Here is a 57671-nt window from a genome sequence, read left to right as displayed (position 1 = left end):
AATGAGCAAATTCAACACCAATAGCACCAGAACCTACAACAATTAATTTTTTAGGTTGTTCAGCTAAAGTCATTGCTTGGCGGTATCCAATTACTTTTTTACCGTCTTGAGGTAAATTAGGTAATTCTCTTGAACGCGCACCTGTTGCAATAATAATATGGTCAGCATCTAAAACAGTCACTTTACCATCTGCAGCTGTAACTTCCACTTTTTTACCTGGTTTTACTTTACCAAAACCATCAATTACATCGATTTTATTTTTTTTCATTAAGAACTGAACACCTTTACTCATTCCATCAGCAACACCTCTTGAACGAGCAATTACAGCTCCAAAATCTTTATCTACATTGTCAACTTTTAATCCGTAGTCAGCAGCATGTTTTAAATAATCAAATACTTGAGCAGATTTTAATAAAGCTTTAGTTGGGATACAACCCCAGTTTAAGCAAATTCCACCTAAGTTTTCTTTCTCAATAACGGCTACTTTAAAGCCTAATTGAGAAGCTCTAATTGCAGTTACATATCCACCAGGACCACTTCCTAAAACTATAATATCGTATTTCATTTTGTAAAATATTTGTCAATTTTATTTATTGCGAAAATAGTAATTTTTTTGAATTTAAATGGAATAGAATTGTTAGATTTTTATTGATTTCTCTAAAAATAAAAAATAATTCAAATTCCGATCGATTTAGCTGGTAATTTCTTTTTCAAATTGAGCATGATATAATTTCTGATAGTAACCATTTTCAATTTGAAGTAATTCTTTATGTGTACCTGATTCTACGATTTTTCCTTTATCCATCACAATAATTTTATCTGCCTTGATAATGGTTGCTAAGCGATGAGCAATGATGATAGAAGTTCGGTTTTCGGTTAATGTTTGTGTTGCTTTTTGAATTAATTCTTCAGAATGGGTATCTATAGAAGAAGTGGCCTCATCTAAAACTAAAATACTTGGTTTTGAAATATAAGCACGAAGAAATGCAATTAATTGGCGTTGTCCTGAAGACAGCATTACACCACGTTCTTTTACATCATAATCATATCCATTTGGTAAGCTCATAATAAAATCGTGAATTCCAATCTTTTTTGCCGCTTCAATTACTTCATTCTTTTCTATCGTATCATCAAAAAGTGTAATATTATTATAAATAGAATCAGAAAATAAAAATACATCTTGTAACACCACAGCAATTTCTTTACGTAAACTTTCTAAAGTGTAATCTTTAACATTTGTACCGTCAATGCGAATCTCTCCCGAATCGATTTCATAAAACCGATTAATTAAATTAATTATGGTTGATTTTCCAGCCCCAGTAGCACCAACAATAGCAATAGTTTGGCCTTGTTGTACATGTAAATTTATTCCTTTTATTATTTCTTCACCTGGCAAGTAACTAAAATGAACATCTTTTAATTCAATTTCACCTTTTAAATGATTGGCTTCAATGGTTCCGAAATCCTGAATTTGAACATTGGTTTCCATTACTTCAAAAACACGATCAGCGGCAACAATTCCCATTTGCATCACATTGAATTTATCTGCAATTTGACGTAATGGATTGTACAACATGGAGATGTACATATTGAACGAAATCAGTTGTCCAACACTGGTTGTAGTATCACCATTTAAAATGAAAAGAGCACCAAAATAAACTACTAATCCGAGTGTAATACTCGAAATGATATCGGCAATAGGGAAGAAGATGCTGTTGTATAAAATATTTTTTAACCAAGCTTTGTTATGTTTCTCATTAATTTCTTTAAATTTTTCGTACTCAATAGCTTCACGGTTAAATAGTTGTACGATTTTCATACCCGTTAATCGTTCTTGAATGAATGTATTTAAATTTGCCACTTCATTTCTAACTTCGTTAAAAGCTACTTTCATTTTACGATTGAAAATATTGGTAGCTAATAAAATAACAGGCATGATAATGAGTACTATAGCTGTAATTTTCCAATTTATAATGAACATGAAAATTAATACAATTAGCATTTTCAATACATCACTCACAATCATGAATAATCCCTGACTGAATATGCTTGCAATATTTTCCATATCAGAAACACAACGAGTAATTAATTTCCCTACAGGTTCATTATCGAAGTATTTCATTTTGAAATTTGACAAATGATGGAACAACTTTTCTCGAATATCCTTCACAATATCCTGTCCTAACCAACTGGCTAAATATACAAAGTAAAATTGTGCAATCACTTCCAGAAGTAAAACACCAAACATAATGATTACTAATAGTTGTAAATTAGTAGTTTTATCATTTCCTTCAAAAAAGTAATGCATGAAATTAGTAAAAGAATCTTGAATAACATTAGCTTCTTTTTTAGAACCAATTAAATAATTGTCAACAGTTAAATTTAACAAAAGCGGTCGTATTGCTGCGACTATTGCTAAAAACAACGCCCAAAAGCCTACAAAAAACAACTTTCCTTTGTAAGGATTTGCATAGTGCAATACTTTATTAAATGAAGACTTCTTTTTCAATTTATTAATTGCTTTGTATTTTAATTATTTACAAGATTATTTGATGTATGGATATTTTACTTCTACTAAATACAAACCATGAGCAGGAACAGAAAATCCAGCTTTACTACGGTTTTTACTTTCTATTATTTTTCTAAAATCATTTATAGACAACTTGTTTAGACCTACGTTGATTAAAGTTCCCACTATTGCTCTAACCATATTTCTAAGGAAACGATCGGCACTAATTGTAAATATAATTTGATTTTCGTTTTGTTTCCAAAAAGCCTCAGATAGTGCACAGTTAAATGTTTTTACATCGGTATGTACTTTTGAAAAGCATTCAAAATCAGTGTATTCTAATAGTATTTTAGCTGCTTCATTCATTTTGTCTACATCTAGTTTGTGATGAACATACCAACTCCCTTCATTAATAAAAACATCTTTAAAGGTATGAATGTAATATTCATATTTACGCGATATGGCATCGAAACGCGCATGAGCATCTTCATGAACAATATGAATATTGAAAACAACGATATCTATTGGTAAGAAAGAATTTAAACGTTGAATTAATTTTGGAATATCTTCAATTTCTATTGCATCAAAATGAGCAAACATTTGTTTAGCATGTACACCACTATCGGTTCTTCCTGCACCAACAATTTCAATTTTTTGTCTTAATAAAAGGGATAAGGCTTTGTCTAATGTCTCTTGTACAGAAATAACATCAGGCTGTACCTGGAATCCAAAGTAATTTTTTCCGTTATAAGCAAATTCAATGAAATACCTCAAAGTGTGTAATTTATTCAGAAAGGCAAATTTACAAAAATGAATGGCAATTTCAATTCTTAATTTATTAATAAAAACATAAATTTGAGGCATGAAAAAAATCCTTCTATTATCCGATACGCACAGTTACATTGATGCTGCCATTTTAAAATATGTAAACTTGGCAGACGAAGTCTGGCATGCTGGAGATATTGGGGACTTACGGGTTACAGATACTATCAAAAAAATAAAACCATTACGTGCGGTTTTTGGTAATATTGACAATCATGAAGCTCGTTTAGAATTTCCTTTACACAATCGTTTTATGTGTGAAGGTGTCGATGTTTGGATTACCCATATTGGGGGATACCCAGATAAATACAATATTGCAATTAGAGAAGAAATAAAAAAAAATCCACCTAAATTATTTATTTGCGGACATTCACATATATTAAAAGTACAATTTGATAAAAAACTAAATCTGTTACATATGAATCCAGGTGCTGCAGGTATTCATGGATTTCATCAGGTACGAACCATGTTGCGTTTTGAAATTGATGGTGATAAAATTCAAAATTTAGAAATTATAGAAATAGGCAAAAAAGGCTAGAAGTGTGTTAAATGACATTGGTATAAAACACAAAATCCGAACACTAGGTTCGGATTTTATAACGCACTAATAAACTAAGATGATAGGTTTATCGAATACGATCCACAGATTTTACGAGATCTTCGTCCTTTTTAATTGCTTTATTTGCTAAAACAAGAAAAACGATAGAAAAAATGGGAAGAAGCATCCCAATACCCTTCTCTGAAACTTGCGCTTCTCCGGATAAAGTTAGTGAATGATATACCAACAATCCTATTAAAATAAAGTTTAATATCATATTCAATCTGTTTATAACAAATTGGTTTTGTCGGTTTCTATAACTAAAAATACTTACTAATGTTAGTAAAGCGCTTATTCCAAATAAAGAAATATAAGCTAAATTATGCATAGCCATAACATCTACTTTAGCAGTAGTTGTCCATAAGCTAATAAATATCGGTAAGATGCCCGATACAATAAAAGCTAAAGCTAGATAAACTGTTTGTATTCTTTGTAACATTTTGGTTATTTAGTGTAGCAAAAATAAAGTTTCTTTTTTTAAAAAACTATTGTTTTCTGCTAAATTATTTGTATTATTGCAATGAAAATTCGTAAGTACTTCATTCTACGATACTTTTAAATCAAAAAATAATCACATCAATTTTTATTGAATAATTAAAGATTAACCCAATCAACGCACTAGCATGTTTGATCAATCGACGTTAAAAGAGATGAAACTCTCTGATTTGCAAGAAATAGCAAAAGTTGCAAATATTAAAAAGTTTAAAACCTTAAAAAAAGAAGAGCTTATTACACAAATTTTAGATGTACAAGAAACTTCTCAAGCAGATAAAACTACTGAAAAAAAGAAACCCGCTCTCAAATCAACTACTGATAAAAAAGCTAAATCTAATGTAAATCCTGTTGTTGCTGAAAATGTAGTAGAAGAGCCAACACCTGTTCAGGAAAAAAAGAAAGCATCAGAACCTAGAAAACGTATTAAGAAATCATCAGAAATCAGTTATCCCGATTTTCAGGAAGAAATAACATTTGATGATGAACAAATAAAATCTACGAAAGTAGAGAATAAAGCGGTTGTAAAACCAATTTCGGAAGAATTGCCAACTACTCCAAATTCTTCAGATTCAGAAAGTAAGACAGAGGATTTAGATAATGTTGAAAAACAAAATCCAAACTTTAAAAAAAATAAATTCAACAAAAATCCCCACAACAATCAGAATTCCAACAACAATCAGAAGAATTATAGAGATAATGATTTTGAATTTGATGGTATTATTGAAACAGAAGGTGTTTTAGAAATGATGCCAGATGGCTACGGTTTCCTTCGTTCTTCTGATTATAATTATTTGGCTTCACCGGATGATATTTACTTATCACAATCACAAATTAGACTTTTTGGTTTAAAAACTGGAGATACCGTAAAAGGGGTAGTTCGTCCACCAAAAGAAGGAGAAAAGTTTTTTCCCTTGGTAAAAGTGCTTAAAATCAATGGATATGATCCACAAGTTGTACGTGATAGAATCGCATTTGAACATTTAACACCTTTATTTCCTGAGCAAAAATTAAACTTAGCTGATAGAAGTAAGTCAATTTCAACTAGAATTATTGATTTATTTGCACCTATTGGTAAAGGCCAACGCGCTATGATTGTTGCGCAACCTAAAACAGGTAAAACCATGTTGTTAAAGGATATTGCCAATTCAATTGCAGCAAATCACCCTGAAGTTTATATGATTGTTTTGTTAATCGATGAGCGACCAGAGGAGGTTACAGATATGCAACGTTCGGTACGAGCTGAAGTTATTGCTTCTACCTTTGATGAACCAGCAGAACGACATGTTAAAGTAGCCAATATTGTTTTGGAAAAAGCAAAACGTTTGGTTGAATGTGGTCATGATGTAGTTATTTTATTAGATTCAATAACTCGTTTGGCGAGAGCTTACAATACGGTTCAGCCTGCGTCAGGAAAAGTTTTGAGTGGTGGAGTAGATGCCAATGCCTTACAAAAACCAAAGCGTTTCTTTGGAGCAGCTCGTAATATTGAAAATGGAGGTTCGTTAAGTATAATAGCAACTGCTTTAACTGAAACAGGATCTAAAATGGATGAAGTTATCTTTGAAGAGTTTAAAGGTACTGGTAACATGGAATTACAATTAGATAGAAAAATTGCCAATAAACGTATATTCCCAGCTATTGATTTAGTTTCTTCAAGTACAAGACGTGATGATTTATTATTAGATGAGAAAACCATTCAACGCATGTGGATTTTACGTAAATACCTAGCAGATATGAATCCCGTTGAAGCTATGGAATTTATTGAATCGAGAATAAAAGGAACAAGAAATAATGAAGAGTTTTTGATTTCAATGAATGATTAAATATTAATAAAACAAAAGCGACATTAATGTCGCTTTTATTTTACTCTTTCATCTATAAATTCATAATTTTCATTATTTTGCTCTATAGCCATATTTACGGCTTTAAACTTGACTTTATCCTTGCTAAGGATTGTATAAGTATATACATCTGTTAATCCGGAAGTATTGTGAAACTCATAAAATTTACCATCTTCTACCCACCAATTACCTTTTTCTTTTATAGTGTTTATTTTTCCGTTATCATTAACTTTAAAAACAAGTAAAAAAGTGCCATCATTTTTACGAGTCATAACCCAGCTTTTTGACAGTCCTTCAGATTGATTTTCTTTTTCTTCTCCTTTCCAAACTCCAACTAAATTTTTATCAATTGTTTTTTTGAGTTCTATATTTTGAGCTTTTAATTGAAAAGAAAATAAACAGCTAAAAATAAATAGTATACTTATTATTTTTCTCATTTGAGTTTAATTTAATTAACTAAAATTTTCTTTATAGCGATTCCATTATCGCTGTAAACTTTAAATAAATAAAAACCAGAAGTTAAATTAGAAAGTGTATAGGTGTTATTGGTAAAAACCGGATTGGAAACCGATTTAATTAATTGACCGTTAATAGTATATAATTCTAAATTATAAATTATCTCATTAGTATTTATGTTAATTTCATTGGTATTAGTTGGATTTGGAAAAATTTTAATAGCTTCATTTAGTGCAAACGATGAAGCAGCTAAAGCCGAACATTGCGTTGGATAAATTTGGCAAACATATTCAGGGTGGTCAATGTATGGATTTCTATTATTTTGTCTAGCATAAATAGCGTTATTTCTATCAATTTCTCTCTGACTTACTGGGTCTATCATATGCCATTTAAGAAGGATGTTTAAAAATGTATTATTAAAAACTTGATCTGAAGTTCCATTAAACATAGGAAAAGACCATGAAGCAACTTGAGTTTCATATCTTGTTCCAAAATAAAGTATCATTCGCGCTACATCTCCTTTAAATTCATCTATAGGCTCAAAAACGGCGCTTGAGTATCCTGCAGAATATCCTGAATTTAAATTATTTCCTTTTTTAGAACCATTTGAATAAGTATTTGTAGCGGTTGAGACCACCCCGAACGGTAAATCTCCTCTTTGTGCATTTACATATTTATCTGATGGAGTTACAAAGTGCGCATCAGAATACATTGGTGTAGCTGAACCAAATACGGATTGAGGAATAATATGTTCTCTGTTGTATTTTTGACATTCTGCTGTTCCACCTGTTCCATCATCTTGATTTGTACCATAAGTAAAAAAACATTCAGCACCAGTTGGGTTTTCAGTATACATATCTAATAAAGATCCATCGTTTTCATAATAAAAATCTTTGTCTGAAGTTAAATATGTAGTGTATAATCCGGAATAGCCTTGATCCGTTGAGATATGTTCAGATGGTATTCCATCATTTTGATTGTCAATAATTTTTCTCAAATTAGTTTTTAAGGTATAGCCTGTTCCGGTTGCTGTATTGTAGTAACCAGATGGAATTTGAGCGAAAGCTATCCCCGATAGTAAAAGTACTATCGATAAAGTAATTTTTTTCATTTTAATTTTATGAGATAATTAATTTTTACGTTCTAACAAAGCCATGTAAAATCCGTCGTAGCCAGATTCATGCGCTAATACTTTTTTGTCTTCTACAAAGGTAAAGTTTTTTCCTAATTCAGTGGCTAAAAATTTTTGTACTTGCTCCTGATTTTCAGAAGGTAAGATACTACAAGTTGCATATACCAATTTACCTCCAGGTTTTACCATTTTAGAATAATTTTCTAAAACTTCTTGCTGTGTTTTTTTAATATTTTCAACAAATTCTGGTTGTAATTTCCATTTACTATCAGGATTTCTTTTTAATACACCCAAACCACTACAAGGCGCATCAATTAATACGCGATCTGCTTTATCGTATAATTTTTTAATTGATTTAGTTCCTTCAATTACACGTGTTTCAATATTATGAACTCCGTTGCGCTTGGCTCTTAATTTTAATTGTTTTAATTTACTTTCATACAAATCCATTGCAATGATTTGACCTTTATTTTCTAACAAACTTGCAATATGTAACGATTTACCACCTGCTCCTGCACAAGCATCTACCACGCGCATTCCAGGTTTTATGTCTAATAATCGAGCAACTAATTGAGAAGAAGCATCTTGAACTTCAAACAAACCATTTTTAAATGCTTCAGTCATAAAAACATTCGCTCTTTCTTTCAATACTAAAGCGTCTGGATAATCTTTTAAAACTTCAGTTTCAATCTGATATTCTTCGTTTAATAATTTTTGAAGCTTTTCTTTTGTATTTTTTAAAGTGTTTACTCGTAAAATAACTTTGGCTTGTTCGTTTTGAGCTTTAATTTCTTTTTCCCAAACTTTTTCACCTAATTCAGCAACAACCATTTCATCCATCCAATCGGGAATAGATTCTCTAATTTTTCTGATTTTTGAAAATTCATCAAATTTTCCTTTTATTCTTCTAACAGGAGTATTTTCAAAATACTTCCAGTCGGGTAGTGTATAACCTCTCAATACAGCCCAAACTGCAAATAAGCGCCATACATTATCACGAGTATAATTTGTTTCTTTTACTTCGGCAATTTCAGAATATAATCTTTTCCAACGTACAATATCATAAATTGTTTCTGCAACAAATTTACGATCATTACTTCCCCATCTTTTATCTAACTTTAATGCTCTAGCAACCACTTTATCGGCGTATTCTCCTTCATTAAAAATGGCCATTAAACCATCAATTACTGCAAAACTTATATTTCTGTGAAATCTCATGAATTTTATTTAAAAAAATGCTTGCAAAGATAGTAATAAAAACAAAAAAGCTGTCAATTTTGACAGCTTTTATTTTATCCTCTTCTGTTATTTTCTCTTCCTCCACCTCTAGGAGCGCCTGACATTCCTTGATTGGATGATTTTGGTTGTGATTCAAATCTTGGACCTTGACTTCTAGGAGTTTCCATTCTTGGTGGAGTATTTCCTCTTGGAGCATCATATCTAGTCTGATTCATTCCTCTTGGTTCAGATTGATTTCTTGGTGTATCATATCTAGGTTGATTCGTTCCTCTAGGCTCTGATTGATTTCTAGGAGTGTCATATCTAGGTTGATTATTCACTCGAGGTTCTGAATTTCCATTTGTTGTTTCAACTCTTGGTCTTGGTGTAGTTAATGTACCTTGTTCTTTTGGATGTTCTGTTCTTGGACGTGGAATAGTATTCTCATTTCTTGGTGTTCCAATTGAATTTTCTCTTGGTGTTTCTGTTCTCGGTCTTGGTGTATTTCCATTTTGATTTCTCGGTTGTGATTCCGTTCTTGGTGTTCCAATCGAGTTTCCTCTTGGAGCATTATTTCTTGGTTCGTTAGTTGTTAATTCATTAGAACCTGGTACTCTGGTTTTAACCGTTCTGTGATTATCCATTTCATAACGATTGCTATATCCACTATTTCTATGGTTGAATGAACGATTTGGATAGGTTCTTTCACAGTAGTTTCCTCTTCTTCCATAATAAGCATAATAAGCAGTTTGACATCTTCTATGCGTTACATAATGATAGCTATGACCATAATTGATGTGCACATGTATATGATTTCTATATCTAAAAATAGGGAAAGGATTCCAATAGTAGTAATAACTTGGATAGTAACCCCAATACCATGACGAGCAATACGGTCTGTAATGGCTTACCCAAAAGGTATTATAAATTACCGGCACATGAACATAAACGGGTTCATAGATATAATTTGAACCATACATGTAAACATCACCAACCACTTGAACTTGAACACGATTATCTCTATCACGTTCTACTTCAATTGTTGCTACATCTTGGTACAAATCTTTACCTAATACTGCTTGAACTACCACAATATGTGTGTTTCCTTCGATAGATTCGATAACTCTTAAATAATCTACATAATTGTCGTTATTTAAGTCTAAATTTGAAATTTGTGTTTTAGGATCGTTTAATCGTTGCTCAAAATCTTCTAAATCTTTGGCATCTCCAAATACTGTTGCTACAGCACGAAGATCTAAATTGTCACTAATATCACTGCTATTTGCAGTAACTTTTGTTTTGTCTTGTGCAAAAACAGTCGCACTTAGTAGTAATGCTCCAATTGCCCATGTTGTAATTCTTGTTTTCATAACTTTATGTATTTCGTTAGTAATTAGTATTTTCCAATTATTATGCCACAAAAAGGGTATTAAGAGTTCATTAACAAAAAAATAGAGTTTATTAATAAAAATATTATATTCGTTTTTTATTGTGTGAATATGAAAAAATATCTAATAATTTTTAGCTATGCTTTGGTTGGATGTAGTGTAGTACCAGTTGTGCAATCCGTTGAAAACAAGAAAATTGAAAAGACAAGTATCAGAGCTATTTCTATAGAAAGAAAAGATAAAGTTTGGTTTGCAGGAAGTGGCGGAAAGGTTGGGATTATAGAATTTGAGCAAGATTCAATTTTAATAAAACAAGTAGCCGATGCAAAAGTAGAGTTTAGAAGTTCCGCTTTAGTAGGGGAAAATTTTCTTGCAATCAATGTAGATACACCAGCCAATTTAGTTGCTATTTCAAAGGATTTAAATGTTATTAAAAATGTCTATCATGAAGAAGGAGAAAAAGTATTTTATGATAGCATGTATTTTACAAATAGTTCAAATGGTGTTATTATAGGCGATCCTACAGCAGATTGTTTTTCGATACTAGTTACAAACGATGGTGGGAATTCATGGAATAAAATTCCGTGTAAGCAATTGCCAAAGTTAGTTGAAGGTGAAGCAGCTTTTGCGGCGAGTAATACCAATGTAAAAGTAATAGGTTCCACAATTTTTATAATTTCTGGTGGAAAAAAGTCACGATTATTTAAAAGTAAAGATTTTGGACAAAATTGGACTGTTTTTGAAACGCCGATTATTCAAGGTGAAGCCATGACTGGAGCTTTTACAATGGACTTTTATAATGAAAATATTGGAATTATTGCTGGGGGAAATTATGATAAGCAAGAGGATAATTCTAAAAATAAAGCAATTACTTTTGATGGCGGTAAAACATGGGAACTACTTGCATCTAATTTGTATTTCGGTTATACTTCTTGTATTCAATTTGTACCAAATAAGAATGGAAAAGAACTTGTTGCTTGTGGTGCTTCTGGAGTGTTTTATTCTAAAAATTTTGGTAAAACATGGAGCAAACTTTCAGATGATAAAGAGTTTTATACCCTACGTATTTTAGATTCAAAAACGATCTATTTAGCAGGAAGAAGTAAAATTTCAAAAATGAAACTAAAATAAAAATAGCTGCCTAAAGCAGCTATTTTGTTATCTTCTTGGCGGAGGTGGTCCTTTTCTATCTTTAAGTTTTTCTAATAGTTTTTTATGAAATTCATGCTCAATTTTTTGTAATTCCACCACTTTATCGGCTCCGATTACAGGAATTAATTCAGCACGCATTTTCTTTTTTAAAGACATAATTTCCACTTCGGCTGCTTCTGCTTCTTCAATTTGCTTTAAAGCTTCTTCATCTGTAAGTTCTTTTTTCTGAAAGCGTTGTTTTAATTGTGTCTCTTTTAACGCCACAATTTTATCCTCATATTTATTGTAAATAGGCCAAAATTTCTCCGCTTGTTCAGTTGTTAAACTTAATTTTTGAGATATAAAAGCAATCTTTAAGGCTTTAATCTTTTCTTTTTTATCTCTAAAACCTTGCGAAAAGCCAAGGGAAGTAAAAAGTAATAAAATTAATAGGGAGTAAATCTTAGTTTTCATTTGTGTGTTTATTTTAAATTATTGTATATCAGTTCGTTTTCAAGTGATTCTAAATCTTCATTATCGAGTAACACCCCAACCTCATAATCAGACAATTCATCTTTATGTACTTCTAAATAGTCTTGAGTTGCTAATTCAGTTTTTGTTATTTCTGTTGAATTATAAAATAAGGGTAGCATAATAGTAATAAGTAAAACGGCAGCCATACTTGTAACCCAATATAATTTTGGTTTTATCGAAATTACTTTGGAGTTTTTATGAGGAATTAAATCCATTAATTTTCCCTCATTTTCAGAAAAATAATTTTCTGGTATAGAGAAACCTGTTTTTGAAGGAATTATTGATGAATTATATGCTCCATTCCATTTAGAGAGAATTGTAGCTGGTAATTCTTCAAAATAGTTATTGGGTGTTGTAAAACCGCTTGTTACTTTTTTATTTTCTAAATTCGTTTTCATATTGTATTAGACTTTAATTTAAATGAAAAGTTTAATTTTCTTTTAAATAATCTTCTATTTTTTTTACGGCATGATGGTAGTTCGCTTTTAAAGCTCCAACGCTTGTATCCAGTATTTCACTTATGTTTTCATATTTCAATTCTTCAAAATATTTCATTTTAAAAACTAATTGTTGTTTTTCTGGAAGTGTTGCAATGGCTTTTTGAAGTTTTAACTGAAATTCATCACCTTCAAAATAGACATCACTTTCTAATCGGTTAATCATCTTGTTTTGAATTTCTTCAGTAGATATTCCTTGTTTTTTTGCTCTTTGCTCAATAAACGATAAGGATTCGTTCGTGGCAATTCGATACATCCACGAATATAATTTACTTTCGCCTTTAAAATTTTGAATATTTGAAAAAACTTTTATAAAAGTATTTTGTAAAACATCATCAGCATCATCATGATTTAAAACAATATTACGGATATGATAATACAAAGGTTTTTGATACTCTTGTATTAACTTTTTGAAGGCTTCATTTTGAGTCTTCGGATTGATTAAATCGGAAATGAATAATTTTTCGTCTTGCAAAATTCCTTCTTTTTCTAATAAGACTAAAAGTAAATAAAAAGGTTTAATTCAAAATTGAATTTTTGCAAAATTAACGTAGTTTTGTAAAAAATCGTAAATTATGATTCAAACTATAATATTTGATATGGACGGTGTTATTGTTGATACAGAGCCGGTTCATCATTATGCTTATTACCAGCATTTTAAACAATTAAATATTGAAGTGTCTCATGATTTATATACTTCTTTTACTGGAAATTCTACTAAAAATGTTTATCAAAAAATTAAAGATATTTTTGGAATTGAAGGTGAAATACATGATTTAGTTCAAACAAAAAGAAATTTATTCAATGATGCATTTGATACAAAAGAGGACTTGTTTTTATTAGATGGAGTAGAAGATTTGATACAACAATTGCATCTAAAGGGAAAGCAATTAATTTTGGCTTCCTCAGCTTCAAAAGTAACCATTGAACGGGTGTTTAATCGTTTTAATTTACATCCTTATTTTTCCCATATCGTATCAGGTGAAGACTTTCCTCAATCCAAACCTAATCCAGCTATTTTTATAGAGGCGGTCCGATTATCCAATTCTTCAAAAGAGCAATGTATCATTATAGAAGACAGTACAAATGGTATTCAAGCGGCAAAAGCAGCTGGTGTATATTGTGTTGGATATAAAAGCGAAAATTCTAAAAACCAAGATTATAGTTTAGCAGACCAAGTGATCCGACACTTTTCAGAACTAAAATTATGATTTGTTATTTGATGCGTCGGTGTGTATTTTTAGAATTCGTTTATTATCTTTTTTTGCTTCTTCTGATTTTTTAATGTTCCAAAAGTAGTCGCTTGCCTTTTTTCTCGCATTTTCTTGATTTACAATTGGTTTTGGGTAATCTATTCCTATTCTAAAACCATATAAAGTTTCTTCAATTGGCGTCATTTTCCAAGGTTCATGTATAAATTGAATGGGAATATTTTTCAATTCGGGTACCCATTTTTTTATAAACTCACCCGATTCATCATGTTCTTGCGAGTTTTTTACAACATTATAAATGCGAATGGTATTAATTCCTGAAACTCCCGCTTGCATTTGAATTTGAGGATAATGAATTCCGGCTTCAAAATCTAAAAATTGTTGTGCTAAATAATGAACACAATCTTGCCAAGGTTGAAACAAATCATGAGTAAAAAAAGACACTATTAAGGCACGCATTCTAAAATTTAAATACCCGGTTTCTTTTAAACAACGCATACAGGCATCAACTAGAGGGAAACCCGTAGTTCCATTTTTCCAAGCTTTTTGAAAGGCACTATTTTTCATTTGATTTAAATTTCTAAATGCCTTGTTTATGGCTTGAAATTCCATTTCTGGTTCCATTTCAAATTTTTGAATAAAATGTGCTTGCCATCGTAATCGTGAAGCAAAATTATCAATTTGTTTTTTAAATTTTCCTTCTTGTCTTTTTTGCCAAGCCAAATGATAGACTTGACGAACCGATAAATTGCCCCAAGTAATATAAGGCGAAAGTCTACTGCAACTTTTTCGGCCCAGTTCTGGTTTTGAAATATATTTTGAATAGTTTTGAACCCGTTCATTTAGAAATGTATGCAAATAACGTAAACCAGTTTTTACACCACCTTTTTGAAAAAGAGTTAAAGTATTTGTCTTTAAATTAGGAATTTGAAAGCTGTTTTCAATCTGTTCTATTTCGGAATATTTAATAAAAACCCTTGAATTCGTTGGAGCAGGGAAGAGATTACTTTCCATATATTGATACCAATCGTTTTTCCAAGATTCTCTATTTTTTCGACCTCTGAATACTCCATTCCATACGTATTCATTCCAAACTATATTTTCACTTTTGAACCAATTATGTAATTGAATATCTCTTTGGTATGTAGTATTTATACCGGTTTCTTGATGTGAAAACACATTTTTAATAGAATGAATGCTATGTAGTTTTTTAAAAATGGCTAAAGCATTGCCTTCAACAATTAATATTTGAGTATGTAATTTAGATAATTCAAGTTGTAACTCTTCAAGAGATTGTTTTATAAAATCGAAATGTCTTTTGCTATAATGTGGATCATTTTTGAGTTCGGGTTCAAATATATACAATAAAAGGGTTTTCCCACTTTGTTTTTGTGATTCAAACAAGGGTTCATGATCAATTAATCGTAAATCTTTTTTTAACCAAACTACATTCATTTATCCAACGGCTTTTTTATACGTAGTTAAACATCTTTCTCTTGCTAGTTTGTGTTCAATTATAGGTTCTGGATAGTTTGAAGTGTTCAACTCCGGAATCCATTTTTTAATATATTTTAACTCTGAATCAAATTTTTTTATTTGTTCAGTCGGATTAAAAATTCTAAAATAAGGGGCTGCATCAACACCACTACCAGCGGCCCATTGCCAGTTCCCGACATTACTTGCTTGTTCGTAATCTAAAAGTTTAGTAGCAAAATAAGCTTCACCCCAACGCCAATCAATTAATAAATGTTTACATAAAAAACTGGCTACAATCATACGAACACGATTGTGCATGTGTCCGGTTGCATTGAGTTCGCGCATCCCTGCATCTACAAATGGATATCCTGTTTTTCCTTCACACCATTTATTAAAGTCTAATTCATTATTTAGCCACTCAATGGCATCGTATTTTTCTTTAAAACTTTTAGCTGTTGTGTGAGGAAAATGCCAAAGGATTTGCATAAAAAATTCACGCCAAATTAATTCTTTTAAATATGTAACGTTTGAAAAATTTTGAACATAATTAACTAATTTTCGAATACTGATGGTGCCAAATCTTAAATGAATTCCAATTAAAGAAGTACCTTCAATAGCAGGAAAATTTCGTGTACCTTCATAATTACTAATACGTTTTTCATCAATTGTAAAGTGTGGCAATCGAATAGAAGTGGGGACAAAACCAATATTTTCTAAAGTTAAAAAAGGATAATTATGGTTTGTAAATTTATGAGTTAAGGTTTCAGAAGGATAATTATTCAGTTGAATTGATTTGAATTTTTCTAACCATTTTTTTGAATAGGGGGTATAGACCACATAAGGAGAGCCATCCTCTTTAACTACTTCAGATTTCTCAAATATGACTTGATCTTTACAAGTTTTAAACGAAATACCGTTTGATTTCAATAGTTCATTTACGCTTTTATCTCTTTTTCGTGCAGCGGGTTCATAATCATGATTGGCATAAACAGCTTCAATTGAATTTTCAGCAATTAATTGATTAAATATTTCTTCTGGTGTACCATAGAACAAGGCTAAACTTTTACCTATAGATTTTAGTTTTAGATTAATTTTATTAAGTTCTTGATGAATGAATGAAACACGGGCATCTTGCTTGTCTAGGTGTTTTAAAATAGTGGTATCGAATATAAAAATCGGCAATACTTCCTCATTTTCATTTAAGGCATGAAATAAAGCGGTATTGTCTTCTAAACGTAAATCGCGTCTAAACCAGAAAATTGTCATTTTATATTATTTAAATTCACCAAAAAGTTCAATTAATTTCTTTCTTCTGTAGGCAAAAATTTCATCTAATTTTGGCTTTACTAGAATAGGATGCATTAATTGTCCTATCCATCCAAATGGAATTTTATAATCAATTATATCTTCCATTTCAACTCCTCCTTCAATTTCTTTTATAAAATGTTTATGATGCCAGAGAGAATAAGGCCCAAATCGTTGCTCATCAACAAAATATTCATCTTCTACAACATGAGTAATTTCAGTTACCCATTTTGTTTTTATACCTAATATAGGAGTAACTATGTATTGAATAATTTGTCCCGGAAACATTTTTCTATCAGCTCCACTTAAAATATCAAAACTCATATAATCCGGAGTAATGGTTTTTAAGTTTTTTGGATCAGACAAAAATGACCATGCGGTTTCTTTAGAAATAGGTAAATTTTGTTTCGTATGTAAGCGGTATATTTTCATGTACAATTTTTTTATAACGAAACAAAGTTACAATTTTGTTTAACAAAAAAGAAATAATGTTAAACAAATAAAATAAATAATTTTATATTTATAATTTTATTAACAATATTAAAAAGTAAATTAATAGTAAATTAGCAAAAAAATAGAGTTATGAAGAACAAGTTATTATTAGGGATATTATTTGTAGCTACAATAGTTCAGGCACAAATTAAAATTCCTCAAGCAAGTCCATTATCAAAAGTACAGCAAGTTGTAGGTTTAACAACAATTGATATTAATTATTCTAGACCTAGTGCTAAAGGAAGACCTGTTTATGGTGAATTAGTACCCTATGGAAAAAATTGGCGAACGGGAGCAAATGAAAATACAACAATTTCTTTTAGTGAAGACGTTACAATTTCTGGAAAGTTATTACCAAAAGGGAAATATGCTTTATATACTACACCAAAGGCAGATGCTTGGGACATTATTTTTTATAAAGATGTATCTAATTGGGGGTTACCAGAAGTTTGGGATGAAGCTGAAGTAGCCTTACGAGTTTCTGTTTCGCCACAAGTTTTACCTACACATATTGAAACATTTACTATTTCGATTGATAATGTAACTACTGATTCTGCAACATTAGATTTGTCTTGGGAGAAGACATTTGTATCATTGAAATTTGAAGTTCCAACGCAAAAAGTGGTAATTAAAAATATAAATCAAACTTTAGAAGGTCCAACGGCAAATGATTATTTTACTTCTGCACAATATTTCTATCAATCCAATTCTGATTTTAACAAAGCATTAGAGTGGATTAATAAAGCCATTGCATTGAGTAAAGAGCCTGAAGTTCCGTTTTGGTATTACAGATTAAAGTCATTAATTCAATATAAGTTAGGAGATATAAAAGCGGCTATTGAATCGGCTAAAATTTCTCTAGCTGGGGCGACTAAAGCAAATAATCAAGATTACATTAAACAGAATACAGACAGTATAAATGTTTGGTCTAAAAAATAAAAAAAATCCCGAGTAAATGACTCGGGATTTTTTTATGATTTTTTAAGAAGTATTTTTTCTTGAGTAAATTGATAAGCTAAATTAAATCCAAGAACGGAATCATTTTATTCCTATTTGAATTGTCCAATTTAAATTTTTGTAATTTCACTTACAAATAAATCAATTTCTTCTTTAGTGTTGTAATGACTAAATGAAATTCGTAACGAAGGTTTTTTTAAATCTTCTTCTGGTAAAAAAGCCGCTAAAACATGAGAAGGTTTAATGCTCCCGCTTTGGCAAGCACTTCCTCTAGAAACAGCAATTCCTTTCATATCTAAATTAAATAAAATCATGGCGGTTTTTTCTTCAGAAATTGGCAGGGTTATATTTAAAATATTATAAAAAGTATTTTCCCCATTAACAGTAGTCGCCGGTAAGGATTCTTGTAATTTTGATAGACAATATTGTTTTAAATTTGAAATATATTCTCGTTCTTCATTTAATTTTAAATAGCTTAATTCTAATGCTTTTGCTAAACCCGCGATTTGATGAGTGGCTTCAGTACCAGCACGCATTCCTTTTTCTTGTTCGCCTCCATATAACATGGGATTAATTAGAATATTCTTTTTGATATACACAAAACCAACTCCTTTGGGGCCATGAAATTTATGTGCACTTGCAATAATAAAGTCGACTGGAATTTCTTTTAAGTCAATTTCTGTTTTCCCTATTGATTGTACTGTATCACAAAAAAAATAGGCATTATTTTTTTGACATAAGTCGGATACCTTTTTTAAATCTAAAACAGTTCCTATTTCATTGTTTACATGCATTAAACATACGGCAGTTTTAACGGAATCTTCAAGTAAATTTTCTAAATGGTTAAGATTAATTGCCCCATTTTTTTCAATTGTAACATATTCAACTTGAATACCAAATTCTTTTGCTAAATGTTCCAGCGTATGCAATGTTGCGTGGTGTTCAATTTTGCTGGATAGGATTCTTTTTACCCCCAAATTAGAAACAAATTGATGTAAAATCCAATTCGTAGATTCAGTAGCACTACTCGTAAAAATAATTTCTTGTGCAGAACAATTTAACTGTTTCGCTATGGTTTTTCGAGAAGTTTCTATTATTGTTTTAGCACTTCTTCCGAAGGAATGTGTAGATGATGGATTTCCAAAATCATGTGTTAGAACATGTACCATTTCTTCAATAACTTCTTTGCGAAGTGGAGTAGTAGCGGCATTATCTAAATATATTTTTTGCATAGCTTTAATTTTGTTTAATATAAATTTCCATTGCCCCTAATCCGTATCGACTGTAATTGGCCTCTTGTACGACTAAATTATCGTATCTTTTTAATAAATATTCTAATTCAGATTTTAATACCCCTTCACCTACACCGTGAATTAATACCACTCTTTGATAGCGTTTGTTTATTGCAAAATCAATCGCTCTTTTTGCTTCGTCCAATTGAATGGTTAATTTGTCAAAATTAGTCAGGTTATGGTTTTTGCCTGAAATGATTTTTTCTAAATGCAAATCGACTTCAAAAACCATTTGATCTTTTTTGGATGGTTTAATTAGAGGCGATTTTTTCTTTTTTGTAGGTTCTTTTTCTGCCAAAACTTGAGATACACTTTGGTTAAATTGTATCTGTGTTTCTTCATTTGAAATTTTTATGATTTCATTGGGTTTGTATTCTAAAATAAAACCTTCAGTTGTTTCAATTTTTATGTAATGATCTTTATTAAAGCCAACAACTTTTCCTTCTAAAGAATCATCCAATACCATTACAGTATCGCCAATAGTAAATGTAGTATTCATTCTTATTCCTAGCATTTGAGAATTTCCAAAATTATAAAAAAATGAGCAAAAATTTTGTATAATAAATTTTAGTTTATAGATTTGCATCAATCAAATTCAGAAAAATGATTTCAATTTTAAATAATACATGGTGGTGGTCTAACTTACGTCGATGGTCGTGAGAAGGTCGCTTATTGTATAATTGAAACTAAAATATACTAAAAAGGCTTGTCAATCACGACAAGCCTTTTTTTTTACCCTAAATTGATAAAAATGAAAAATTATAAATTACATAGTACAACAAAAAAAATAGTAGCTGATACCTTAACTCCGGTTAGCATTTACTTAAAAATTAGAGATAAATTCCCAAACAGTATTTTATTAGAAAGTAGTGATTATCATGCTAAAGACAATAGTTTTTCTTTTATTTGTTGTCAGCCAATGGCTTTTTTCAAACTAGAAAATTCTAAAATAACAATTGAGTTTTTAGGTGAAATTGTTGAAGAAAAAATGATTAATCCTAACCAGGCCATGGCAGAATTAGACCGTTTTAAAAACCAATTTACGGTGCAATCAAATGCCGATTTTCAGATCAATGGGTTGTTCGGATATATGAGTTATGATGCGGTACAATATTTTGAAAAAATTGCAATTCATTCAAAATCGGATGAAAATTCAATTCCAGAAATGTATTATGCACTTTATCAGACGTGCATTGCAATCAATCATTTCAAAAATGAAGCTTATATTGTAACTATATCTGAAAATGAAAACGTTTATAATTCAGAAATTGAACAACTTTTACAGACTAAAAATTTTGCCACATTTTCATTTGCAAGAAATGGAGATTTGCATTCAAATTTAGAAGATAACGATTTTAAAGAGCGGGTTAACTTAGCTAAAAGACATTGTAAAAGAGGCGATGTTTTTCAATTGGTTTTGTCAAGACGGTTTGAACAAGAATTTAAAGGTGACGAATTCAATGTTTACAGGGCTTTAAGAAGTATAAATCCGTCACCCTACTTGTTTTATTTTGATTATGGTAATTTTAAATTATTTGGGTCTTCTCCTGAAGCTCAAATCAAAATTACAGATTCAATTGCTGAAATTCATCCGATTGCGGGTACATTTAAGAGAACTGGGAATGATGAACAAGACGCTTTATTGGCAAAAAAATTAGCAGAAGATGAAAAAGAAAATAGCGAACATGTTATGTTGGTGGATTTAGCCCGAAATGATTTAAGTAGAAATTGTTCTGATGTGACGATAGAAAAGTATAAAGAGGTGCAGTTTTTTTCTCATGTAATTCATTTAGTTTCAAAAGTTACAGGTAAATTGAAACATAAAAATGCACTGCAAGTTGTAGCCGAAACATTTCCTGCCGGTACATTATCTGGAGCCCCTAAAGTTAAAGCGATGCAATTAATCGAAGAAATAGAAACCACCAATAGAAGTTTTTATGGAGGAGCAGTTGGATTTTTAGATTTTAACGGTAATTTTAATCACGCTATTATGATTCGAACCTTTTTAAGTAAAAACCATACGCTTTATTTTCAAGCTGGAGCTGGTATCGTGGAGCGTTCATCTGAAGAAAATGAATTACAAGAAGTATATAATAAATTGAATGCCTTAAATAAGGCTTTGGAAGTAGCAGAAACCATTTAAATCTTAAGTTTATGAAAGTAGTAGTAATTGATAATTATGATAGTTTTACCTATAATTTAGTTCATTATCTGGAAGATTTAGGTGCCGAAGTTACGGTTTATAGAAACGACGAATTTGAATTAGAGGAATTACAAAGATTCGAAAAAATACTTTTATCGCCTGGACCCGGTGTTCCAGATGAAGCGGGTTTATTAATAGAGGTGATAAAAAAATATGCTCCAACGAAAGATATTTTTGGTGTATGTTTAGGATTGCAAGCCATTGGAGAGGTTTTTGGCGGGACATTAGTTAATTTAAGTGAAGTTTTTCATGGAGTTGCTTCCATTGTAACTACAATTGAAGAGGATATTTTATTTAATGATTTACCCAATCAAATTGAAGTAGGCAGGTACCATTCTTGGGTGGTTTCTAACGAAAATTTACCTTCTGATTTAATTATTACTTCTGTAGATTCAAATAATCAAATCATGTCTTTAAAGCATAAAACATTGAATGTTCGAGGGGTTCAATACCATCCAGAAAGTGTATTAACACCGCTCGGAAAGAAAATTCTAGAAAATTGGCTTAACAATTAAGTAATCAAGTATTTAACATAACTATTTTATTGCTTTTTCAGTGCTTTTCTGAAGAAGTACAGCCCAACTCATATCAAATTTTAACAAAATGAAAACAATTTTAAATAAATTAATTAATCATGAGATTCTTTCAAAAGAAGAAGCTAAAGCAACGTTGATTGGAATTTCAGAAGGAAAATATAACGTGAGTCAAGTTACGGCTTTTTTGACCGTTTATTTGATGCGAAGTATAACTATTGATGAATTAATAGGATTTAGAGAAGCGTTATTGCAGCTCTGTATTCCTGTCGATTTTTCTGAATACGAAACCATAGATTTATGTGGAACAGGAGGCGATAATAAAGATACATTTAATATTTCAACATTGGCATCATTTATTGTGGCTGGAGCCGGAATTAAAGTAGCCAAACATGGCAATTATGGTGTTTCTTCTATTTCTGGTTCCAGTAATGTGATGGAAAAAATGGGGGTGAAATTCACAACCAATCTAGAATTCTTAAAACGTTCTATTGAAAAGACAAATGTTGCCATATTGCATGCTCCGTTATTTCATCCTGCTATGAAATTTGTTGCTCCAATACGAAAAGAATTAGGGGTTAAAACCTTTTTTAACATGTTGGGTCCTATGGTAAATCCATCATTTCCTAAACATCAAATGGTTGGCGTATTTAGTTTGGAATTAGCTCGTATGTATGCGTATTTGTATCAAAACACCTCAACGAATTATGCCATTTTACATGGATTGACTGGTTTTGATGAAATATCATTAACAGATGACGTTAAAATAATTACTCCAGAAATTGAAGCTACTGTAAATGCGACCAACTTTGGATTAAAGAAAATTGATTTAGAATCTATTAAAGGCGGGGTCACAATTGATGATTCGGCAGCATTATTTTACAAAATAATTAATGGAGAAGGAACCGTTCAACAAAATCAAGTAGTTTGTGCAAATGCCGCACAAGCCATTGCTTTAGTGGAAAATTGTACATTATTAGAAGGATATGAAAGAGCTAAAGAAAGTTTAGAAAGTAAAAAAGCACTAAAAAGTTTAACCCAATTAATACAGTTAAGTCATGAATATATTGGATAAAATTGTGATAGATAAAATAAGAGAAGTAGAATTAAAAAAGCAACTTTTCTCCATTAAACAACTAGAACAAACTTCATTGTTTAATGTAAGAACCCTTTCATTAAGTAAAATTATAAAAGGAATGGGATTAGGAATTATAGCCGAACATAAAAGGAAGTCACCTTCAAAATCAATCATAAATCAATCATTAAGCGTTGATTTTATAACGCAAGGCTATCAAAATGCAGGTGCAGCTGGATTGTCGGTTTTAACAGATATGAAGTACTTTGGTGGTTCATTAGAGGATTTGCATCTTGCTAAAAGTGCTACAACAATCCCATTATTAAGAAAAGAATTTATTATAAGTGAATATCAAATTATTGAAGCTAAAGCACATGGAGCTGATGCGGTTTTGCTTATTGCGGCAATTCTAACACGAGAAGAAATTAAACAATTTTCAGAATTGGCACATTCTTTAGGTTTAGAAGTTTTGTTGGAAGTTCACAGTAGAGAAGAATTGGAAAAATCAATAATGCCTTCACTCGACTTAATTGGTGTTAATAATAGAAACTTAAAAACATTTGAAGTAAGTTTAGATACAAGTCGATCGTTAAGTAGTTTAATTCCAGATGATTTTGTTAAAGTTTCAGAAAGTGGTATTAATGAAGCGGAAGCTGTAGTTCAATTAATGCAATATGGTTTTGAAGGTTTTTTAATTGGAGAAAATTTTATGAAAACCGATGATCCTGGAGCATCCTTATATGAGTTTATGAAAGAAATAAAAACAATGGTTTCAAATGAAGACTAAAGTAAAAATAAAAGTTTGTGGAATGAATGAAGAAGCAAATATCAAAGAAATTGCTTCTTTAGAACCTGATTTTTTAGGTTTTATTTTTTATGAAAATTCAAAAAGAAATTTCACGTTGGATGAGTTACCGTCGTTAAATAGGGCAATAAAAAAAGTAGGTGTTTTTGTAAATGAATCCATAAATATAATCCTTAAAAAAGTTAAAAATTACCATTTAGATTATATTCAATTACATGGAAATGAAGATGAAAGTTATTGTTTAGATTTAATTAATCAACTAAATCATAATCAGTTAAATACTAAAATAGTTAAATCTTTTTTAATTGATGATGATTTTACTTTTGGACAGGTAAATAAATTCCAATTTTTGGATGGTTTTTTATTTGATACCAAAGGCAAATTTCCTGGTGGGAATGGGACACAATTCGATTGGAAAATTTTAAAAAAATATGAAGCAAGCGTGCCTTACTTTTTAAGTGGAGGTATTGGTTTAGATCAACTTGATGCAGTAAAACATTTTTTAAAACAACCAGAGGCTAAATACTGTTTTGCTATTGATGTCAATAGTAAATTTGAATTATACTATGGGATAAAAGATAAATCAAAATTAGAACAATTTAAACAAAAGTTATATGAAATATAAAGTTAATGAAAATGGATTTTACGGCAATTTTGGAGGTGCTTTTATTCCAGAAATGCTTTATCCTAATGTGGAAGAACTGAGAGTTAAATATTTGGATTACATTACAACTAATGAATTTCAAGAGGAGTTTTATTCCTTGTTGCGAGATTATGTGGGTAGACCAACGCCTTTATATTTTGCCCAACGTTTATCTGAAAAATATGGAGCCAAAATATATTTGAAAAGAGAAGATTTATGTCATACTGGCGCACATAAAATTAACAATACAATTGGGCAAATTTTACTGGCAAAGAAATTAGGTAAAAAACGAATTATTGCCGAAACCGGAGCGGGCCAACATGGTGTTGCAACCGCTACTGTTTGTGCTTTAATGGGATTGAAATGTATTGTTTATATGGGAGAAGTTGACATAAACAGACAAGCTCCAAATGTTGCAAGAATGAAAATGTTAGGAGCAGAGGTTCGTCCGGCTACATCGGGTTCAAAAACTTTAAAAGATGCCACTAATGAAGCCATTCGTGATTGGATTGCTAATCCTGAAGATACTTTTTATATCATTGGATCTGTTGTTGGGCCGCATCCTTATCCGGATATGGTAGCTCAGTTTCAATCGGTAATATCAAAAGAAATTCGAAAGCAACTCTTAGCAAAAGAAAATACAATGTTACCCAATTATGTGGTGGCATGTGTTGGAGGAGGAAGTAACGCAGCGGGTGCTTTTTATGAGTTTTTAGAGGATGAACAGGTACAATTAATTGCAGTTGAAGCGGCTGGACATGGCGTTGATTCTGGTGAAAGTGCTGCGACGTCTGTGTTAGGGAAACCTGGAATTATTCATGGAAGTAAAACTTTATTAATGCAAACGGAAGACGGTCAAATTACGGAACCCTATTCAATATCTGCTGGTTTAGATTATCCTGGAGTTGGTCCGTTACACGCCCATTTAAAAGAAACTGGAAGAGCTACTTTTATTGCAATTACCGACAGTGAAGCGATGAAGGCAGGATTAGCAATTAGTAAACTTGAAGGTATTATACCAGCTATAGAAACCGCGCATGCGTTTGCAGCATTAGATCAGATGCAATTTAATTCTAATGACGTTGTGGTGGTAAATCTTTCGGGAAGAGGAGATAAAGATTTGAATACCTATATCAATTACTTTGATTTTTAAAATAGCATTTATGAATAGAATAAATTTGAAATTAGAAGAAGATAAAAAAATACGATCGATTTATTTTACAGCAGGTTACCCTAGTTTAAATGATACAGTGTCAATTATTAAAGAATTAGAGCAATCTGGAGTAGATATGATTGAAATTGGACTTCCGTTTTCCGATCCTTTAGCGGATGGACCCGTTATTCAAGAGAGTTCTTCCAAGGCAATTGAAAATGGAATGACCACAAAGTTATTATTTGAACAATTAAAAAACATTCGTGATGAAGTTCAAATTCCGCTATTAATAATGGGGTATTTTAATCCGATTATGCAATTTGGTGTAGAGCAATTTTGTAAAAAATGCCATGAAATTGGAATTGACGGTTTAATTATCCCCGATTTACCTGTGGAAATCTTTGAAGAACATTATAAGTTACTCTTTGAAAAATACGGATTAAAAAACATATTTTTAATTACACCTCAAACAACAGACAAAAGGATTCTTCAAATAGATCAATTATCGGATAGTTTTATTTATATGGTAAGTACAGCAGCTATTACTGGTGGTTCTTCAGAATTTGGAAAACAACAAACGGAGTATTTTAAACGTATTCATTCCATGCAACTTAAAAACCCTCAAATAATTGGGTTTGGAATTAAAGATAAACAAACCTTCAACCAAGCCCTTCAATTTCAAAAAGGCGCCATTATAGGCAGTGAATTTATAAAATTTCTAAAAGAAAATTCAATCGTCCGAATTCATACGTTCGTCAATTGTTTTTGTTAAGTAGTATTTAGTATGAGAAGAAGCCTGATAATATCAGGCTTCTTGTATTTTAACAAGATCTTTAATTGTTAAAAATATGTTAAAACAAAATTAAACAATTGTTTAAATTAAACGTTTGTTTAATTTTGTGTTGTTTTTAAAACAATTAATATGAACTATAATTCAAAGCAAATTGATATTTTAAATGTTTCCTTGAAACTTTTTGCTGAAAAAGGTTTTGATGGAACGTCAATTAGAGATATCGCAAAAGCAGCTGATATAAATGTTGCCATGGTGTCTTATTATTTTGGTTCAAAAGAAAAGTTACTTGAAGCTATTATCATTTACCGAGTTTCTGATTTTAGGATGATTTTAGAAAATCTGCAAACAGAACTAATTTCACCTATTGAGAAAATTAAAAAATTTGTTTCGTTCTATGTAAATATGTTGTTTCAAAATAAAGATTTTTATCAGCTTGTACATTTTGAAATGGTGAATCAAAAAAGAGCTTGTGATTTTTCAGCTTTTTCGGAAATTAAAAAGAAAAACTTAAAACTGCTTCAAAATATTATTGAAGAAGGACAAAAAGACGGTGAATTTAAATCCAATTGTAACTCGTTGTTAATTCCAGCATTGGTTATTGGCACATTTTCTCAAATTTATAATAACAAAAAATTTTATATAGAAATGTTGAATTTGAAAGATGATAAAGCTTTTGAAAATTATATGCTAAATACGTTCAAAGAAGATATTACAAATGTTGTGTTAGGAATGTTAATTAAATAAAATGAAAAAATACAAATATATTGCGATTGCTCTGTTTTCCATTGGGGCAGTAGTGGCACAAGATAAAAAAGTAGTAACAATAAATGAAGTAATTTCGATTGCTTCTACGCAAACTACTGCGGCTCAATTGGCTGATATTAAGGTGAAAACAAAAGAATTTGAATGGCAAGTTGCTAAAAACAAGCAATTGCCTGATTTTAAAATTTCAGGGCAATATCAAAGACTTTCAACGGCAAATGTTGAATTAAAATTACCTGTTCAAGGTGGAGGTGGAGATTTGAAAGTGAATCAATTACTTTTAGGGAATGCCACACTTTCTTACCCATTATTTGCTGGTTTTAAAGTAAGAAATAATATAGAACTTTCAAAAAATTTGGTCGAAGCTGAAAAAAATACTGCTGAATTTACCAAAGAAGAAGTCACTCATCAAGCCATTCAACTGTATGTGAATTTATACAAAGCACAACAAAGTCAAAAATTAATTCAAGAAAATCAAAAAAGAGCCTTACAACGAGTAAAAGATTTTAAAGCAATGATGGATAACGGAATTATTGCAAAAAATGATTACTTAAAAGCAGAATTACAAGTCTCTAATTACCAAATTGCCTATGAAGAAGCAGTTGCAAATGAAGAAATTTTAAGTTATCAATTGGCGTTATTGTTAAAGATGGATGAAAATTCAAAATTTCAAATTAATGATAGCGAAATGAATCTTCTTGAAAACCTATCTAATTCTAATGAAAGAAAAGATGTTAGAGCATTAACCTCTCAAATTGAAGCAGCAAAAAATAACGTAAAAATTGTTAAAGGGAATTATTTTCCAGCAATTTCATTGATGACGGGTTACATTGCGTTTGATCTGCAAAATGTGGTAACTGTTTCAAATGCAATGAATTTTGGTGTTGGTGTATCCTATGATGTTTCTTCTTTATTCAAAAATAATAAAGAAGTTAAAGTAGCTAAAAGCAAGGTTAAAGAGTTAGAATACCATTTAGCTAGTTTAAACGATAAAGTAAAAATCGAAATTAAGTCTGCCGAAACAAATTTTACATTAGCAAAAAATCAATATAAAGTTTATCAAGAAGCGGTAAATCAAGCAATTGAAAATTTCAGAATTATAAAAGATAAATACGATAATGGTTTGGCAGACACCAATGATTTATTAGATGCCGAAATACAACAATTGCAAGCGCAAATTTCTGAAGCGTATGGTAAAGCTAATATTCTTTTAAAATATATGGATTTACAAGCAGCACAAGGAACACTATTACCTTCTAACAAAAATTAATCGAAATATATGGAAACTAAAAAAACCAATAAAAAATTCACACTAGTATTAGGTTCATTCGTAGTATTAGGTTTGCTATATGGAATTTATAAATACAATCATGCCCAAAGCCATGAAGAAACTGACGATGCACAAATAGAACAAAACATGACACCTATAATTCCAAGAGTTGGTGGGTATATTAGTAAAGTGTATGTTAAAGATAATCAATTGGTTAAAAAAGGCGATACCCTTTTTACCATTGAGAGTCAAGATTATTTAGTAAAAGTCAATGAAGCAGAAGCAGCTTTGATTGCTGCTAAAAGTACATTTGAAGTTTCAAAAGCTGATGTAGATGCCACAGCTGCTACTATTTCAATTTCAAATGCAACCATTCAATCAAATACTGAAAGTATTGAAATGGCAAAAGTTCGTTTAGAAAGAGCTTCTAATGATTTTGAACGTTATTCAAATCTTTATAAAAATCAGTCTATAACAAAGCAACAATACGAACAAGCATGGGCAGCAAAACAAGAAGCTTTAAAACAAGTTGAAATTTTAAAGCAACAAAAAATTGCCAGTACTAATCAAAAGAATGCAGTGGTTTCTAAAACAAATGTAGCCTCAAAACAAACAGATGTAGCTAATGCAAATATTAAACGTGCGCAAGCTGCTTTTGAAGCTGCAAAATTAAACTTAGGATATACAGTAGTTTTGGCATCGATAGATGGTCAAGTTTCTAATATCGAAATACAAGCAGGGCAATTAGTACAACCAGGACAATCACTATTTTACTTGGTTAATAATCAAGATACTTGGGTAGTAGCTAATTTTAAAGAAACGCAATTAAATAAAATGCGTGTAGGTCAAAAAGTTACTTTAGAAGTAGATGCTTACCCAGACGATACATTTGAAGGAGAAATTAGTTCTTTCTCACCAGCAACAGGTTCTAAATTTTCGATTTTACCTCCAGATAATGCCACAGGAAATTTCGTTAAAACCATACAACGTTTACCTGTTAAAATTAAATTATCTGGTAATAACGATAAAGAAAAAGTGAAATTATTGCGTCCAGGAATGAATGTTTTTGTTGATGTTCACGTTAAATAATTAAATTGTGGAAACAGAAAATTTAGTTGAATATGGTTATAGAAGGGTAATTATCACCATTACAGCCATTTTATGTGCTTTATTAGAAATAGTGGATACAACTATTGTGAATGTGGCACTTAACGATATGCGAGGGAGTTTAGGCGCTACTTTAACAGATGTGGCTTGGGTTATTACAGCCTATGCCATTGCAAACGTTATTATTATCCCTATGACCAGTTGGTTGTCTCAACAATTTGGAAGAAGAAATTATTTTGCTGTATCAATTGTTATTTTTACCGTTGCTTCTTTTTTATGTGGAAACGCAAGTAATATTTGGGAATTAGTGATTTTCCGATTCATTCAAGGAATGGGAGGAGGAGCTCTTTTGGTAACTGCACAAACCATTATCACAGAATCGTATCCGGCAGAAAAAAGAGGAATGGCGCAGGCTATTTATGGAATGGGCGTGATTGTTGGGCCTACATTAGGTCCGCCATTAGGGGGGTATTTAGTAGATAATTTTTCTTGGCCGTATATTTTTTACATTAATATCCCAATTGGAATTATTGCAACATTATTAACATTGACTTATGTTAGAAGTCCAAAATACGGTGAAAAATTAAAAGCAAATCAAGTGGATTGGTGGGGAATCCTATTTTTAACCGCTTTTATTGGTTCGTTACAATTTGTGTTAGAACACGGTCAACAAGATGATTGGTTTGAAAATAGTACTATTGTAGTTCTTTCAATTGTTTCTTTTTTAGGTTTAATCCTTTTTATTTGGCGTGAATTGGTGTATAAATTTCCCATAGTAAATTTACGTGTATTGAACGATAGTAATTTAAAAATTGGTGTTATTTTGTGTTTTATTTTGGGGTTCGGATTGTATGGTTCTACCTTCGTAATTCCTATTTACACACAAGCAATATTAGGTTGGACAGCTACTGATGCGGGCTTATTATTGATTCCGAGTTCGATTATGACAGGAATAATGATGCCAATTATTGGAAAATTAATACAAAAAGGAATTCCACAAACGTATATGGTAGCCATAGGGTTTGCTATTTTCTTTGGATTTACTTTTTGGATGTATTCCATAATGACGCCAGATACTGGTAGTGAACATATGTTTAATCCATTATTATTAAGGGGAATTGGTTTAGGTTTATTGTTTGTTCCAATTACTACATTGTCTTTGTCTAGTTTAAAAGGCAGAGAAATAGGTGATGGCGCAGCATTTACAGGTATGATGAGACAATTAGGTGGTTCTTTTGGTATTGCAATTATCACAACCTATATAGCACGTTGGTCACAAAATCATAGAGTAGATTTAATAAGTAATTTGAACGGTTCAAGTTTAACAGTTCAACAACGCATTGAACAATTGAAATTAGGGTTTATGTCCAAAGGATATCCAGCAAATGAAGCCTTGGAAAAAGCCTATAAAATTTTAGAATTATCAGTGACAAAGCAAGCTACTGTTTTGTCTTATATGGATGTTTTTATGTTTTTAGGAATCTTGTTTTTAGCCTGTATTCCTATTGTATTATTTGTAAAAACAGGAAAAGGAAAAGTAGATTTATCTAATGTTCATTAATTTAGGGTTTTATTTTGAACATCGCCTCTTTCGATTTATTTCGGAAGAGGCATTTTTTATCTTGTAAAAACAAGTTTGTTTTCTGAACTCAAATTGGCGTCAAAGGCATAACCTTCATAATTAAAGTTTTTTAATTCCTCTAAAGTTTCTACATTATTATCAATTATATATCGAACCATTAAACCACGGGCTTTTTTAGCAAAAAACGAAATCATTTTTAATTTCCCGTCTTTATAATCTTTAAATTCTGGGGTAATGACAGGAACTTTTAATTTTTTCACATCAACAGCACTAAAATATTCATTACTTGCCAAGTTGATAAACAATTCCTCGTTTTCAAGTTCTTTATTTAAAGCGTCAGTAATTGTTTTTTTCCAAAATTCATATAAATTCTTTTTGGTACCTACCGCCATTGAAGTTCCCATTTCTAATCGGTAAGCTTGCATTAAATCCAATGGTTTTAATAGACCATAAAGTCCAGATAGTATACGCAATTTATCTTGTAAAACCGAAAGTTTTTCAGTTGGTAAACTGTACACATCTAATCCCGTATACACATCACCATCAAAAGCAAATACAGCTTGTCGAGCATTTTCTAATGAAAAAGGTAAAGTCCAATCTTGATTACGTTGCCAATTTAATTCTGCTAATTTTTCAGAAATATCCATCAATTCCATGAGCTGTTTTGGCTTTTTCTTTTTTAATGTTTTTTGAATAGTTTCTGCTTGTTTTAAAAAAGAAGCCTCTGTAAATTCAGTCGTTGGTACAACAGTTTCGTAATTCAAAGATTTGGCTGGCGATATAACAATTTTCATTTTCAAAATTTATTTGTTCAAAATTAATCATTTTTAATAAACGTAAAAATTAGTAGTATAGATTCTCTCGATTTTAATTTTTAAATAATTTATAAAAGTTGTTTAAAAAATGCATTTGTAACAATAATTTGAATTTTGTCATTGCCTTTGAATTCCTTATCTTCGCCTTATGATTCAAGTGGTACTTCTCGGTTCAGGAAATGTAGCTACACATCTATATCAAGCGTTTCAAAAAACGAGTGAAGTAGAAGTGATTCAGGTTTTTACACGAAATCAATCTTTAGATTTTCCTTCTACTATTCAAGTGCATAGTTACAATCAACTAATACCTGCCGATGTTTATATAATAAGCGTTACGGATTTAGCAATTGCTGAAGTTTCAAAATCTATTCCTTTTGAAAATCAGTTGGTTGTACATACTTCGGGTACCTCTGCGCTGGACGTATTAGATACTAAAAATAGAAGAGGTGTTTTCTATCCATTGCAAACTTTTTCTAAAGTAAAGAAAGTAGATTTTTCTGAAATTCCGCTTTGTCTGGAAACAGAATTTGAAGAGGATTATGCTATTATTGAAAAAATGGCGTTGTCAATTTCAAAAGTTGTTCAGTCAGTTTCAAGTGATCAGAGGAAAGCCTTGCATGTTGCGGCTGTTTTTTCGTGTAATTTTGTCAATCATTTGTACCAAATAGGAAGTGAAATTTGTGAAGAAAACAATATTCCTTTTTCTATTTTGTTTCCATTAATTAAAGAAACTGCTGCCAAAATTGAAACATTAACACCAATTGAAGCACAAACTGGTCCAGCTATTCGGCGAGATGAAAAAACAATTTCGAAACATTTAGATTTTTTACAAGATAAAAATCAAAAAGAAATATATCAATTATTGACTCAATCCATACAAAATGTCAAAAAGTTATAAAGAAATTATGAATAACATCAAAGCTTTTGTCTTTGATGTTGATGGTGTATTAACCGATGGAACGGTACATGTTTCACAAGACGGACAATTGTTGCGACAAATGAACATTAGAGATGGTTACGCAATGAAAGCTGCTGTAGACAAAGGGTATCCGGTTTGCATTATATCAGGTGGAAGTAATGATGGTGTACGTGTTCGTTTGCAAAATTTAGGGATTAAAGATATTTATTTAGCGGTTCCTGATAAATTGGAAAAGTTTTATGAATTTTGCGATGGATATGGAATAAAACCTGAGGAAATACTTTACATGGGAGATGATATTCCAGATTATATTGTCATGCAAAAAGTAGGGTTGCCCACCTGTCCTCAAGATGCAGCACCAGAAATTAAAGGTATTTCAAAATATATTTCGCATGTAAATGGAGGAAGAGGTGCTGTTCGTGATGTAATCGAGCAAGTAATGAAAGTTCACGGAACTTGGATGGATGATTTTTCTGCTAATTATTTTTAATTTAAAAGCCAAAATAAAATATGAAAAACTTTTTAAAATTAATTCGAATTGAGAATTTAGTTATGATAGCTTTGATGCAAATCATAGTTCGTTATACGTTCATTAATAACGCTAATCTTTTTCACGGATTTAGTAATTTAAACTATACTTTGTTAATCATTGCAACTCTGTGCATTGCAGCTGCTGGCTATATTATTAATGATATTTATGATGTAAACGTAGATTATATAAACAAACCAGATAAAGTTTTTATAGGGAATACTATTTCCGAAAAAACGGCATTCAATTGGTATTTTGCTTTAAATATTTTAGGCGTTGTTATCGGAGTTTATTTGAGTAACCAAGTAAATCGTTCAGCTTTAGCATCAATTTTTGTTATTTGTTCGGCCTTGTTGTATATTTATTCAAACGGTTTAAAACAAATACCATTAATAGGAAATGCTATAGTGGCTTTACTTGCTTCTTCAAGTATTATCGTTATTATTTTATTCAACATATTTCCCTATATGTTAGGATTTAATAATGATCAAATGTTAAGCATAATTCATTTTCTATTAAATTATGTAGTTATGGCTTTTTTAATTCATTTTGCGCGTGAAATTGTAAAAACTATTGAAGATTATGAAGGAGATAAAGCCTATGAAATTACAACTGCCGCTACCTATTTTGGAATTAATGTAAGTAAAATAATTACAGCTATAATTTTAGCAGGATTATTGGTGTTTATGGGGTATTTCATTTACAATAATATCTATCATTTAACGTATGTGTTGTTTTATTTTATAGTTACAATAATCACTCCAATTTTATTTGTTATTGTAAAACTTTTTCAAGCTAAAGAAAAAGCAGATTTTACATTTATTAGTAAACTTCTAAAAGTTATAATGTTAACAATTATGTTGTCATTAACTGCAATTGTTTTTATAGGAAGTTAGTATGCTAAAAGAAAAATTTAGAAATAAAAACATCATTTTAGCTTCTGGTTCACCTAGACGCCAACATTTTCTGCGTGAATTAAATGTTGATTTTGAAATTCGTTTAAAAGATATTGAAGAAATTTATCCAGATCATTTAAAAGCTGAAGAAATCACCAATTATTTAGCTGAATTGAAAGCAAATGCATTTCAAGACGAATTAATTGATAATGATGTTTTGATTACTAGTGACACGGTTGTTTGGTTAAATGGCAAAGCATTAGGAAAGCCCAAAGATGCAGTTGATGCTTTTAATATGATAAAAGAAATGTCGGGTAAAACACATGAAGTTATAACTTCTGTTTGCATAAAAACGGTTAATTTAACAACTACATTTTTTGAAAAAACATTAGTTGCCTTTAAAGAATTAAATGATTCAGAAATAACGTATTATATTGATTTATATAAACCTTTTGATAAAGCTGGTTCGTACGGTATTCAAGAATGGATTGGTTTAGTTGCCATTGAAAAAATTGAAGGCTCTTATACAAATGTTGTTGGGTTACCTACACATCGATTGTATGATGAACTAATGAAATTGTAATTGATATTGAAATTGAATTTGATTTTTGAAATTGAATTTTATTTTTGATATTGTTATTAAATTTGATATTGTTATTGAATTTGAATTTTGAAATTGTTATTTATATTGAATTTGATATTGATATTGAATTTGATATTGAATTTGATTTTTGATATTGTTATTGAAATTCGTATTTTTACACACACAACAACACACATACTATGAGTCAAAAAATATTGCTTACTTCTAAAGAAGTCAATATCATTCTACACCGACTAGCTTGTCAATTAATTGAAAAGCATTCAGATTTTTCTACTACCATATTGATCGGAATTCAACCAAGAGGTTCCTTTTTAGCTGAAAGAATTGCTAAAATTTTAAAGGACGACTATCAAATTGACCAAGTCAAACTTGGGTTGTTAGATATTACATTTTTTAGAGATGATTTCAGAAGAAATGAAAAAACTTTAGAAGCGAATAAAACTCAAATCGATTTTTTAGTAGAAGATAAACAGGTTGTATTTATTGATGATGTATTGTATACAGGTAGAAGTATTCGTGCAGCATTAACAGCAATTCAGTCGTTTGGCAGACCTAAATCGATTGAATTACTTACTTTAATAGACAGACGATTTAGTAGAGATTTACCTATTCAACCGGATTATAGAGGTCGACAAGTAGATGCAATCAATAATGAAAAAGTAAGGGTTAAATGGCATGAGAAAGATGGAGAAGATGCCGTTTATATTGAATAAAATCAACAACAACACAACACACAATGAAAGAATTAAGCGTTAATCATTTACTTGGAATTAAATATTTAAACGAAAACGATCTTCAATTAATTTTTGAAACGGCTGATCATTTTAAAGAAGTAATCAATCGTCCAATAAAGAAAGTTCCTTCACTAAGAGATGTTACTATTGCCAATATCTTTTTCGAAAACAGTACAAGAACTAAATTGTCCTTTGAATTAGCTCAAAAAAGATTATCAGCCGACGTAATTAGTTTTTCTTCTGCACAATCTTCCGTAAAAAAAGGAGAAACACTTATAGATACCGTAAATAATATTTTATCTATGAAAGTAGATATGGTTGTTATGCGACACAGTTCTCCAGGAGCCGCTCATTTTTTATCTCAAAATGTTAAAGCAAGTATTGTCAATGCTGGCGATGGGGCGCATGAACATCCAACGCAAGCTTTGTTAGATAGTTTTACAATAAGAGAAAAATTAGGAGATGTTGCAGGAAAGAAAATAGTGATAGTAGGTGATATTTTACACAGTAGAGTAGCACTTTCTAATATATTTGCTTTACAAATGCAGGGTGCTGAAGTTCGAGTATGTGGACCTAAAACATTGATTCCAAAATATATTGATTCTCTTGGTGTTAAGGTTGAGTCTGATTTAAGAAAAGCATTAGAATGGTGTGATGTAGCCAATATGTTGCGTATTCAAAATGAAAGATTAGATGTAAGCTATTTTCCTAATACACGTGAATATACTCAGCAATTTGGGTTAACAAGTGAAATTTTAGAATGTTTAAATAAAGAAATTGTCATTATGCACCCAGGTCCAATAAACAGAGGTGTTGAAATTACTACCGATGTTGCTGATGGAAAACATTCTGTTATTCTAGATCAAGTTGAAAATGGAGTAGCTGTGAGAATGGCAGTGATTTATTTATTAGCAAGTAAGATCAAGAATTAAAATATTATTTTTTAAATTTCATTAAAGATTTTTTACTTTTAGAATTAAATTAAAATTTATGAAAGTCGAACACAAAGGACATACAACGATCATCAAAGATACTGAAAGTAATTATCTTCAGTTTGTTGAGAAATTAACATCTCAATATAATTCTTTTAAAGATACTAATCTTATTTTAGACATAACACACGATAAATCGGTAGATTTAACTAGTTTGAAAAATTTTACTGATTTGACTAAAACTCATAAAAAAAATAAAAAATCTTTGGTAATTGTAGCAGCTAACATTGATTTTAATAAAGTTCCATCAAAACTACAGGTAGTACCTTCAATACTTGAAGCTCATGACTTAATTGAAATGGATGAAATTGAACGTGATTTAGGATTTTAACGATGAAATATTTTCATATTGTATTTTTTATAATTTGCTTTCAATATTTTATTTTTAGTTTAATAGCATATATTAATCAGGAAATTAAGTTGCTTTCATTATTAGTAGCAATTCTATTATTACTAAATCCAACGATAAACCTTTATAAAATCTTTTATCAAAAAGATGAAAATTAAAATTTTAGGTTGTTATGCAGCCACTCCAAGAACTATAACTAATCCAACTTCACAAGTTTTAGAAATTAAAAATCATATGTTTCTGATTGATTGTGGAGAAGGTACTCAAGTTCAATTGCGAAAACATAAAATAAAGTTTTCAAGAATTGAGCATGTCTTCATCTCTCATTTGCATGGAGATCATTTTTTTGGTTTAATTGGATTGATTTCAACCTTTATGTTACTTGGACGTGAAAAAGATTTACATATTTACGGACCAAAAGGAATAAAAGAAGCTATTTTGTTATTATTGAAATTGGGAAATGCTTATACAAGTTACAATCTCTATTTTCATGAATTAACATCAAATGAAAGCGAAATTGTTTTTGAAGATAATAAAGTACGTGTTTCTACCATACCTTTAAAACATCGTGTGTATACAAACGGTTATTTGTTTGAAGAAAAAATTACAGAACGTCCACTGAATATAGCAACTATTTTAAATTATGATATTGATAAACTTTATTATAATAAAATAAAAATGGGAGGCGATATAACTTTAGAAGACGGAAGAGTAATCGCAAATACTGAATTAACCTTTGATCCGCCGCTACCCAATAGCTATGCATTTTGTTCAGATACAGTGTATACTACAACTATACTCCCAATTATAAAGAATGTAAAAGTTTTGTACCATGAATCTACTTTTTTGGAAAAAGAAGCACATTTGGCTGAAAAAACGATGCATACAACTGCAAAACAAGCGGCAAATATTGCTAAATTAGCTAATGCAGAAACATTATTATTAGGTCATTATTCTACGCGCTACGGCGATATAAACTTATTTCAAAAAGAAGCACAAGAAATTTTTGAAAATGTACTTTTGGGAGATGATGGTGCAGCGTTTGAATTTTAATTTTTTTAAATGATGAAAGATTTATCCAATTACAGAAAATCCTATGAAAAAAGTGAATTGTTAGAAACAACAATTCCAGAAGATCCTATTCAATTGTTTCACCGATGGTTTTATGAAGCTGATGAACACGAGGGTGTAGACGAAGCAAATGCTATGACTGTTGCTACTATAGGTTTGGATGGTTTTCCTAAAAGTAGAGTAGTCCTTTTAAAGAAATTTAATGAAGAAGGATTTATTTTTTATACTAATTATAATTCTGAAAAAGGAAAAGCAATCTTAGCAAATCCAAATATTTGTTTATCTTTTTTTTGGCCAGTAATGGAACGTCAGGTTATTATAAAAGGAGTTGCAGAAAAAACGTCATCTTATGTTTCTGATGCTTATTTTGAAAGTAGACCTGATGGCAGCAAATTAGGAGCGATAGTTTCAAATCAAAGTGAAGTTATTTCATCAAGAGAATATTTAGATACTAAACTGAAAGAATTGGAAAATCAATTTAAAGGTAAAGAAATTAAAAGACCAAATTATTGGGGTGGATTTTTAGTAAAACCTATTGAAGTTGAATTTTGGCAAGGTCGACCGAACCGATTACATGACAGAATTAGGTATCATCTTGAGGAAGATTACCTTTGGAAAATAGAAAGGTTATCTCCTTGATAATCAAATTTATAGAAAAATATAGTTAAAAGACTTCTTCGGGAGTCTTTTTTTGCTATATAACTTACAAAAAATGTAAAATACTGATTAACAATGTATTAAAATGTTAAAATTTAGTGTATTTCATCGATTTTATTTGCAGTTAAACTGATAATTTGTACTTTTGACTTGAAAATCAATCATTTAGTCGAAACTATAAAAAAATAAAAAAAATGAAAAAATCAGTAGTTACTAAAATTTTAGCAGTATTAATTATTGCCACTTCATTAATTTCTTGTTCATCTAGTACCGAATCTGTAGATGAACCAACAACTTCAAATTTTCCTGTTAGTTCATATACACAGTCTACATTCGAATTAGAATTGCTAGATTTAGTAAATGAATATAGAGTAAGTAAAGGATTAAATGCACTTTCAATAATTGAACAAATATCATTCGTATCTTCAGGTCATACAGATTATATGATTTCTACACAAGAGATTAGTCATGCTAATTTTGAAACAAGAAAAGAAAATTTACATGCCACTGTAGGAGCTTTAAATGTTGGAGAGAATGTCGCTTTTGGTTATTCTTCGGCACAAGCTACTTTGAATGCTTGGATTGCTAGCGAATCACACAGATTAAATATGGAATCAAATTATACTCACTTTGGATTGTCTGTAAAACAAGATGCTCAAGGAAAAAAATATTATACCATGATGTTTATTCGAAAATAAAATCATACTTAGTTTAATTGTTTAGTTTTAATATAAAAGCCCAACATTGTTGGGCTTTTTATTATTTTATAGCAATCATTGATATTTCAACATTTACATTTTTTGGTAAGCATGCTACTTGAACTGTTTCTCTAGCGGGAGCAGATTCTTCATTAAAGTAACTACCATATACACTATTTATTTTAGCAAAATTATTCATATCACTTATAAAAATAGTAGCTTTAATAGCATTGTCAAACGTCATTTCCGCAGCAGTAAGCACGGCTTTTAAATTTTCCATAACCATTTTAGTTTCTTCTTCAATTGAAGTTAAAACTAATTCATTATTTTCAGGATTAATTGCAATTTGTCCCGAAGTATATAAAGTGTTATCAACTAGTACTGCTTGGTTGTAAGGACCAATAGGAGCAGGGGCTTTTTCTGTAAAAATTATTTTTTTCATTTCTTATTTTTTTTATCGTAATCTTGGATCAGGTAATTTTCTTTTTTCCCATTTAATATCTTTCAACATTGAAGATTTAATTCCAATAAAGAAATTCCAATAGTTATAAATTCCAACAGGCACTATACTAAAACTCATTCTCCAGCTTTCTAAATCTCTTTCAAAACGCAATTGAGTGTAACTTAATCCTTTATTTGCAAAATCATAACCAGAAGAGAATCCCATTTTCCATTTAACAGCTAAATCTATATTTCCAGACATCATTAATGAATTAGTTGTAATTTCTTTCTCCTTTCTATCATTTGAAAAAGTTAATGAATAAGCTAAACGTAGATCCCATGGAATTTTAAATTTATATAATTCTGATTGACCAGCTTTATTTTTGTTATCAAATAAAGTTTGATTATTATTACTCAAATCGGCACCTCTTCCAAATAAATCATCTTCTCTTCCGCCGTTTTGAATATTTTGTGTTTTTGCTTTATCTTTTTCTTTGTTGTTATCACCACCAAAGTCGGTACTTGATAAATTATAATTCATAGATATATTGGCACTTGTCATTCTAACAAGTCCGTTTCCATTACTAATGCTGTATTCATCTATTCTCGAACCATTTGCATCTAAATCGTACGGATCAAAAGTTGCTCCAAAATTTAATCCAAGTTTGTTATCAAATAACTGAGTACCTCCCGAAAATCGTATTGGAGCTAGTTTAAAAGATTCTGCTGCAAAATTATAATTGGTAGAAAAGTTAAATTGATTGAGTAAAAAAATCTTTTTAGATTCACCTTTAGAGCTATTTTCATCTTTTATTTTTGCTTCTAATGAATTGTTTAGAGCAAATCCAATAGCATTTGAAATTCCAATTCCAGGTGCTGCATATAGTGTTCCATCAAATCTACTAAAATCAACTGGGTTACCATTTGCATCTAAATAAGTATCATAATATTGTTTAAAACTAGGAGTATAACCATATGAAATACTCGGACGCATTAAATGTCTAATGGCTTGAATTCTATTAGTTTCCTTAAATGTATAAGTTCCATAAATAGTTGTTCCTATACTTGAACTAAAACCATATGTTCTAAATGAATCAAATCCATTTACTCTAATAGATTCTACCTTACTTGTTGCAGGATTGTAAAATTTATTAAAAGTATTGAAAACCCAATTTTCAGAATAATTCACACTTGAAGTTACACTGAAATATTTAAATAGTTTAAAATTGGTACTAATTGGAATTGAATGTGAAATTCCCGCCAATGCATTTTTAAACATTCCAGAGGTAAACATTAAATCTTCAGTTGTTGAAATTCTATTGTCTCCTTTTAAATTATACTGAAAATTAATATTGTCGATTATGCCCTTTTTTAAAGCATCTTGTTTTACAAAAGGAAAAATTCGATCAACACTTGCAGAAAAAGTTGGTAAAGTTAAATTAACAACTTGTGTATTAGTATTTTGATTGTGTGTTACGGCTAATGAAAAATTAATAAGTGGAGTAGAAGGTATTGTTTTAGAATAACTAATGGAAGAACTCATGGTGTTATTCATATTAGATCCGGCATTAATAATATTAATTGACTGTCTGAAATATTTACTACTACCAAAATTTACTGAGGCAGTAAACCTTGAATTAGCAGATGCTTTTGAATCCTGAGAATGAGACCATTGGATATTGTATAAATTTGTTCTTGAATAATCAGGGAATCCTTTTTCTCCAAATACTTGGTTTTCATATCTAAATTGAATGTTTCCATTAAATTTATATTTTTTGGCATACATTGATTCTGCTCTTAAAGCATAGCTACCATTGGTATAGTAATCACCTAAAATAGCCAAATCATAATAATCGCTCAATGCAAAATAATATCCACCATTTTGAAGGAAATAACCTCTGTCGTTACTCTGACCTGGGGTCGGAATTATAACTCCTGAAGTGTTTTTATCGGTCATTGGAAAAAAGGCAAAAGGAACACCAATAGGAGTAGGTACATTATAGATGAACATGTGAGTTAATCCTGTGACAAATTTTTTCTTTGGTACAAACTTGGATTTATAGGCTAAAAAATAATATTCAGGATCTTCTAAGTTTTCTGAAGTAGTAAATTTTGCTTTTTTAAAGAAAATAACTGAATCATTCTCTCTTTTAGAAATTTCAGCATTAATAAGCATTTCGCCTTGCTTAGTTTTTGTGTTCCAAATTTTAGCTTTTCCAGTTTTTGTATTATATCGAATAGAATCAGGTTCAATAACAGTTTCTCCTTGTTTGAAATAGGGATATTGAATGTATTTTCCCGTACTGTCTTTTAAACGACCAGCATAAATTTCATTTTTTTCATAATCTAAAACTATTATACCCGATTTAATTTCATAATCTTGGTAATAGAGTTCTGCTTCATTATAAAGAGTTAATTGTTTTTTGCGCTGATCTAATTTTTCATAATCTTTAGCTTTTCTTTTAACAATTCCTTCAATAAAAACTTTTTTCTTTTTTATAGAATCATTTTTAGTAGAATCTTTTGGTTTCAAAAGCTCCGACGAGGATAGTGTAACAGTGCTTGATTTTTTTTCATTTTGTGAGTAAACTATTGAATTTCCAACACTTAGAAAAAAAATAAAAAAAACGATATGAATTAACTTTGTACTCAAATCTTTATATACTATTTTTGTAAAAATGGTTTGATTTTTGCGGTGTCAAACTTACGTATATTTTTCGTTAAATTTTATCTATTTAGTAAAATTATAACTAATTTTTGAAGATGAAGAGATTCTTTCTATTACTTACTATATTTTTTACAATTCTAACTTATTCACAAGATAGAAAATTTAAATTAATTCTTGATGCTGGTCACGGGGGTAAAGATCCTGGTGCTCAGAAGAATGGATGTGTTGAAAAAGAAATTGCTTTAGATGTAATTTTACAAATTGGACAAATTCTTGAAAAATATCCAGATTTCGATATTAAATACACAAGAAAAACAGATGTTTTCATTCCATTAAAAGATAGAGCAAAAATTGCTAATGATTTTGAAGCAAATTTGTTTGTTTCTGTTCATTGTAATTCTTCAACGTCTCCAAATCCATATGGTTCTATGACATTAGTTATGGGGCTTTCGCGATCTAATTTAAATTTTGAAATTGCAAAAACTGAAAATGCAGTAATTTTTCAAGAAGATGATTATAAGAAAAATTATCAAGGATTCGATCCCAATAATCCGAGTACTCAAATTGGATTAAAAATTTTACAAGAAGAAACTCTTTTGCAAAGTATTTCTTTTGCAAGTGAGGTTCAAAATCAATTCAAAAATACACTAGAAAGAAAAGATTTAGGCATGCATCAACAACCATTATGGGTTTTAGACGCTACGGTAATGCCAGGAGTTTTAATTGAATTAGGTTTTTTATCCAACTTAAAAGAATCAAAATACATCAATTCAAAAGAAGGACGCCAAAATTATGCTCAAGTCATTGCTTTAGCAATTTTAAAGTACAAGAATCAGTTAATGGAAACTAATACGCCATTATTTGAACCTAAAATTTTGACACCTGTACTTATAGAAGAACCTAAACAAGAAGTAGTAACTATAAAGGATGATCCAAATTATACTACTACAACAAATGCTTCAAAAGAAATTGTAACGGAGAAAAAATATAAAGTTCAAATTAGTTTTAGTTCAAAAAAATTAGATTTGAATCCTTCTAATTTTAATGGATTAAATAATGTGGTATTGGTAGAGCAAAATAATGGTTATAAATATTATTATGGAGCCGGAAGTACGCATGAAGAATGCAAAAAAAAATTAGCTGAAGCCAAAGCTAAAGGGTATAAGTCGGCATTTATTGTTGAAGATAATTAATATGAGTGTAAAAAAAATATTTCTTGCCGTTTTTTTGTTGATTTCATTTTTAAATTGGTCGCAAAATAAAAAATTTAAAGTAGTATTAGATGCCGGTCATGGAGGAAAAGACTATGGCGCGACCTATCATGGAAATATTGAAAAAAATATTGCCTTGAAAACAGCTTTAAAAGTTGGTGAAATTCTTAAAAATGAACACGATATAGAAGTTGTATATACCAGAAATACAGATGTTTTTGTAGAATTAGATGAAAGAGCAAATATTGCTAACAAATCAAAAGGTCATTTGTTTATTTCTATGCATTGTAATGCAAATCCAAATCAAGCTGCTGCTGGAAATGAAACCTATGTTATGGGTATTACAAAAAGTGCATCTAATTTAGAAGTTGCTAAAAAAGAAAATGCCGTTGTAACTTTAGAAAGTAATTATAAAGTGAAATATGACGGATTTGATCCTAAGAAACCTGAATCAGTTATAGGGATTTCCATTTTGCAAGAAGAAAATTTACAACAGAGTATTGAAATTGCAGGTAAAGTTCAACAAGCTTTTACAAAATTCACACCTAATAAGAGTAGAGGAGTTAAACAAGCTGGATTTTTAGTATTAAGAAAAATAGCTATGCCTCGTATTTTAATTGAAATGGGATTTGTTTCAAATAAAAATGAAGGCGCTTTTTTAAATTCAGAAGAGGGACAGTTAAAATTGGCACAAGCAATTGCAACAGCTATTGTTAATTATAAGAAAGATTATTTTCATTCAGAATCTAATCTTCCAAAAAAACAAGAAGTGTCAAAAGAAGAAGATAAAAAAGATACTCCCAAAAAAGAGGACGATAAAGCAAATGTTACTTCAAGTTCAAAAGAAGACATATTTTTTAAAATTCAAATTTCTGCAAGTGCGAAAAAAATAGAAACAGTACCTACAAACTTTAAAGGTTTAAAATCTATTTCAGTTCAAAAAGAAAAATCAATATATAAATATTTTTATGGTCAAACCTCTGATTATAAAAAAGCAAAACAATTATTGGAAGAAGCTAAAGCAAAAGGATATACATCATCTTTTATTGTTGCCATTCAAAATGGAAAACAAATTTCTATAAAGGATGCAATAAAATAAATTATGCATGCATACTAATTTGCTTTGAAATATCATAAATATTATTATTTTTGCTAATTAAATATAAAGAAATTGAAAGTTACTAAAGAAATCAAAGTCGCAGTTTTAGTTATTTTATCCATAGTCTTATTCTACTGGGGATTTAGCTTCTTAAAAGGTAAAAATCTATTTGATTCCAGTAATAAATTATATGTTCATTATACTAATGTAGCTGGTTTAACGCCATCATCACCTGTTACTATTAATGGTTTAGCAATTGGTAAAGTAAATAAAATTGAGGTTTTAGAAGATGGTAAAATGCTAGTTGAAATGGTAATTACCAATGAAGAAATAAAGATTGCAAAATCCAGTATTGCAGAAATTCAAGGAGCTGGTTTAATGGGAGGAAGAGAAATAGCAATACTTAATAATTTTTCAGATAAAAATTATACTGAATCGGGTGATTTCTTAAAAGCTTCAGAAAAATTAGGAATAACAGATGCATTAGCACAACAATTGGTTCCTGTAAAAGATAAAGTTGAAAAACTATTAGATAACGCGAATGCATTGTTTGAAAATGTAAACCATACATTAGATAGTCAAACGCAACAAGCAATAAAGGCAAGTATTGCATCATTGCAAATTACTTTAAATGAATTTAGTCAAACTTCTAAAAATTTAAATGGATTACTTGCAGAAAATAAATCAAAATTAAGTTCTACATTAACTAATTTTGATAAGACTTCAACTAATTTAGTTAAAATATCAGATTCGTTGTCTAAAGCAAATTTAGCTGGAACTGTTAAAAATTTAGAAAAAACATTAACGAATGTAAATGGTATAATGCAAAACCTAGAGCAGGGAAAAGGTTCAATGGGTAAATTACTAAAAGATGAAGCTTTATACAATAATTTAGAAAAAACTTCTAAAGAGTTAGAGCTTTTACTTCAGGATTTACGATTAAATCCAACCCGATACGTAAATGTATCTGTTTTTGGAAAGAAAAATAAACCTTATGTAGCTCCAAAAGAAACAAATTCGGAAACAAAAATTACCAATTAATACTAACTATTTATGAGTATTGTGTCACAAATTCTTTTTGCTGTTATTTTAGCTGTTGGAATTGGCTATTTTGCAAAAAATGTAAAGAAATTAATTCGAAACATCAAATTAGGAAAAGATGTAAATAGATCTGATAATTCTTCTGAAAGATGGAGAAATATGACTTTAATTGCATTGGGACAGAAAAAAATGTTTGCACGTCCTATACCAGCTTTACTTCATATTATAGTATATGTTGGATTCATCATTATCAATTTAGAAATGTTAGAAATTGTAATTGATGGTTTATTTGGAACCCATAGAATTTTTGAATTTTTAGGAGGTTTTTATGGATTTTTAATTGGTTCATTTGAAATTTTAGCTGCTTTGGTTTTAGTAGCAGTTATTGTTTTTTGGATCAGAAGAAATGTGATTAAATTATCACGATTTACTAAGCCTGAATTAAAAGGTTATGCTAGTAAAGATGCCAATACAATTTTATACTTTGAAATGGTTTTAATGTCTTTGTTTCTAATCATGAATGCAACAGATATTCATTTTCAGCAAAGTGAAGTTGGAGGAAATGTTATTTCTCAATTTATAGCTCCTTTTTTTAATGGATTTTCTCTAGAAGGCATTACTATAGTAGAAAGAACTGCGTGGTGGTTACATATAATAGGAATTTTAATTTTCTTAAATTATTTATATTTTTCAAAACATTTACATATTATTTTAGCATTTCCTAATACTTATTTTGCAGATTTAAATCCAAAAGGGCAATTTGATAATTTAGAAAGTGTTACAAATGAAGTGAAATTAATGATGGATCCCAATGCCGATCCTTTTGCAGCACCAGCTAATCCGGATGCGGTTCCAGCTAAATTTGGAGCTAGTGATGTACAAGACTTAAATTGGGTTCAACTATTAAATGCTTACACATGTACTGAATGTGGTCGTTGTACATCATCTTGTCCAGCAAATTTAACAGGTAAAAAATTATCGCCTCGTAAAATCATGATGGATACCAGAGATAGATTAGAGGAAGTAGGTAGAAATATAGACGCAAATAAAGGTGTTTTTGTAGACGACGGAAAGTCTTTATTAAATGATTATATAACTCCTGAAGAGCTTTGGGCATGTACAACATGTAATGCATGTGTAGAAGAATGTCCAGTAAGTATTAGTCCATTATCTATTATTATGGATATGAGAAGGTATTTAGTTATGGAGCAAAGTGCTGCGCCAATGGAGTTAAACAACATGATGTCAAATATTGAAAATAATGGTGCTCCATGGCCCTACAACCAAATGGATCGCTTAAATTGGAAAAACGAATAATCAATAATCAAAATAAAATAATAGTATGTCAGATATTTTAGTAGTACCTACAATGGCAGAAATGATGGCTGAAGGAAAACAACCAGAAATTTTATTTTGGGTTGGTTCGGCTGGAAGTTATGATGAAAGAGCCAAAAAAATTACAAGAGCTTTTGTAAAGATTTTAAATAGAGCCAATGTTAATTTTGCAGTGCTTGGTACAGAAGAAAGTTGTACTGGTGATGTTGCAAAAAGAGCAGGAAATGAGTTTTTATTTCAAATGCAAGCATTAATGAATATCGAATTGTTAAATGCTTATGAAGTAAAAAAAATAGTTACATGCGATCCGCATTCGTTCAACTGTTTAAAAAATGAATATCCTAGTTTAGGTGGAAAGTATGAAGTTTTGCATCATACACAATATATTCAGCAATTATTAAATGAAGGAAGAATTAACTTCAATCAATCTGAATACAAAGGAAAAAGAATTACATTCCACGATCCATGTTATTTAGGTCGTGCTAACAATGAATTTGAAGCCCCTAGAGCTATTTTAGCTAAAACAAATGCTGATTTAGTGGAAATGAAACGTAGTAAAAACACTGCTTTATGTTGTGGAGCTGGAGGAGCACAAATGTTTAAAGAACCTGAAAAAGGGGATATGGAGATTAATGTTTTACGTACGCAAGATGCGTTAGAAACAAAACCTAACATTATTGCAACAGGATGTCCATATTGTAATACAATGATGACTGATGGCGTAAAATTTGCACACCAAGAAAACAACATAAAAGTTTTAGATATAGCAGAAATTATCGCTAATGCTCAAGATCAATAAAATGAAAACAATAGTAAATATTTTATTTTTTTTAGTTGTTATTAATTCATATTCACAAGAATATATGGATAAAATAGCAGAAGGTACTTGTGAATGTATTACTAAAAAGAAGATTGATCTTAAAAAAGATGAGCAGTTAAAATTAAGTTTAGGTTTATGTATGATGGAATCCTATAGTAAATATGAACATTTGGTTCCAAAAAAAGAAAGACTAGATTTATCAAATTCATCACAAATGAGAACTTTTGGGGAAAAGTTGGGAATGAAAATGATTTCTTATTGCCCCGATTTTATTCTTGCATTAGGTAGAAGCGAACTTAAAAAAGATCAAGCTGCAGAAATCAATGAAGATGAAAGTAGTGATGAATCTCCAATTTCTATAGAGGAAGATTCTTTTGTAGAAGGTAATTTTTATTCTGTTTCAAAAGAAAATTATTTGTACATAACTTTAAAAGAAAGTTCAGGAAAATCACATCAGTTATATTTAATCAATAATTTTGATAATTCTTTTTTAATTACTGATAATGTATTAAAACCTAACGATAAAATAAAAGTGAATTACTTTGAAACAGAATTATACGATGTGAAATTAAATAAGTTTCTGAGAACTAAAGTAATAACTGATATACAAAAACTATAACAATGTATATACCTTTTGAAAATATACCAGATGATGCAAGAATTTGGATCTATCAATCTAATAGAAAATTTTCGGATGAAGAAATTCTTTCTATTGAAAAAAAATGTTTAGATTTTGTAGAAAATTGGTCTGCACATGGTACTCCACTAGAGGCTTCTTTTATAACAAAATATAATAGATTTATTGTTTTTGTTGTAAATCAAGAAGTTCAAGCAGCAACAGGATGTTCAATTGATAGTTCGGTGCGTTTTATTCAAGATTTAGAAAAAGAATACAGCGTTGAACTTTTAGATAAAATGAATGTAACGTTTAAAGTAGGTGATCATATTGCTCATAAGCCATTAATAGATTTTAAAAAAATGGCTAAAGAAAAAGCAGTAACCGATAAAACAATTGTATTTAATAATTTAGTGACTTCAAAAGGAGAATTTATAGAATTTTGGGAAGTTCCAGCAAGTGAAAGTTGGCATAATAGGTTTTTCTAATTGCTTTTGATTTTGCCTTATTTTTTATAAATTATATAAGGGAATATTTTAAAAAACAAGCTATTTTTGCTTTTAGTTATTAAAATTAAATTTTACTTTAAGCACTATGGATAGTGATATTTTTTTATTGAATATTTCTGGACATGACAAACCAGGTTTAACTTCTTCATTAACAGCTGTTTTAGCGGAATATGATGCTAAAATATTGGATATAGGTCAAGCTAATATTCACGATACATTATCTTTAGGGATTCTTTTTCAAATTAAATCTGGAAAAAAATCTGCAGCCGTTTTAAAGGATTTATTATTTAAATCTTATGAATTAGATATTAAAGCTAAATTTACACCTATTCCTTTAGTAGATTATGAGAATTGGGTTAAACTTCAGGGTAAAGACAGGTATATAGTTACTTTATTAGGTGAAAGATTAACTGCAGAACAAATTTCAGAGGTTACAAAAGTAATTTCAGAAAAAAATTTAAATATTGATGCCATAAAGCGACTAACTGGCAGAGCTTCTTTGGTTAATGAAGATGAATATCCTAGGGCATCAATTCAACTTTCTATTCGTGGCGCAATAAACAATAAAGCTGAATTTACTGAAAAATTTATGCAAATATCACGTGAGTTAAACATTGATATTGCATTTCAAGAAGATACTATCTTTAGAAGAAACAGACGTTTAGTTTGTTTTGATATGGATTCTACATTAATACAAACCGAAGTAATTGATGAATTAGCTGAGTTGGCTGGTGTTGGCGCTCAAGTTAAACACATCACAGAATTGGCTATGCAAGGAGAAATTGACTTTAAAGAAAGTTTCAAACAGCGTATGAAATTACTTAAAGGTTTAAAAGAAGATGTTTTACAGGAAGTTGCAATCAATTTACCTATTACTAAAGGCGCAAGAAGATTAATCGATACCCTAAAAGCTTACGGATTTAAAACAGCAATATTATCAGGAGGGTTTACTTATTTTGGGAATTATTTGCAAAAGGAACTTGGAATTGATTATGTTTTTGCTAATCAATTAGAAATAATTGATGGGGAATTAACGGGAGGTTATATTGGTGAAATTGTCGATGGTAATAAAAAAGCTGAATACCTCAAAGAATTGGCGGCTTTAGAAGGTATTGATATTAGTCAAACTATTGCTGTTGGAGATGGTGCAAATGATTTACCAATGTTAAATTTAGCTGGATTAGGGATTGCTTTTCATGCAAAACCTAAAGTAAAAGATAACGCTCAAAGTTCAATCTCTAGTTTAGGTTTAGATGGTGTATTGTACTTATTAGGTTATCATGACAGACACATCGATTTAATTAATTAGCTAGAATTTTCTATTCACTATTTATTTTTACTAAAAAAAACTTAAAATTCTTTAAATTAAAATTAATTGGCTTTATTTTGTTAGTTATTTTATACCATTTTAAAGAAACAAATATATATATGCGACAAATTGCTTTCTTATTACTATTCCTTTTTTCAATAAATAAAGTACATTCACAATATAAAGAAACTATTGCACAAACAAAATGGGTTGATAGTGTTTATAACAGTCTTAATTTTGAAGAAAAAGTAGGCCAATTATTTATGGTAGCTGCTTATTCTAATAAAAAAGAAGATCATGCACAAGATTTAGAAAAATTAATTACCAAATATAAAATAGGGGGACTTATTTTTTTTCAAGGAGGACCAGTAAGACAAGCGCAATTAACAAACCGTTTCCAATCGAAATCTAAAACTCCCATGTTAATTGGTAATGATGCAGAATGGGGCTTTAGTATGCGTTTAGATTCAACGGTAAAATACCCATGGAATATGACATTAGGTGCCATTCAAGATAATAAACTGATTGAAAAAATAGGCGCTCAAATGGCTAAACAGTCAAAACGATTAGGCGTACATTTTACATTTGGTCCTGTGGTTGACATTAATACAAATCCTAACAATCCTATTATTGGTAATCGTTCATTTGGTGAAGTAAAGGAAAATGTTACACAAAAAGCATTAGCTTATATGAAAGGCCTACAAGATAACGGCATTTTTGCAACGGCTAAACATTTTCCAGGTCATGGTGATACAGAAACAGATTCGCATCATACACTTCCAATCGTTAAATTTGAAAGAGATCGATTAAACGAAGTGGAACTTTACCCTTATAAAGAGTTGATTAAAAATGGATTAGCAAGTATAATGGTAGCTCATTTAAATGTCCCAAGTTTAGAAGCAAGAGTAGGTTATCCTACATCATTGTCTTATTCCGTTGTTACTGATATTCTTAAAAATGAATTAAAATTTGAGGGATTAATTTTTACGGACGCTTTAAACATGAAAGGGGCAAGTAATTTTAAACAACCTGGAGATATTGATTTAGAAGCGTTTTTGGCAGGAAATGATGTACTTCTTTTTGCTGAAAATGTTCCAAAAGCAGTTGAAAAATTCAAAGAGGCTTTTGATTTAAAGTTGTTTACAGAAGAACGTTTGGCGTATTCCGTGAAAAAAATATTAAACTACAAATACATTGCAGGATTAAATCAATACAAACCTATTGATTTGAATCATTTATATGAAGATATGAATGCAATTGAATATGAGGCATTAAATTATCAATTATATGAAAATGCAATTACAGTCCTTAAAAATGAAGATAAACTTATACCAATTAAAAAATTAGAAAAAGAAAAAATTGCATATGTTAAATTAGGTGATGGTCCTAATGATGTATTCCTAAATAAAATTAAAGATTATGCCGAAGTTATCGAAATTAATTCTTTTAATTTAGATACGGCATTATTAGATTTAGAATGTTTTACCAAAGTAATTATTGGATATCACAAGCCTGATGGCGCTTGGCGTAAAAATGAATTAACTTTTAAAGAAATAAATTGGATTGATAAAATTTCAAAAGAAAAGGAAACTATTTTAGCCTTTTTTACAAAACCTTATTCATTATTAAAAATTCCAAATTTTGATCATACAGAAACTGTAATTCAAGCTTATCAAAATACAGATATAGCTCAAACTGTTACCGCTGAGATTATTTTTGGTGCAAAAGAATCTAAAGGTAAATTACCCGTTACAATAAAAGATAATTTTCATGTAAATCAAGGAATTGAAACGCACAAAATGGATCGATTAGGTTTTACAGTTCCAGAAAATGTTGGTATGAATTCTAAAAAGTTAGCAAAGATTGATTCAATTGCAAATTATGCAATTAAACAAAAAGCAGCACCTGGAATGCAAATTTTAGTTGCAAGAAAAGGACAAATTGTTTACAGAAAATCTTTTGGCTATCAAAAATATGACAGTATTCAAAAAGTTAAAGATTCTGATATTTACGATGTTGCATCTTTAACAAAGGTATTAGCTACTTTGCCTATGGTTATGAAGCAATATGATAGAAAAAAAATAACATTTGATACACATTTATGTCAAATGTTACCAGTTTTTGAAAATTCTAACAAAGCTGATGTTACTGTTTTAGATATGTTAACTCATCAAGCTCGTTTTCAAGCTTGGATTCCTTTCTATAAAGCAACACTGGATTCTTTAAAAAGACCTGATTCTCTTTATTACAGGTATGCTTATTCAGAAGATTTTCCAGTTAAAGTGGCAAATAATCTTTATTTGAAAAAAGATTATAACGACAAAATAATGAAATTAATTGCAGATTCGCCATTATTAGATAAAAAGCAATACAAATACAGTGATTTTTCGTTTATCATTTTAAAAGAATATTTAGAGCATACTACAAATAAAAAATTAGATAATTTAGTTCAAGATAATTTTTATAAATATTTAGGTGCCTCTACAATGACTTATAATCCATTACAAAAATTTGAATTAACACGCATTGCACCTACTGAAGAGGATAATTATTTTAGATACCAAACTATTCAAGGATACGTTCATGATATGGCTGCTGCTATGCAAGGAGGTGTTTCAGGTCATGCCGGATTATTTTCTAGTTCAATTGATGTGGCTAAAATGATGCAAATGTATTTGCAAAAAGGACATTATGGTGAACATGAATTTTTTAGTGAAAAAACATTTAACGATTTTAATAAATGTTATTACTGTAAAGATGGTAATCGAAGAGGGGTAGGATTTGATAAACCTCAATTAGGGGCAGAAGGACCAACTTGTGGTTGTGTATCTATGACAAGTTTTGGACATACAGGATTTACTGGTACCATGGCATGGGCAGATCCTGATAAAGAAATTGTTTATGTTTTTTTATCCAATAGAACGTATCCAAATGCAGAACCTAATAAATTATCAAAACTAAATATTAGAGAAAAAATTCAAGAAATAATTTATGAATCAATTATTGAATAATTATGACATCTAATGCTAAAACACCACAGGATTATATTGATCAACTTCCAGAAGAAAGAAAAGAAGCGGTTAATAAATTGCGAAATGTAATTTTAGCGCAGTTGCCAAAAGGATTTTCAGAAGGCATTGGCTATGGAATGTTGGGATATGTTGTTCCACACACGATCTATCCTTCAGGTTACCATTGTGATCCAAAACAACCATTACCATTTATGGCATTAGCATCTCAAAAAAATAGCATCAATTTTTACCATATGGGAATTTATGCAAATAAAGATATTTATGATTGGTTTGTTAATGAGTTTCCTAAGCACTCAAAGAAAAAATTAGATATGGGGAAAAGTTGTATCCGTTTTAAAAAACCTGAAGATATTCCCTTCCAATTAATAGGTGAATTAGTAGCAAAAATTTCTGTAGAAGATTGGATTGCTACCTATGAACAAAATCTAAAACGTTAAAAGTAGCATATGAAAATTGCAATAGTTTGTTATCCAACATTTGGAGGTAGTGGAGTAGTAGCTACTGAATTAGGTTTAGAATTGGCTCAAAAAGGTCATGAAATTCATTTCATAACTTATAAGCAACCTGTTCGTTTATCATTATTGAATCCTAATATTTATTTTCACGAAGTAAATGTTCCTAATTATCCTTTATTTCATTATCAACCCTATGAATTAGCACTTTCTAGTAAATTGGTTGATATGGTAAAATTGCATAAAATTGATGTGTTGCATGTGCATTATGCAATTCCGCATGCTTATGCTGGTTACATGGCAAAAAAAATGTTAGAAGACGAAGGGATTTTTATTCCAATGATAACAACACTTCATGGTACTGATATTACTTTGGTAGGAAATCATCCGTTTTATAAAACCGCTGTTACTTTCAGTATCAATCAATCTGATTTTGTTACGAGTGTTTCTAATAGTTTAAGAGAAGATACTTACAGATTATTTGATGTGAAAAAAGACATATATGTGATTCCTAATTTTATTGAAATTGATGAAGAGAAACATATTTTAAAAGGTCAAAGATGTCAACGTTCGGTATTAGCATCAAATAATGAAAAGATCATTACACATATTTCAAATTTTAGAAAAGTAAAGCGTATTCCAGATGTTGTGAAAACATTTTATAATATTCAAAAAGAAATTCCATCTAAATTAATGATGGTAGGTGAAGGGCCAGAAAAAATTATCGCAGAAAAAATGTGTGATGAACTTGGTATTTCTGATAAAGTAATTTTCTTTGGAAATAGTAATGATATTGATCAAATATTAAAATATTCAGATTTATTTTTACTTCCATCTGAAACAGAAAGTTTTGGTTTAGCAGCATTAGAAGCAATGGCTTTTGGTGTTCCTGTAATTTCAAGTAATTCGGGTGGAATTCCAGAAGTAAATGAAAATGGAAAATCTGGATATTTAAGTAATGTAGGAGATGTTGATGACATGAGTAAAAATGCTCTTTCAATTTTAAAATCAAATGAAATTCATCAACAATTTAAAACCGCAGCTTTTGAAGTCGCCAAAAAATATGATATTTTAAATATTTTGCCATTATATGAAAATTTATATAATAAGGCTATTGAATTAAATTCAAAATAAATATGAATAAATTAATAGTAGTAGTAATCATAAGTATTTTTACTTTTTTGCTATCTTGTAAAACTCAGCCTGCTCCTTCAAATATAATTGTTGAAAAAGAATTAGAAACTTATAAAGTCATTTATAAAGGGCAAATTAGCTCTAAAAAAGTAAAAGAAAATATTGTTATTAAAGATAATGAATCGTTTACTAATTTAATATCAGAATTAAATATTCAACCTGCTGATTATGAGGTGTTATTGAATGTAGATTTTGAAAAAAATAACTTATTAGTTTTATTTATAGGTGAAAAGCCAACGGGCGGATATGATATTGATGTTGATAAAGTTTTATTTTTAGAAAAAACTATAGAAGTTTATCCCAAAATTAGCATTCCTTCAAAAGATTCGTTTTCTACTACGGCTATTACATCTCCATATGTTATGGTCACTATATCCAAAGGGAAAGAAATTATTGTTAAATAAATAAAGCCACTCATTGAGTGGCTTTATTTATTAGAATTTATAACGAATTCCTAATGCAATATCCGGTCCAAAATCATCTTTAATTCCGTCTGAAAAATAAAATTCTGGTCTAAAATCTAAAGATAATTGAAGAGGAATATCAAAATTATATTCAATACCTACATCACCAGCAGCAAATAATACTGTATTTGAATCTCCACTATACTTTACTCCATTAACATAAAAGCTGTCTGCTTTCCATGAACCTAATCCACCTCCAACACCAGCATACCAGTTAAATCCTCCATCAATATTCCAAACCCATTGATGTAAAGCCGCTAGTTTAATTGCATCGTAATCTTTATTATTTCTCCATCCTAAATCAAATTCTAATCTAGTATCAGATGAAATTGCTCTTTGGTAAGATAATTCTCCACCAAAACCATCATTGTCTCCTAATCTAAGACCTAACGCATTTTTAGATAAATTTTGAGATTGTGCATTAAATGCAAAGCCTAGCAACATAAAAGCTGTAAATAATAATTTTTTCATATTCGAATTAATTTATTTGTTAATACAAATTTACAGAATTGAAAGCAGTTTGAGTTTATATAAATATTTTTTTTTGTTTCAGAATTTACATGTTCTTTAATTAACATTATATGTATCTAAAAATTCTTCTTGTGTTTGAGTTGTAGATGCTGGAATACCTAATTGACCTGCTACTGCTGCATCTATACTATAAGTTGTTAGAGTATTGGTGTAGACTACTCCAATATTTTTAGCAATATACTGTGTTGATGTAACAACATCTTGAGGTTGTAATAAAGTTATAGTAAATGGCACACCAGCAACTACTTGTGTAGTGGTTACTTTAAGGTTTACAATAATTTTAGTTGTTTTTATGTCAGTATAATTATCGCCGTTTGGACTAGTAAAGGTAGATAATGTTTGTCCACCAACTGATTTTAATGTGTACTCAATAGTTAATGGTATATTATTTACAGTTTGATTAAAATTACCAGATTTAGTGCTTAAAATATCGCCATTATTAGCATTTTTCTTAAAAATAATAAAATCATTTAAGGATAAATCAAGTCCAACAGGTAAAGCTTGTCCTTGTCCAAATGAAAAATCTCCAGACATTAATAATAGTTGATTGGATTGTCTTACTCCATTATTTCTGAGTGATGAAGAATAAAAACCAGTGGCAACATTATCTTTTGTTTTAAATTTTTTATATGTATTTGAAGTTATTAAAGTATCTCCAGATATATATAATGAATCTCTTGTTGTAGTTCCATTTCCAACAACATCATAAGTCCAATAATTTCCATTATTTAACGGCAACGGAAAATTAACGTCTGTTTCTCCAGTTGAATCGGTAGCATCATCACTAGAACATGAAAATAGGGTTATTCCAATAAATGACAGTAGTAGTAGTTTTTTCATAAGAAAGATTAATTTTATACGAATATAACAAAAATTAATCTTTAATTTTGTTTTAAATCTTTTAAAAAATGTCAAATACTTTAGGTAATTTATTTAAATTAACCACTTTTGGTGAATCTCATGGAAAAGCATTAGGCGGAATAATTGATGGTTGTCCCGCTGGAATTGAAATCGATTTTGAGTTGGTCCAAAATGAGCTAAATAGGAGAAAACCTGGGCAATCTAAAATTGTTACACAAAGAAAAGAAAGTGATACAGTTCAATTTTTATCAGGAATATTTGAAGGTATTACAACTGGTGCGTCAATTGGTTTTGTTGTTGAAAATGAAAATCAAAAATCTAATGACTATGATCATTTAAAAGATACTTATCGTCCCAGTCATGCTGATTTTGTTTATGAAAAAAAATATGGTCATCGTGATTATAGAGGTGGGGGAAGAACTTCTGCTAGGGAAACTGTTAATTGGGTAGTTGCGGGCGCAATTGCTAAACAAATAATTCCAACTGTTAAAATTAATGCCTTCGTTTCTTCCGTTGGCAATATTTCTTTAACTACAAACTACAA

The 57671-nt window shown here is 30.0% G+C and carries 60 protein-coding genes (2 of these 60 cut by a window edge); 39 read left to right on the top strand and 21 right to left on the bottom strand.

Going from position 1 to position 57671, the window contains the following annotated elements:
- The 3 genes from lpdA to truA form a co-directional block, all read right to left on the bottom strand.
- Positions 1-565: the beginning of a dihydrolipoyl dehydrogenase gene (gene lpdA / locus KQS_RS07330; RefSeq protein WP_014388561.1), read on the bottom strand. It extends 824 nt beyond the left edge of the window; the window shows 565 of its 1389 coding nt (coding positions 1-565); its start codon is at positions 563-565; the stop codon falls past the left edge of the window.
- A 126-nt stretch (positions 566-691) separates the two neighbouring features.
- On the bottom strand, positions 692-2509 hold the full coding sequence (locus KQS_RS07325) for an ABC transporter ATP-binding protein (RefSeq protein ID WP_014388560.1): 1818 nt from the start codon (positions 2507-2509) through the stop codon (positions 692-694).
- A gap of 36 nt (positions 2510-2545) precedes the next feature.
- A complete protein-coding gene (truA, locus tag KQS_RS07320) occupies positions 2546-3283 on the bottom strand; it encodes a tRNA pseudouridine(38-40) synthase TruA (protein WP_041252251.1) in 738 nt (245 codons plus the stop codon).
- Between the two features lie 88 nt (positions 3284-3371).
- Here truA and KQS_RS07315 point away from each other — a divergent pair, with 88 nt between their 5' ends.
- The gene (locus tag KQS_RS07315; protein ID WP_041252035.1) at positions 3372-3869 is read left to right on the top strand and encodes a metallophosphoesterase family protein; all 498 of its coding nucleotides are present in this window, start codon (positions 3372-3374) and stop codon (positions 3867-3869) included.
- Positions 3870-3957: 88 nt separating this feature from the next.
- Here the strand turns inward: KQS_RS07315 and KQS_RS07310 are convergent, their stop codons facing one another.
- A complete protein-coding gene (locus tag KQS_RS07310) occupies positions 3958-4368 on the bottom strand; it encodes a DUF4293 domain-containing protein (protein ID WP_014388557.1) in 411 nt (136 codons plus the stop codon).
- A gap of 184 nt (positions 4369-4552) precedes the next feature.
- On the opposite strand from KQS_RS07310, the gene rho reads away from it, so the two are divergent.
- Positions 4553-6247 carry a transcription termination factor Rho gene (rho, locus tag KQS_RS07305; RefSeq protein ID WP_014388556.1) on the top strand — a complete coding sequence of 565 codons (1695 nt, stop codon included), beginning with the start codon at positions 4553-4555 and terminating at the stop codon, positions 6245-6247.
- Between the two features lie 35 nt (positions 6248-6282).
- On the opposite strand, the gene KQS_RS07300 is transcribed toward rho, so the two are convergent.
- From KQS_RS07300 to KQS_RS14530, 4 genes are all read right to left on the bottom strand, one after another.
- Positions 6283-6702 carry a lipocalin family protein gene (locus tag KQS_RS07300; protein ID WP_014388555.1) on the bottom strand — a complete coding sequence of 140 codons (420 nt, stop codon included), beginning with the start codon at positions 6700-6702 and terminating at the stop codon, positions 6283-6285.
- Positions 6703-6713: 11 nt separating this feature from the next.
- Positions 6714-7832 carry an endonuclease gene (locus tag KQS_RS07295; protein WP_014388554.1) on the bottom strand — a complete coding sequence of 373 codons (1119 nt, stop codon included), beginning with the start codon at positions 7830-7832 and terminating at the stop codon, positions 6714-6716.
- 18 nt (positions 7833-7850) lie between these two features.
- Positions 7851-9071 carry an RsmB/NOP family class I SAM-dependent RNA methyltransferase gene (locus KQS_RS07290; protein ID WP_014388553.1) on the bottom strand — a complete coding sequence of 407 codons (1221 nt, stop codon included), beginning with the start codon at positions 9069-9071 and terminating at the stop codon, positions 7851-7853.
- A 74-nt stretch (positions 9072-9145) separates the two neighbouring features.
- Positions 9146-10441, bottom strand: a complete 1296-nt coding sequence (locus tag KQS_RS14530; RefSeq protein ID WP_014388552.1) for a hypothetical protein — start codon at positions 10439-10441, stop codon at positions 9146-9148.
- Between the two features lie 129 nt (positions 10442-10570).
- On the opposite strand from KQS_RS14530, the gene KQS_RS07280 reads away from it, so the two are divergent.
- Positions 10571-11590: a WD40/YVTN/BNR-like repeat-containing protein gene (locus KQS_RS07280; RefSeq protein WP_014388551.1), complete on the top strand. Its 1020-nt coding sequence runs from the start codon at positions 10571-10573 to the stop codon at positions 11588-11590.
- 27 nt (positions 11591-11617) lie between these two features.
- On the opposite strand, the gene KQS_RS07275 is transcribed toward KQS_RS07280, so the two are convergent.
- From KQS_RS07275 to KQS_RS07265, 3 genes are read right to left on the bottom strand one after another with little or no spacing between them, the layout of a single operon-like run.
- Positions 11618-12064: a hypothetical protein gene (locus KQS_RS07275; RefSeq protein ID WP_014388550.1), complete on the bottom strand. Its 447-nt coding sequence runs from the start codon at positions 12062-12064 to the stop codon at positions 11618-11620.
- 8 nt (positions 12065-12072) lie between these two features.
- On the bottom strand, positions 12073-12522 hold the full coding sequence (locus KQS_RS07270; protein ID WP_014388549.1) for a hypothetical protein: 450 nt from the start codon (positions 12520-12522) through the stop codon (positions 12073-12075).
- A 31-nt stretch (positions 12523-12553) separates the two neighbouring features.
- The gene (locus KQS_RS07265) at positions 12554-13096 is read right to left on the bottom strand and encodes an RNA polymerase sigma factor (protein WP_014388548.1); all 543 of its coding nucleotides are present in this window, start codon (positions 13094-13096) and stop codon (positions 12554-12556) included.
- Positions 13097-13196: 100 nt separating this feature from the next.
- Between KQS_RS07265 and KQS_RS07260 the strand changes: the two genes are divergently transcribed.
- On the top strand, positions 13197-13832 hold the full coding sequence (locus KQS_RS07260) for an HAD family hydrolase (RefSeq protein ID WP_014388547.1): 636 nt from the start codon (positions 13197-13199) through the stop codon (positions 13830-13832).
- On the opposite strand, the gene KQS_RS07255 is transcribed toward KQS_RS07260, so the two are convergent.
- From KQS_RS07255 to KQS_RS07245, 3 genes are read right to left on the bottom strand one after another with little or no spacing between them, the layout of a single operon-like run.
- Positions 13827-15287: a cryptochrome/deoxyribodipyrimidine photo-lyase family protein gene (locus KQS_RS07255; protein WP_014388546.1), complete on the bottom strand. Its 1461-nt coding sequence runs from the start codon at positions 15285-15287 to the stop codon at positions 13827-13829. The two genes, KQS_RS07260 and KQS_RS07255, sit on opposite strands and share 6 nt — an antisense overlap.
- Positions 15288-16574 carry a cryptochrome/photolyase family protein gene (locus tag KQS_RS07250; RefSeq protein WP_014388545.1) on the bottom strand — a complete coding sequence of 429 codons (1287 nt, stop codon included), beginning with the start codon at positions 16572-16574 and terminating at the stop codon, positions 15288-15290.
- A gap of 6 nt (positions 16575-16580) precedes the next feature.
- Entirely contained in the window at positions 16581-17045 is a 465-nt protein-coding gene (locus KQS_RS07245) for an SRPBCC family protein (protein WP_014388544.1), read from the bottom strand.
- 150 nt (positions 17046-17195) lie between these two features.
- On the opposite strand from KQS_RS07245, the gene KQS_RS07240 reads away from it, so the two are divergent.
- Positions 17196-18044, top strand: a complete 849-nt coding sequence (locus KQS_RS07240) for a DUF2911 domain-containing protein (protein WP_014388543.1) — start codon at positions 17196-17198, stop codon at positions 18042-18044.
- 128 nt (positions 18045-18172) lie between these two features.
- Here the strand turns inward: KQS_RS07240 and KQS_RS07235 are convergent, their stop codons facing one another.
- Both KQS_RS07235 and KQS_RS07230 read right to left on the bottom strand, forming a co-directional pair.
- A complete protein-coding gene (locus KQS_RS07235) occupies positions 18173-19294 on the bottom strand; it encodes a cysteine desulfurase family protein (RefSeq protein WP_014388542.1) in 1122 nt (373 codons plus the stop codon).
- A gap of 4 nt (positions 19295-19298) precedes the next feature.
- The gene (locus KQS_RS07230) at positions 19299-19853 is read right to left on the bottom strand and encodes a Smr/MutS family protein (RefSeq protein ID WP_041252249.1); all 555 of its coding nucleotides are present in this window, start codon (positions 19851-19853) and stop codon (positions 19299-19301) included.
- Between the two features lie 252 nt (positions 19854-20105).
- Here KQS_RS07230 and KQS_RS07225 point away from each other — a divergent pair, with 252 nt between their 5' ends.
- The 11 genes from KQS_RS07225 (at position 20106) to KQS_RS07175 (ending at position 31259) form a co-directional block, all read left to right on the top strand.
- Positions 20106-21497: an anthranilate synthase component I family protein gene (locus tag KQS_RS07225; protein ID WP_014388540.1), complete on the top strand. Its 1392-nt coding sequence runs from the start codon at positions 20106-20108 to the stop codon at positions 21495-21497.
- 11 nt (positions 21498-21508) lie between these two features.
- Entirely contained in the window at positions 21509-22072 is a 564-nt protein-coding gene (locus KQS_RS07220; RefSeq protein ID WP_014388539.1) for an anthranilate synthase component II, read from the top strand.
- A gap of 88 nt (positions 22073-22160) precedes the next feature.
- A complete protein-coding gene (gene trpD, locus KQS_RS07215) occupies positions 22161-23165 on the top strand; it encodes an anthranilate phosphoribosyltransferase (RefSeq protein ID WP_014388538.1) in 1005 nt (334 codons plus the stop codon).
- The gene (trpC, locus tag KQS_RS07210) at positions 23149-23952 is read left to right on the top strand and encodes an indole-3-glycerol phosphate synthase TrpC (protein ID WP_041252034.1); all 804 of its coding nucleotides are present in this window, start codon (positions 23149-23151) and stop codon (positions 23950-23952) included. The genes trpD and trpC overlap by 17 nt, the downstream gene beginning before the upstream one ends.
- Complete coding sequence (locus tag KQS_RS07205) at positions 23942-24595, top strand: phosphoribosylanthranilate isomerase (RefSeq protein WP_014388536.1); 654 nt, start codon at positions 23942-23944, stop codon at positions 24593-24595. The genes trpC and KQS_RS07205 overlap by 11 nt, the downstream gene beginning before the upstream one ends.
- A complete protein-coding gene (trpB, locus tag KQS_RS07200) occupies positions 24585-25766 on the top strand; it encodes a tryptophan synthase subunit beta (protein WP_014388535.1) in 1182 nt (393 codons plus the stop codon). Before KQS_RS07205 ends, trpB begins: the two co-directional genes overlap by 11 nt.
- A gap of 10 nt (positions 25767-25776) precedes the next feature.
- Complete coding sequence (trpA, locus tag KQS_RS07195; protein ID WP_014388534.1) at positions 25777-26538, top strand: tryptophan synthase subunit alpha; 762 nt, start codon at positions 25777-25779, stop codon at positions 26536-26538.
- 150 nt (positions 26539-26688) lie between these two features.
- Positions 26689-27303: a TetR/AcrR family transcriptional regulator gene (locus tag KQS_RS07190; RefSeq protein WP_014388533.1), complete on the top strand. Its 615-nt coding sequence runs from the start codon at positions 26689-26691 to the stop codon at positions 27301-27303.
- A 1-nt stretch (position 27304) separates the two neighbouring features.
- Positions 27305-28591: a TolC family protein gene (locus KQS_RS07185; protein ID WP_014388532.1), complete on the top strand. Its 1287-nt coding sequence runs from the start codon at positions 27305-27307 to the stop codon at positions 28589-28591.
- Positions 28592-28600: 9 nt separating this feature from the next.
- Entirely contained in the window at positions 28601-29680 is a 1080-nt protein-coding gene (locus KQS_RS07180; RefSeq protein ID WP_014388531.1) for an HlyD family secretion protein, read from the top strand.
- Between the two features lie 7 nt (positions 29681-29687).
- The gene (locus KQS_RS07175) at positions 29688-31259 is read left to right on the top strand and encodes an MDR family MFS transporter (protein WP_014388530.1); all 1572 of its coding nucleotides are present in this window, start codon (positions 29688-29690) and stop codon (positions 31257-31259) included.
- A gap of 56 nt (positions 31260-31315) precedes the next feature.
- Here the strand turns inward: KQS_RS07175 and yaaA are convergent, their stop codons facing one another.
- The gene (gene yaaA / locus KQS_RS07170; protein WP_014388529.1) at positions 31316-32074 is read right to left on the bottom strand and encodes a peroxide stress protein YaaA; all 759 of its coding nucleotides are present in this window, start codon (positions 32072-32074) and stop codon (positions 31316-31318) included.
- Between the two features lie 169 nt (positions 32075-32243).
- Between yaaA and KQS_RS07165 the strand changes: the two genes are divergently transcribed.
- From KQS_RS07165 to KQS_RS07120, 10 genes are all read left to right on the top strand, one after another.
- Positions 32244-32993, top strand: a complete 750-nt coding sequence (locus tag KQS_RS07165; RefSeq protein ID WP_014388528.1) for a Rossmann-like and DUF2520 domain-containing protein — start codon at positions 32244-32246, stop codon at positions 32991-32993.
- The gene (locus KQS_RS07160; protein WP_014388527.1) at positions 32977-33504 is read left to right on the top strand and encodes a KdsC family phosphatase; all 528 of its coding nucleotides are present in this window, start codon (positions 32977-32979) and stop codon (positions 33502-33504) included. Before KQS_RS07165 ends, KQS_RS07160 begins: the two co-directional genes overlap by 17 nt.
- A gap of 20 nt (positions 33505-33524) precedes the next feature.
- Positions 33525-34439 (top strand): geranylgeranylglycerol-phosphate geranylgeranyltransferase, encoded by a 915-nt coding sequence (locus tag KQS_RS07155; protein WP_014388526.1) that lies wholly within the window; start codon positions 33525-33527, stop codon positions 34437-34439.
- 1 nt (position 34440) lies between these two features.
- The gene (locus KQS_RS07150; RefSeq protein WP_014388525.1) at positions 34441-35022 is read left to right on the top strand and encodes a Maf-like protein; all 582 of its coding nucleotides are present in this window, start codon (positions 34441-34443) and stop codon (positions 35020-35022) included.
- Between the two features lie 200 nt (positions 35023-35222).
- Positions 35223-35756, top strand: coding sequence for a bifunctional pyr operon transcriptional regulator/uracil phosphoribosyltransferase PyrR (gene pyrR, locus KQS_RS07145; protein ID WP_014388524.1), 534 nt, complete (start codon positions 35223-35225; stop codon positions 35754-35756).
- 23 nt (positions 35757-35779) lie between these two features.
- Positions 35780-36709, top strand: a complete 930-nt coding sequence (locus KQS_RS07140) for an aspartate carbamoyltransferase catalytic subunit (protein ID WP_014388523.1) — start codon at positions 35780-35782, stop codon at positions 36707-36709.
- A gap of 58 nt (positions 36710-36767) precedes the next feature.
- On the top strand, positions 36768-37100 hold the full coding sequence (locus KQS_RS07135; RefSeq protein ID WP_014388522.1) for a hypothetical protein: 333 nt from the start codon (positions 36768-36770) through the stop codon (positions 37098-37100).
- A 165-nt stretch (positions 37101-37265) separates the two neighbouring features.
- On the top strand, positions 37266-38171 hold the full coding sequence (locus tag KQS_RS07130; RefSeq protein WP_014388520.1) for a ribonuclease Z: 906 nt from the start codon (positions 37266-37268) through the stop codon (positions 38169-38171).
- 12 nt (positions 38172-38183) lie between these two features.
- On the top strand, positions 38184-38828 hold the full coding sequence (gene pdxH / locus KQS_RS07125; protein WP_041252033.1) for a pyridoxamine 5'-phosphate oxidase: 645 nt from the start codon (positions 38184-38186) through the stop codon (positions 38826-38828).
- Positions 38829-39040: 212 nt separating this feature from the next.
- Positions 39041-39544 carry a CAP domain-containing protein gene (locus KQS_RS07120; RefSeq protein ID WP_014388518.1) on the top strand — a complete coding sequence of 168 codons (504 nt, stop codon included), beginning with the start codon at positions 39041-39043 and terminating at the stop codon, positions 39542-39544.
- 61 nt (positions 39545-39605) lie between these two features.
- Here KQS_RS07120 and KQS_RS07115 read toward each other — a convergent pair whose 3' ends face one another.
- A complete protein-coding gene (locus KQS_RS07115; protein WP_014388517.1) occupies positions 39606-39986 on the bottom strand; it encodes a RidA family protein in 381 nt (126 codons plus the stop codon).
- Positions 39987-39998: 12 nt separating this feature from the next.
- Positions 39999-42518: a putative LPS assembly protein LptD gene (locus tag KQS_RS07110; protein ID WP_242400755.1), complete on the bottom strand. Its 2520-nt coding sequence runs from the start codon at positions 42516-42518 to the stop codon at positions 39999-40001.
- 230 nt (positions 42519-42748) lie between these two features.
- Here KQS_RS07110 and KQS_RS07105 point away from each other — a divergent pair, with 230 nt between their 5' ends.
- The 12 genes from KQS_RS07105 to KQS_RS13990 all read left to right on the top strand — a co-directional run bounded on the left by KQS_RS07105 (position 42749) and on the right by KQS_RS13990 (position 55675).
- Positions 42749-43846 carry an N-acetylmuramoyl-L-alanine amidase family protein gene (locus KQS_RS07105; RefSeq protein WP_014388515.1) on the top strand — a complete coding sequence of 366 codons (1098 nt, stop codon included), beginning with the start codon at positions 42749-42751 and terminating at the stop codon, positions 43844-43846.
- A 1-nt stretch (position 43847) separates the two neighbouring features.
- Complete coding sequence (locus tag KQS_RS07100; RefSeq protein ID WP_014388514.1) at positions 43848-44963, top strand: N-acetylmuramoyl-L-alanine amidase family protein; 1116 nt, start codon at positions 43848-43850, stop codon at positions 44961-44963.
- A gap of 72 nt (positions 44964-45035) precedes the next feature.
- The gene (locus KQS_RS07095) at positions 45036-46004 is read left to right on the top strand and encodes an MlaD family protein (protein ID WP_014388513.1); all 969 of its coding nucleotides are present in this window, start codon (positions 45036-45038) and stop codon (positions 46002-46004) included.
- Between the two features lie 12 nt (positions 46005-46016).
- Entirely contained in the window at positions 46017-47321 is a 1305-nt protein-coding gene (locus KQS_RS07090; protein ID WP_014388512.1) for a (Fe-S)-binding protein, read from the top strand.
- 25 nt (positions 47322-47346) lie between these two features.
- The gene (locus KQS_RS07085; protein ID WP_014388511.1) at positions 47347-48138 is read left to right on the top strand and encodes a (Fe-S)-binding protein; all 792 of its coding nucleotides are present in this window, start codon (positions 47347-47349) and stop codon (positions 48136-48138) included.
- A 1-nt stretch (position 48139) separates the two neighbouring features.
- Positions 48140-48778 carry a hypothetical protein gene (locus tag KQS_RS07080; RefSeq protein WP_014388510.1) on the top strand — a complete coding sequence of 213 codons (639 nt, stop codon included), beginning with the start codon at positions 48140-48142 and terminating at the stop codon, positions 48776-48778.
- A 2-nt stretch (positions 48779-48780) separates the two neighbouring features.
- Positions 48781-49263, top strand: coding sequence for a hypothetical protein (locus tag KQS_RS07075; protein ID WP_014388509.1), 483 nt, complete (start codon positions 48781-48783; stop codon positions 49261-49263).
- Between the two features lie 106 nt (positions 49264-49369).
- Positions 49370-50593: a phosphoserine phosphatase SerB gene (gene serB, locus KQS_RS07070; RefSeq protein WP_014388508.1), complete on the top strand. Its 1224-nt coding sequence runs from the start codon at positions 49370-49372 to the stop codon at positions 50591-50593.
- Positions 50594-50712: 119 nt separating this feature from the next.
- On the top strand, positions 50713-53604 hold the full coding sequence (locus KQS_RS07065) for a glycoside hydrolase family 3 N-terminal domain-containing protein (RefSeq protein ID WP_014388507.1): 2892 nt from the start codon (positions 50713-50715) through the stop codon (positions 53602-53604).
- A gap of 2 nt (positions 53605-53606) precedes the next feature.
- The gene (locus tag KQS_RS07060; RefSeq protein ID WP_014388506.1) at positions 53607-54062 is read left to right on the top strand and encodes a DUF1801 domain-containing protein; all 456 of its coding nucleotides are present in this window, start codon (positions 53607-53609) and stop codon (positions 54060-54062) included.
- A gap of 9 nt (positions 54063-54071) precedes the next feature.
- Positions 54072-55211, top strand: a complete 1140-nt coding sequence (bshA, locus tag KQS_RS07055) for an N-acetyl-alpha-D-glucosaminyl L-malate synthase BshA (RefSeq protein WP_014388505.1) — start codon at positions 54072-54074, stop codon at positions 55209-55211.
- 2 nt (positions 55212-55213) lie between these two features.
- On the top strand, positions 55214-55675 hold the full coding sequence (locus KQS_RS13990; protein WP_014388504.1) for a protease complex subunit PrcB family protein: 462 nt from the start codon (positions 55214-55216) through the stop codon (positions 55673-55675).
- A 30-nt stretch (positions 55676-55705) separates the two neighbouring features.
- Here the strand turns inward: KQS_RS13990 and KQS_RS07045 are convergent, their stop codons facing one another.
- Together KQS_RS07045 and KQS_RS07040 are read right to left on the bottom strand one after the other, a co-directional pair.
- Positions 55706-56206: a hypothetical protein gene (locus tag KQS_RS07045; protein ID WP_014388503.1), complete on the bottom strand. Its 501-nt coding sequence runs from the start codon at positions 56204-56206 to the stop codon at positions 55706-55708.
- Between the two features lie 96 nt (positions 56207-56302).
- A complete protein-coding gene (locus tag KQS_RS07040; RefSeq protein WP_014388502.1) occupies positions 56303-57106 on the bottom strand; it encodes a hypothetical protein in 804 nt (267 codons plus the stop codon).
- 68 nt (positions 57107-57174) lie between these two features.
- Here KQS_RS07040 and aroC point away from each other — a divergent pair, with 68 nt between their 5' ends.
- Positions 57175-57671: the beginning of a chorismate synthase gene (gene aroC / locus KQS_RS07035; RefSeq protein ID WP_014388501.1), read on the top strand. It continues 565 nt past the right edge of the window; only the first 497 of its 1062 coding nucleotides appear in the window; the start codon lies at positions 57175-57177; its stop codon lies off the right edge, out of view.

Origin of the sequence: Flavobacterium indicum GPTSA100-9 = DSM 17447, assembly GCF_000455605.1 — a bacterium.
GTDB lineage: Bacteria > Bacteroidota > Bacteroidia > Flavobacteriales > Flavobacteriaceae > Flavobacterium > Flavobacterium indicum.
This window is presented reverse-complemented; position numbering and strand designations above follow the sequence as displayed.

Coding starts and splice junctions, on each gene's coding strand:
- KQS_RS07315 (WP_041252035.1), top strand. CDS start 3,372: ATGAAAAAAATCCTTCTATTATCCGATACGCACAGTTACATTGATGCT.
- KQS_RS07310 (WP_014388557.1), bottom strand. CDS start 4,368: ATGTTACAAAGAATACAAACAGTTTATCTAGCTTTAGCTTTTATTGTA.
- rho (WP_014388556.1), top strand. CDS start 4,553: ATGTTTGATCAATCGACGTTAAAAGAGATGAAACTCTCTGATTTGCAA.
- KQS_RS07300 (WP_014388555.1), bottom strand. CDS start 6,702: ATGAGAAAAATAATAAGTATACTATTTATTTTTAGCTGTTTATTTTCT.
- KQS_RS07295 (WP_014388554.1), bottom strand. CDS start 7,832: ATGAAAAAAATTACTTTATCGATAGTACTTTTACTATCGGGGATAGCT.
- KQS_RS07290 (WP_014388553.1), bottom strand. CDS start 9,071: ATGAGATTTCACAGAAATATAAGTTTTGCAGTAATTGATGGTTTAATG.
- KQS_RS14530 (WP_014388552.1), bottom strand. CDS start 10,441: ATGAAAACAAGAATTACAACATGGGCAATTGGAGCATTACTACTAAGT.
- KQS_RS07280 (WP_014388551.1), top strand. CDS start 10,571: ATGAAAAAATATCTAATAATTTTTAGCTATGCTTTGGTTGGATGTAGT.
- KQS_RS07275 (WP_014388550.1), bottom strand. CDS start 12,064: ATGAAAACTAAGATTTACTCCCTATTAATTTTATTACTTTTTACTTCC.
- KQS_RS07270 (WP_014388549.1), bottom strand. CDS start 12,522: ATGAAAACGAATTTAGAAAATAAAAAAGTAACAAGCGGTTTTACAACA.
- KQS_RS07260 (WP_014388547.1), top strand. CDS start 13,197: ATGATTCAAACTATAATATTTGATATGGACGGTGTTATTGTTGATACA.
- KQS_RS07255 (WP_014388546.1), bottom strand. CDS start 15,287: ATGAATGTAGTTTGGTTAAAAAAAGATTTACGATTAATTGATCATGAA.
- KQS_RS07250 (WP_014388545.1), bottom strand. CDS start 16,574: ATGACAATTTTCTGGTTTAGACGCGATTTACGTTTAGAAGACAATACC.
- KQS_RS07245 (WP_014388544.1), bottom strand. CDS start 17,045: ATGAAAATATACCGCTTACATACGAAACAAAATTTACCTATTTCTAAA.
- KQS_RS07240 (WP_014388543.1), top strand. CDS start 17,196: ATGAAGAACAAGTTATTATTAGGGATATTATTTGTAGCTACAATAGTT.
- KQS_RS07235 (WP_014388542.1), bottom strand. CDS start 19,294: ATGCAAAAAATATATTTAGATAATGCCGCTACTACTCCACTTCGCAAA.
- KQS_RS07230 (WP_041252249.1), bottom strand. CDS start 19,853: ATGAATACTACATTTACTATTGGCGATACTGTAATGGTATTGGATGAT.
- KQS_RS07225 (WP_014388540.1), top strand. CDS start 20,106: ATGAAAAATTATAAATTACATAGTACAACAAAAAAAATAGTAGCTGAT.
- KQS_RS07220 (WP_014388539.1), top strand. CDS start 21,509: ATGAAAGTAGTAGTAATTGATAATTATGATAGTTTTACCTATAATTTA.
- trpD (WP_014388538.1), top strand. CDS start 22,161: ATGAAAACAATTTTAAATAAATTAATTAATCATGAGATTCTTTCAAAA.
- trpC (WP_041252034.1), top strand. CDS start 23,149: ATGAATATATTGGATAAAATTGTGATAGATAAAATAAGAGAAGTAGAA.
- KQS_RS07205 (WP_014388536.1), top strand. CDS start 23,942: ATGAAGACTAAAGTAAAAATAAAAGTTTGTGGAATGAATGAAGAAGCA.
- trpB (WP_014388535.1), top strand. CDS start 24,585: ATGAAATATAAAGTTAATGAAAATGGATTTTACGGCAATTTTGGAGGT.
- trpA (WP_014388534.1), top strand. CDS start 25,777: ATGAATAGAATAAATTTGAAATTAGAAGAAGATAAAAAAATACGATCG.
- KQS_RS07190 (WP_014388533.1), top strand. CDS start 26,689: ATGAACTATAATTCAAAGCAAATTGATATTTTAAATGTTTCCTTGAAA.
- KQS_RS07185 (WP_014388532.1), top strand. CDS start 27,305: ATGAAAAAATACAAATATATTGCGATTGCTCTGTTTTCCATTGGGGCA.
- KQS_RS07180 (WP_014388531.1), top strand. CDS start 28,601: ATGGAAACTAAAAAAACCAATAAAAAATTCACACTAGTATTAGGTTCA.
- yaaA (WP_014388529.1), bottom strand. CDS start 32,074: ATGAAAATTGTTATATCGCCAGCCAAATCTTTGAATTACGAAACTGTT.
- KQS_RS07165 (WP_014388528.1), top strand. CDS start 32,244: ATGATTCAAGTGGTACTTCTCGGTTCAGGAAATGTAGCTACACATCTA.
- KQS_RS07160 (WP_014388527.1), top strand. CDS start 32,977: ATGTCAAAAAGTTATAAAGAAATTATGAATAACATCAAAGCTTTTGTC.
- KQS_RS07155 (WP_014388526.1), top strand. CDS start 33,525: ATGAAAAACTTTTTAAAATTAATTCGAATTGAGAATTTAGTTATGATA.
- KQS_RS07150 (WP_014388525.1), top strand. CDS start 34,441: ATGCTAAAAGAAAAATTTAGAAATAAAAACATCATTTTAGCTTCTGGT.
- pyrR (WP_014388524.1), top strand. CDS start 35,223: ATGAGTCAAAAAATATTGCTTACTTCTAAAGAAGTCAATATCATTCTA.
- KQS_RS07140 (WP_014388523.1), top strand. CDS start 35,780: ATGAAAGAATTAAGCGTTAATCATTTACTTGGAATTAAATATTTAAAC.
- KQS_RS07135 (WP_014388522.1), top strand. CDS start 36,768: ATGAAAGTCGAACACAAAGGACATACAACGATCATCAAAGATACTGAA.
- KQS_RS07130 (WP_014388520.1), top strand. CDS start 37,266: ATGAAAATTAAAATTTTAGGTTGTTATGCAGCCACTCCAAGAACTATA.
- pdxH (WP_041252033.1), top strand. CDS start 38,184: ATGAAAGATTTATCCAATTACAGAAAATCCTATGAAAAAAGTGAATTG.
- KQS_RS07120 (WP_014388518.1), top strand. CDS start 39,041: ATGAAAAAATCAGTAGTTACTAAAATTTTAGCAGTATTAATTATTGCC.
- KQS_RS07115 (WP_014388517.1), bottom strand. CDS start 39,986: ATGAAAAAAATAATTTTTACAGAAAAAGCCCCTGCTCCTATTGGTCCT.
- KQS_RS07105 (WP_014388515.1), top strand. CDS start 42,749: ATGAAGAGATTCTTTCTATTACTTACTATATTTTTTACAATTCTAACT.
- KQS_RS07100 (WP_014388514.1), top strand. CDS start 43,848: ATGAGTGTAAAAAAAATATTTCTTGCCGTTTTTTTGTTGATTTCATTT.
- KQS_RS07090 (WP_014388512.1), top strand. CDS start 46,017: ATGAGTATTGTGTCACAAATTCTTTTTGCTGTTATTTTAGCTGTTGGA.
- KQS_RS07085 (WP_014388511.1), top strand. CDS start 47,347: ATGTCAGATATTTTAGTAGTACCTACAATGGCAGAAATGATGGCTGAA.
- KQS_RS07080 (WP_014388510.1), top strand. CDS start 48,140: ATGAAAACAATAGTAAATATTTTATTTTTTTTAGTTGTTATTAATTCA.
- KQS_RS07075 (WP_014388509.1), top strand. CDS start 48,781: ATGTATATACCTTTTGAAAATATACCAGATGATGCAAGAATTTGGATC.
- serB (WP_014388508.1), top strand. CDS start 49,370: ATGGATAGTGATATTTTTTTATTGAATATTTCTGGACATGACAAACCA.
- KQS_RS07065 (WP_014388507.1), top strand. CDS start 50,713: ATGCGACAAATTGCTTTCTTATTACTATTCCTTTTTTCAATAAATAAA.
- KQS_RS07060 (WP_014388506.1), top strand. CDS start 53,607: ATGACATCTAATGCTAAAACACCACAGGATTATATTGATCAACTTCCA.
- bshA (WP_014388505.1), top strand. CDS start 54,072: ATGAAAATTGCAATAGTTTGTTATCCAACATTTGGAGGTAGTGGAGTA.
- KQS_RS13990 (WP_014388504.1), top strand. CDS start 55,214: ATGAATAAATTAATAGTAGTAGTAATCATAAGTATTTTTACTTTTTTG.
- KQS_RS07045 (WP_014388503.1), bottom strand. CDS start 56,206: ATGAAAAAATTATTATTTACAGCTTTTATGTTGCTAGGCTTTGCATTT.
- KQS_RS07040 (WP_014388502.1), bottom strand. CDS start 57,106: ATGAAAAAACTACTACTACTGTCATTTATTGGAATAACCCTATTTTCA.